The 55590-nt window shown below is 68.7% G+C and carries 54 protein-coding genes and 1 pseudogene (1 of these 55 only partly in view); 30 read left to right on the top strand and 25 right to left on the bottom strand.

Features of this window, described 5'->3' with window-relative positions; translation table 11 throughout:
- A protein-coding gene (locus tag GBO37_RS11565; protein WP_252929084.1) for an ABC transporter substrate-binding protein crosses the window boundary here: on the bottom strand, positions 1-808 show its 5' portion. The gene continues 698 nt to the left of window position 1, outside the view; 808 of the gene's 1506 nt are visible here — the first part of the coding sequence; its start codon is at positions 806-808; its stop codon lies beyond the left edge, outside the window.
- A gap of 221 nt (positions 809-1029) precedes the next feature.
- Here GBO37_RS11565 and GBO37_RS11560 point away from each other — a divergent pair, with 221 nt between their 5' ends.
- The 4 genes from GBO37_RS11560 (at position 1030) to GBO37_RS11545 (ending at position 5278) form a co-directional block, all read left to right on the top strand.
- Positions 1030-1458, top strand: a complete 429-nt coding sequence (locus GBO37_RS11560; RefSeq protein ID WP_045983896.1) for a MarR family winged helix-turn-helix transcriptional regulator — start codon at positions 1030-1032, stop codon at positions 1456-1458.
- Positions 1455-3062 carry an MFS transporter gene (locus GBO37_RS11555; protein WP_252929083.1) on the top strand — a complete coding sequence of 536 codons (1608 nt, stop codon included), beginning with the start codon at positions 1455-1457 and terminating at the stop codon, positions 3060-3062. The genes GBO37_RS11560 and GBO37_RS11555 overlap by 4 nt, the downstream gene beginning before the upstream one ends.
- Positions 3059-4084, top strand: coding sequence for an HlyD family secretion protein (locus GBO37_RS11550; protein WP_252929081.1), 1026 nt, complete (start codon positions 3059-3061; stop codon positions 4082-4084). The genes GBO37_RS11555 and GBO37_RS11550 overlap by 4 nt, the downstream gene beginning before the upstream one ends.
- A gap of 264 nt (positions 4085-4348) precedes the next feature.
- Positions 4349-5278: a bile acid:sodium symporter family protein gene (locus GBO37_RS11545; RefSeq protein WP_252929080.1), complete on the top strand. Its 930-nt coding sequence runs from the start codon at positions 4349-4351 to the stop codon at positions 5276-5278.
- 7 nt (positions 5279-5285) lie between these two features.
- On the opposite strand, the gene GBO37_RS11540 is transcribed toward GBO37_RS11545, so the two are convergent.
- Positions 5286-5771, bottom strand: a complete 486-nt coding sequence (locus GBO37_RS11540) for a cell wall hydrolase (protein WP_252929126.1) — start codon at positions 5769-5771, stop codon at positions 5286-5288.
- A 217-nt stretch (positions 5772-5988) separates the two neighbouring features.
- On the opposite strand from GBO37_RS11540, the gene GBO37_RS11535 reads away from it, so the two are divergent.
- From GBO37_RS11535 to recR, 11 genes are all read left to right on the top strand, one after another.
- Positions 5989-7470: a sugar ABC transporter ATP-binding protein gene (locus tag GBO37_RS11535; RefSeq protein ID WP_252929079.1), complete on the top strand. Its 1482-nt coding sequence runs from the start codon at positions 5989-5991 to the stop codon at positions 7468-7470.
- Positions 7471-7520: 50 nt separating this feature from the next.
- Positions 7521-8528: an ABC transporter permease gene (locus GBO37_RS11530; protein ID WP_232303354.1), complete on the top strand. Its 1008-nt coding sequence runs from the start codon at positions 7521-7523 to the stop codon at positions 8526-8528.
- 61 nt (positions 8529-8589) lie between these two features.
- Positions 8590-9567: a substrate-binding domain-containing protein gene (locus tag GBO37_RS11525; RefSeq protein ID WP_371927567.1), complete on the top strand. Its 978-nt coding sequence runs from the start codon at positions 8590-8592 to the stop codon at positions 9565-9567.
- 62 nt (positions 9568-9629) lie between these two features.
- Positions 9630-10385, top strand: a complete 756-nt coding sequence (locus GBO37_RS11520; protein WP_127898991.1) for a GolD/DthD family dehydrogenase — start codon at positions 9630-9632, stop codon at positions 10383-10385.
- Positions 10386-10396: 11 nt separating this feature from the next.
- Positions 10397-12148, top strand: coding sequence for a dihydroxyacetone kinase subunit DhaL (gene dhaL, locus GBO37_RS11515; protein WP_252929077.1), 1752 nt, complete (start codon positions 10397-10399; stop codon positions 12146-12148).
- Between the two features lie 57 nt (positions 12149-12205).
- Entirely contained in the window at positions 12206-12868 is a 663-nt protein-coding gene (gene dhaL, locus GBO37_RS11510) for a dihydroxyacetone kinase subunit DhaL (RefSeq protein WP_252929076.1), read from the top strand.
- Positions 12865-14886 (top strand): bifunctional sugar-binding transcriptional regulator/dihydroxyacetone kinase subunit DhaK, encoded by a 2022-nt coding sequence (locus GBO37_RS11505; protein ID WP_252929075.1) that lies wholly within the window; start codon positions 12865-12867, stop codon positions 14884-14886. Before dhaL (GBO37_RS11510) ends, GBO37_RS11505 begins: the two co-directional genes overlap by 4 nt.
- 91 nt (positions 14887-14977) lie before the next feature.
- Entirely contained in the window at positions 14978-15637 is a 660-nt protein-coding gene (locus GBO37_RS11500) for an HAD family phosphatase (RefSeq protein WP_046001056.1), read from the top strand.
- 55 nt (positions 15638-15692) lie between these two features.
- Positions 15693-17477: a DNA polymerase III subunit gamma/tau gene (locus GBO37_RS11495; protein WP_252929074.1), complete on the top strand. Its 1785-nt coding sequence runs from the start codon at positions 15693-15695 to the stop codon at positions 17475-17477.
- A 3-nt stretch (positions 17478-17480) separates the two neighbouring features.
- On the top strand, positions 17481-17825 hold the full coding sequence (locus tag GBO37_RS11490) for a YbaB/EbfC family nucleoid-associated protein (RefSeq protein WP_045982936.1): 345 nt from the start codon (positions 17481-17483) through the stop codon (positions 17823-17825).
- Between the two features lie 5 nt (positions 17826-17830).
- Positions 17831-18430 (top strand): recombination mediator RecR, encoded by a 600-nt coding sequence (recR, locus tag GBO37_RS11485; RefSeq protein ID WP_046001057.1) that lies wholly within the window; start codon positions 17831-17833, stop codon positions 18428-18430.
- 95 nt (positions 18431-18525) lie between these two features.
- On the opposite strand, the gene GBO37_RS11480 is transcribed toward recR, so the two are convergent.
- From GBO37_RS11480 to GBO37_RS11465, 4 genes and pseudogenes are all read right to left on the bottom strand, one after another.
- Complete coding sequence (locus tag GBO37_RS11480) at positions 18526-18978, bottom strand: Hsp20 family protein (protein ID WP_045982934.1); 453 nt, start codon at positions 18976-18978, stop codon at positions 18526-18528.
- 114 nt (positions 18979-19092) lie between these two features.
- Complete coding sequence (gene glcF, locus GBO37_RS11475; protein WP_252929124.1) at positions 19093-20388, bottom strand: glycolate oxidase subunit GlcF; 1296 nt, start codon at positions 20386-20388, stop codon at positions 19093-19095.
- Positions 20389-20934: 546 nt separating this feature from the next.
- Positions 20935-21225: pseudogene (locus GBO37_RS11470) on the bottom strand (FAD-binding protein); the annotation flags it as partial.
- Positions 21226-21247: 22 nt separating this feature from the next.
- The gene (locus tag GBO37_RS11465) at positions 21248-22705 is read right to left on the bottom strand and encodes an FAD-linked oxidase C-terminal domain-containing protein (protein ID WP_139598851.1); all 1458 of its coding nucleotides are present in this window, start codon (positions 22703-22705) and stop codon (positions 21248-21250) included.
- 91 nt (positions 22706-22796) lie between these two features.
- On the opposite strand from GBO37_RS11465, the gene GBO37_RS11460 reads away from it, so the two are divergent.
- Complete coding sequence (locus GBO37_RS11460) at positions 22797-23573, top strand: DUF599 domain-containing protein (RefSeq protein ID WP_252929072.1); 777 nt, start codon at positions 22797-22799, stop codon at positions 23571-23573.
- Here the strand turns inward: GBO37_RS11460 and GBO37_RS11455 are convergent.
- Both GBO37_RS11455 and GBO37_RS11450 read right to left on the bottom strand, forming a co-directional pair.
- On the bottom strand, positions 23479-24678 hold the full coding sequence (locus GBO37_RS11455) for an MFS transporter (RefSeq protein ID WP_252929070.1): 1200 nt from the start codon (positions 24676-24678) through the stop codon (positions 23479-23481). The two genes, GBO37_RS11460 and GBO37_RS11455, sit on opposite strands and share 95 nt — an antisense overlap.
- 99 nt (positions 24679-24777) lie before the next feature.
- A complete protein-coding gene (locus GBO37_RS11450; RefSeq protein ID WP_252929068.1) occupies positions 24778-25326 on the bottom strand; it encodes a hypothetical protein in 549 nt (182 codons plus the stop codon).
- On the opposite strand from GBO37_RS11450, the gene GBO37_RS11445 reads away from it, so the two are divergent.
- On the top strand, positions 25316-25837 hold the full coding sequence (locus GBO37_RS11445; protein WP_252929066.1) for a hypothetical protein: 522 nt from the start codon (positions 25316-25318) through the stop codon (positions 25835-25837). The genes GBO37_RS11450 and GBO37_RS11445 overlap by 11 nt on opposite strands.
- On the opposite strand, the gene GBO37_RS11440 is transcribed toward GBO37_RS11445, so the two are convergent.
- The 4 genes from GBO37_RS11440 to GBO37_RS11425 form a co-directional block, all read right to left on the bottom strand.
- Positions 25834-26133 (bottom strand): hypothetical protein, encoded by a 300-nt coding sequence (locus GBO37_RS11440; protein WP_252929064.1) that lies wholly within the window; start codon positions 26131-26133, stop codon positions 25834-25836. The two genes, GBO37_RS11445 and GBO37_RS11440, sit on opposite strands and share 4 nt — an antisense overlap.
- 41 nt (positions 26134-26174) lie before the next feature.
- Positions 26175-26537, bottom strand: a complete 363-nt coding sequence (locus GBO37_RS11435) for a cell division protein ZapA (RefSeq protein WP_045982928.1) — start codon at positions 26535-26537, stop codon at positions 26175-26177.
- Position 26538: 1 nt separating this feature from the next.
- The gene (locus GBO37_RS11430; RefSeq protein ID WP_252929062.1) at positions 26539-27009 is read right to left on the bottom strand and encodes a hypothetical protein; all 471 of its coding nucleotides are present in this window, start codon (positions 27007-27009) and stop codon (positions 26539-26541) included.
- A gap of 104 nt (positions 27010-27113) precedes the next feature.
- Positions 27114-28883, bottom strand: a complete 1770-nt coding sequence (locus tag GBO37_RS11425) for a BCCT family transporter (RefSeq protein WP_084697415.1) — start codon at positions 28881-28883, stop codon at positions 27114-27116.
- Positions 28884-29088: 205 nt separating this feature from the next.
- Here GBO37_RS11425 and GBO37_RS11420 point away from each other — a divergent pair, with 205 nt between their 5' ends.
- The 5 genes from GBO37_RS11420 to ade all read left to right on the top strand — a co-directional run bounded on the left by GBO37_RS11420 (position 29089) and on the right by ade (position 34106).
- A complete protein-coding gene (locus GBO37_RS11420; RefSeq protein WP_045982927.1) occupies positions 29089-29745 on the top strand; it encodes a TrkA family potassium uptake protein in 657 nt (218 codons plus the stop codon).
- On the top strand, positions 29742-31088 hold the full coding sequence (locus tag GBO37_RS11415) for a TrkH family potassium uptake protein (protein ID WP_252929060.1): 1347 nt from the start codon (positions 29742-29744) through the stop codon (positions 31086-31088). Before GBO37_RS11420 ends, GBO37_RS11415 begins: the two co-directional genes overlap by 4 nt.
- Positions 31089-31133: 45 nt before the next feature.
- Positions 31134-31721 carry an imidazoleglycerol-phosphate dehydratase HisB gene (gene hisB / locus GBO37_RS11410; RefSeq protein WP_252929058.1) on the top strand — a complete coding sequence of 196 codons (588 nt, stop codon included), beginning with the start codon at positions 31134-31136 and terminating at the stop codon, positions 31719-31721.
- Positions 31721-32350: an imidazole glycerol phosphate synthase subunit HisH gene (hisH, locus tag GBO37_RS11405; protein WP_148911967.1), complete on the top strand. Its 630-nt coding sequence runs from the start codon at positions 31721-31723 to the stop codon at positions 32348-32350. The genes hisB and hisH overlap by 1 nt, the downstream gene beginning before the upstream one ends.
- 61 nt (positions 32351-32411) lie before the next feature.
- Positions 32412-34106, top strand: a complete 1695-nt coding sequence (ade, locus tag GBO37_RS11400) for an adenine deaminase (RefSeq protein ID WP_252929056.1) — start codon at positions 32412-32414, stop codon at positions 34104-34106.
- A gap of 37 nt (positions 34107-34143) precedes the next feature.
- On the opposite strand, the gene GBO37_RS11395 is transcribed toward ade, so the two are convergent.
- Complete coding sequence (locus tag GBO37_RS11395; protein ID WP_127899004.1) at positions 34144-34731, bottom strand: d(CMP) kinase; 588 nt, start codon at positions 34729-34731, stop codon at positions 34144-34146.
- Between the two features lie 210 nt (positions 34732-34941).
- Between GBO37_RS11395 and GBO37_RS11390 the strand changes: the two genes are divergently transcribed.
- Positions 34942-35700, top strand: coding sequence for a LuxR family transcriptional regulator (locus GBO37_RS11390; RefSeq protein WP_052714848.1), 759 nt, complete (start codon positions 34942-34944; stop codon positions 35698-35700).
- A 187-nt stretch (positions 35701-35887) separates the two neighbouring features.
- On the opposite strand, the gene tsf is transcribed toward GBO37_RS11390, so the two are convergent.
- Positions 35888-36799 (bottom strand): translation elongation factor Ts, encoded by a 912-nt coding sequence (gene tsf, locus GBO37_RS11385; RefSeq protein WP_252929054.1) that lies wholly within the window; start codon positions 36797-36799, stop codon positions 35888-35890.
- Positions 36800-36883: 84 nt separating this feature from the next.
- Positions 36884-37666, bottom strand: a complete 783-nt coding sequence (rpsB, locus tag GBO37_RS11380; RefSeq protein ID WP_045982920.1) for a 30S ribosomal protein S2 — start codon at positions 37664-37666, stop codon at positions 36884-36886.
- Between the two features lie 261 nt (positions 37667-37927).
- Here rpsB and eda point away from each other — a divergent pair, with 261 nt between their 5' ends.
- Both eda and GBO37_RS11370 read left to right on the top strand, forming a co-directional pair.
- Positions 37928-38569 carry a bifunctional 4-hydroxy-2-oxoglutarate aldolase/2-dehydro-3-deoxy-phosphogluconate aldolase gene (gene eda, locus GBO37_RS11375; protein ID WP_045982919.1) on the top strand — a complete coding sequence of 214 codons (642 nt, stop codon included), beginning with the start codon at positions 37928-37930 and terminating at the stop codon, positions 38567-38569.
- 2 nt (positions 38570-38571) lie between these two features.
- The gene (locus GBO37_RS11370) at positions 38572-39768 is read left to right on the top strand and encodes an MFS transporter (RefSeq protein WP_252929052.1); all 1197 of its coding nucleotides are present in this window, start codon (positions 38572-38574) and stop codon (positions 39766-39768) included.
- A 2-nt stretch (positions 39769-39770) separates the two neighbouring features.
- Here GBO37_RS11370 and xseA read toward each other — a convergent pair whose 3' ends face one another.
- Positions 39771-41354: an exodeoxyribonuclease VII large subunit gene (gene xseA / locus GBO37_RS11365; RefSeq protein WP_252929049.1), complete on the bottom strand. Its 1584-nt coding sequence runs from the start codon at positions 41352-41354 to the stop codon at positions 39771-39773.
- Between the two features lie 62 nt (positions 41355-41416).
- Between xseA and purD the strand changes: the two genes are divergently transcribed.
- Positions 41417-42673 carry a phosphoribosylamine--glycine ligase gene (gene purD / locus GBO37_RS11360; protein WP_252929047.1) on the top strand — a complete coding sequence of 419 codons (1257 nt, stop codon included), beginning with the start codon at positions 41417-41419 and terminating at the stop codon, positions 42671-42673.
- Positions 42674-42736: 63 nt separating this feature from the next.
- Here the strand turns inward: purD and GBO37_RS11355 are convergent, their stop codons facing one another.
- Positions 42737-43756, bottom strand: coding sequence for a ribose-phosphate pyrophosphokinase (locus GBO37_RS11355; RefSeq protein ID WP_045982951.1), 1020 nt, complete (start codon positions 43754-43756; stop codon positions 42737-42739).
- An 84-nt stretch (positions 43757-43840) separates the two neighbouring features.
- Here GBO37_RS11355 and GBO37_RS11350 point away from each other — a divergent pair, with 84 nt between their 5' ends.
- Both GBO37_RS11350 and GBO37_RS11345 read left to right on the top strand, forming a co-directional pair.
- Positions 43841-44437: a 2-hydroxychromene-2-carboxylate isomerase gene (locus GBO37_RS11350; RefSeq protein ID WP_252929045.1), complete on the top strand. Its 597-nt coding sequence runs from the start codon at positions 43841-43843 to the stop codon at positions 44435-44437.
- A complete protein-coding gene (locus GBO37_RS11345) occupies positions 44434-45210 on the top strand; it encodes an alpha/beta fold hydrolase (RefSeq protein WP_252929043.1) in 777 nt (258 codons plus the stop codon). Before GBO37_RS11350 ends, GBO37_RS11345 begins: the two co-directional genes overlap by 4 nt.
- On the opposite strand, the gene GBO37_RS11340 is transcribed toward GBO37_RS11345, so the two are convergent.
- The 7 genes from GBO37_RS11340 to GBO37_RS11310 all read right to left on the bottom strand — a co-directional run bounded on the left by GBO37_RS11340 (position 45207) and on the right by GBO37_RS11310 (position 51594).
- Positions 45207-45554, bottom strand: a complete 348-nt coding sequence (locus tag GBO37_RS11340) for an H-type lectin domain-containing protein (protein WP_045982954.1) — start codon at positions 45552-45554, stop codon at positions 45207-45209. The genes GBO37_RS11345 and GBO37_RS11340 overlap by 4 nt on opposite strands.
- 102 nt (positions 45555-45656) lie before the next feature.
- Positions 45657-46106, bottom strand: a complete 450-nt coding sequence (locus tag GBO37_RS11335) for a F0F1 ATP synthase subunit epsilon (protein ID WP_045982955.1) — start codon at positions 46104-46106, stop codon at positions 45657-45659.
- Positions 46107-46115: 9 nt separating this feature from the next.
- Positions 46116-47540: a F0F1 ATP synthase subunit beta gene (gene atpD / locus GBO37_RS11330; RefSeq protein ID WP_045982956.1), complete on the bottom strand. Its 1425-nt coding sequence runs from the start codon at positions 47538-47540 to the stop codon at positions 46116-46118.
- Between the two features lie 21 nt (positions 47541-47561).
- Complete coding sequence (locus GBO37_RS11325; RefSeq protein ID WP_045982957.1) at positions 47562-48434, bottom strand: F0F1 ATP synthase subunit gamma; 873 nt, start codon at positions 48432-48434, stop codon at positions 47562-47564.
- An 11-nt stretch (positions 48435-48445) separates the two neighbouring features.
- The gene (gene atpA / locus GBO37_RS11320) at positions 48446-49981 is read right to left on the bottom strand and encodes a F0F1 ATP synthase subunit alpha (RefSeq protein WP_252929041.1); all 1536 of its coding nucleotides are present in this window, start codon (positions 49979-49981) and stop codon (positions 48446-48448) included.
- Positions 49981-50547, bottom strand: a complete 567-nt coding sequence (locus tag GBO37_RS11315; RefSeq protein WP_148911958.1) for a F0F1 ATP synthase subunit delta — start codon at positions 50545-50547, stop codon at positions 49981-49983. Before GBO37_RS11315 ends, atpA begins: the two co-directional genes overlap by 1 nt.
- 273 nt (positions 50548-50820) lie before the next feature.
- Positions 50821-51594 (bottom strand): methyltransferase domain-containing protein, encoded by a 774-nt coding sequence (locus GBO37_RS11310; protein WP_046001073.1) that lies wholly within the window; start codon positions 51592-51594, stop codon positions 50821-50823.
- A 57-nt stretch (positions 51595-51651) separates the two neighbouring features.
- On the opposite strand from GBO37_RS11310, the gene gloB reads away from it, so the two are divergent.
- Both gloB and clpA read left to right on the top strand, forming a co-directional pair.
- Positions 51652-52398 (top strand): hydroxyacylglutathione hydrolase, encoded by a 747-nt coding sequence (gene gloB / locus GBO37_RS11305; protein WP_252929039.1) that lies wholly within the window; start codon positions 51652-51654, stop codon positions 52396-52398.
- 216 nt (positions 52399-52614) lie between these two features.
- Complete coding sequence (gene clpA, locus GBO37_RS11300; protein WP_127899013.1) at positions 52615-54939, top strand: ATP-dependent Clp protease ATP-binding subunit ClpA; 2325 nt, start codon at positions 52615-52617, stop codon at positions 54937-54939.
- A gap of 163 nt (positions 54940-55102) precedes the next feature.
- On the opposite strand, the gene GBO37_RS11295 is transcribed toward clpA, so the two are convergent.
- The coding region (locus GBO37_RS11295; RefSeq protein ID WP_252929037.1) for an aminotransferase class IV at positions 55103-55590 on the bottom strand (488 nt) is incomplete at its 5' end.

Below are 55590 nucleotides of genomic sequence, written 5' to 3'. Positions count from 1 at the left end.
CGACGTTGATGGTGATGCCCTGATAGCCGATGTTGGGCACCTCGAACAGCTGCAGGCGCTCGTCGGCCCGCACGCCCGGCACGTCGGCGGGGGCGGTGCGTTCGATGATGTCCAGATCGCCAGACCGCACGTTGGCCAGCCGCACCGTCGTGTCCGGGATCGGCAGATAGATCACCCGGTCGTAATGGAACTGGTCCGCGTCCCAGTGATCGGCAAAGCGTTCCAGCACGATCCGGTCGCCCTCGACCCGGTCGATAAAAGCATAGGGGCCCGAACAGACCGGGGCCCGGCCAAAAGCGGCGCCGGCCGCATCGGCGGCATCGGGCGAATACATCCGCCCCGCGTGATGGGCCAGTTGCGCCAGCAGCGTCACGTCGGGCGCGGTCAGCGTGATGGTCAGTTCATGATCGCCCGTCGCCTCGACCCGGTCGATCGATCCCAGCTCCGCCTTGCGGCGGCTTTCCTGCATCGTCATGTTCCGCTCCAGCACGCGGCGGGCGGATTGCGCGTCAAAAGGCGTGCCGTCGTGATGCGTCACCCCCTCGCGCAGCGTCAGGGTCAGCGTCCTGCCGTCATCGGACCAAGCCCAGTCGGTGGCCAGTTCGGGGATGATCTCCATGGCGGCATTGGTGTTCAGCAACCGGTCGCACAGCGATTCATAGACCAGCGAGGACACGAAGGTCCGCGACTGTGCGGGATCCAGCGAATCCGGGTCCTCGTTCAGGCCGATGCGCAGGTCGGCGGCGACGGCCATGCCGCCGATGGCGGCGGTGCCCAGGGCCGTGGCCAGAAAGGTGGTCAGCTTCATCGATGTCTCCCGATCGGTTCCGGCGCTTGGCGACGCTCTGTGCGGCCAGCCCGAAATGGGACCGGATCATTAGTGTATACTAAGGTTCACGATCCGCGACTGGCAACCGTGATGCGTCTGCGCCTCGAAATTGCACATCCTGCAAATTTCTTTCGGTCGGGGCATTGATGCTGGCCGACGATATCCTTAGCTAGCTAACGAACCAGCCAAAAGGACGCGTCATGCCCCGCGAAAGCCCGATCCTTGATACCCTGCTGCGGGTCATGCGGACCCTGCGGCGCAGCTATGACCGCAGGGCGCGGGACGTGGGTCTGACCCTGTCGCGGGCGCGCGCGCTGACGACGCTGGCGCATCACGACGGCATCACCCAGACCGAACTGGCCGCCGAACTGGCGATCGAGGCGCCGACCCTGAAACGCCAGATCGACGCCCTGGTCGCCGGCGGTTTCGTCGAACGGCGTCCTCTGGACGGCGACGGCCGCAAGAACGGGCTGGTCGTAACCGAACGCGGTCGCGACAGCGCCATCGTCGAATTTACGCACCGCCTGCGCGGCGAAGTGCTAGAGGGAATCGATCCGCAGGACCTGGACCGCGCGGCCCAGGTGCTGGACCGGATCGCCCGCAACATCGAACGGATGGACCGGACATGAGCGCCCCTGCCGCACCCCCGCCGCCGCATCCGCCGCTGCCCGGATTGCAGGCCGTGGCCTATATGCTGGCCGCCACCGTGATCGGCCTGTCGCAGGGCCTGCAGCAGGGCTTCGTGTCCACCAGCCTGCCCCAGCTTGCGGGCGATCTGGGCATCACCACGACCAGCGCGGCCTGGCTGCTGGCGGTCTACATGATCCCGCGCGCGGCGCTGCCGGTGCTGCTGATCAAGATCCGCACCCAGTACGGGCTGCGGCGGTTCGCGGAACTGGGGATCATCCTCTATGCGCTGGTGGCGCTGGCATCGCTGTGGGCGGTCGATTTCCGCTCGGCGCTGGTGCTGCAGTTCCTTGCGGGTGCCGCCGCGGCGCCCCTGTCGACGCTGGCCTTCCTCTACATGCTGGAACCCCTGTCCCCGCAGGCCAAGATGACCTTGGGCCTGCCCTTGGCGATGACGGTGCTGATGACCGGACCGACGCTGGCCCGGGTCGTGGGGCCGTACCTGATCGGCGACGGCGGCATGACGGCGGTCCATGTGACGGGCCTGGGCATGGCGCTGGTGTCGCTGATGCTGGTCTTTTGCCTGCCCCTGCGCCCCATCCCCCGCCAGAAGGTGATCGAGCCGCTGGACTTTGCCAGCTTCGTGCTGATCGGCGCAGGCTTCGGCGGGCTGATCGTGGCCTTTGTCATGGGGCCGATCTACAACTGGACGGATGTTGCGTGGATCGGCTGGCTGCTGGCCGGCGCGGCGCTGTCGCTGACCCTGGCGGTGGTCTTGGAGCTGAACCGCACCGCCCCCCTGCTGGACATCCGCTGGCTGGCCAGCCCGGCCATCCTGCACCTGACCGGCACGCTGTTCCTGTTCCGGCTGATCCTGTCGGAACAGTCGGCGGGCGCGCCGCGCATGTTCCAGGTGCTGGGTGTCGCGCCCCAGCAGATGACCGTCCTGTTCGCCGTGATCGCCCTGGCCAGCCTGATGGGCGCGCTGGCCTGCATCGCCTGGATGCGGCCCACCCGCGTGCCCCAGTTCCACCTGGCCGCCCTGCTGCTGATCGCCGCTGGCGCTTGGCTGGACAGCGGCGCCGGCGTGCTGACCCGGCCCGCGCAGATGGTGGTCAGCCAGGCGCTGATCGGCTTTGCCGCGATGCTGTTCATGCCGCCCGCGATGATGGCGGGCCTGCTGTCGGCCCTGGCCAAGGGGCCGCAATACATCCTGTCCTTCGTCATCGTCTTCATCTCGACCCAAAGCCTGGGCGGCGTGCTGGGGTCGGGCCTGTTCAACACCTTCACCACCCGTCGCGAGGCGCTGCACCTGCAGGACCTGTCCGTCCAGCTGACCGCCACCGATCCGGCCACGGTCGCGACCCTGGCGGGCCGGGCCGCGATGCTGGCCGCCCAGATCCCCGATGCCGCCGCGCGCCGCGCGCAGGCGGCGACCGATCTGGGCCAGCAGGTCGCGGCCCAGGCCTGGGTCAGCGCCTATGCCGATGCCTATGCGCTGACCGCGCTGGCCGCCCTGCTGGCGGCGGCCGTGCTGCTGCTTCACCTTTTGCGCGACGTGATGGCCCGCCGGGCCGCCGTCCAGAACACCGGAACCACGCCATGAAGAAAGAGAACCTTGTCCCGACCGCCATTGCCCTGATCCTGGGCCTGGCGGGCACGCTGCTGCTGCTGTTCGCATGGGGCCTGCCGCCCTTCTCGACCGCGGCCCCCCAGACCGAGAACGCCTATCTGCGCGCCGAGGTCACGATGATCGCCCCGCAGCTGTCGGGCTATGTCACCGCGGTCGAGGTCGATGACTATCAGACCGTCGCGAAGGGCGACGTGATCGCCCGCATCGACGACCGCATCCCTCGCCAGAAGCTGGCCCAGGCCGAGGCCCTGCTGCAGGGCGCCCAGGCCGCGCTGAAGGTCGCCGAACAGGACGTCGTGTCGGCCGAGGCCGTGGCCCGCGCCGAACAGGCGGGCGTCGAGGCCGCCGACGGCGCGCTGGAGAATGCCCGATCGCAGGCCGACCGCGCGGGGCAGCTGCTGGACCGGGGCGTGACGTCGCAGTCGTCGTCCGACCAGGTCCGCCTGGCCCTGCAGCAGGCCCAGGCCGCCCGCATCCAGGCCGGCGCCCGCCTGGACGTCCAGACCGAGGCGATCCGTTCGGCCAATGTCGCGCTGGACGCCCGCCGCGCCGACATCGCCAGCGCCGAGGCCGCCGTCCAGCTGGCCCGGATCGAGGTCGACAACACCGTCATCCATGCCCCCGCCGACGGCAGCCTGGGCCAGATCGCCGTCCATGTCGGCCAGTACGTGACCCCCGGCACCGCGCTGGTCCCCCATGTCGGCACCGACCTGTGGGTCATCGCCAACTTTCGCGAAACCGCGATGCGGGGCCTGGCGCCGGGTTCCCCGGTCAGCTTCACCGTGGACGCGCTGCAGGACCGCCGGTTCACCGGTCAGGTCGAATCGCTGTCGCCCGCGACCGCATCGGAATTCAGCCTGATGGCGGGCACCGCAAGCGCCGGCAACTTCACCAAGATCGCCCAGCGCCTGCCGGTGCGCATCACCATCGATCCCGACCAGGACCGCGCCGCCCTGCGCCCTGGCATGTCTGTTGTGGTCCGCGCCGGGTCCTGACCTGCCGACGGCCCGGCACAGACCGGGCCGCACAGGGGGGCAGCCGGCCCGGGGCGCGGCAGGGACGCAGTCGGCGCGCACGCGCAGCCGGGCCGGGACGCAACCGGAGTGCGGCTAGGCCGGGATGATGCAGCGGTGCGGACCCGACCACTCACGGCGCCGGGCCGGTTTTTCCGCCACCACGGGTTGAAGCCCGCCACGGGCGGCACTATGGCCCATGCCGAAACGTCAGGGCGCAGGAAAGCTGTGCCAGAGGAGGCATCGGTGAAATCATTGGCATCACTTTCGCGGTTCGTCGGCAATACCTTTGCGGCCTGGGTCGTCCTGTTCGCGGTCCTGGGCTTTCTGCTGCCCGACCTGTTCCGTCAGCTGACACCCTGGATCGTCACCCTGCTGGGGATCATCATGTTCGGGATGGGGCTGACCATCTCGGGGCGCGACTTTGCCGAGGTGCTGCGCCGCCCGGTCAATGTCGGCGTGGGCGTCGCGTCGCAGTTCCTGATCATGCCGCTGCTGGCGGTGGCGCTGACCATGATCATCCCGATGTCCCCCGAGGTCGCGGCGGGCGTGATCCTGGTCGGCTGCTGCCCCGGCGGCACGTCGTCGAACGTGATGACCTATCTGGCCAAGGGCGACGTGGCGCTGTCGGTCGCCTGCACCAGCGTGACAACGCTGATGGCACCGATCGTGACACCCTTCCTGATGCTGATGCTGGCCAGCGAATACCTGCCCGTGGATGCTTGGGCGATGTTCCAGTCCATCGTCAAGGTCGTGCTGTTCCCGCTGGCCCTGGGCTTTGCGGCGCAAAAGCTGCTGCCGGCCTTCGTGCGCGCGGCGGTGCCCGCCCTGCCCTTGGTCAGCGTGACGGGCATCGTGCTGATCGTGGCCGCCGTCGTCGGCGCCTCCAAGGGCGCGATCGTCCAGTCGGGAATGATGATCTTTGCCGTCGTCGTGCTGCACAACATGCTGGGCTATCTGATCGGGTTCATCGCGGCGCGGCTGGCCGGGCTGGACCTGGCCGCCCGCAAGGCCATCGCGATCGAGACCGGCATGCAGAATTCGGGCCTGGCCGCGGCGCTGGCCACCGCCTATTTCTCGCCGCTGACGGCGGTGCCGGCGGCGATCTTCAGCGTGTGGCACAACATCTCGGGCGCGCTGGTGGCCAACATCCTGTCGCGGATGAAGGCCCGCTAGATCCGCCTCAGCGCCCCGTGATGCCCTCGATCTGCGGCAGCACGCGGGGCTGGGTCACCAGTTCCGGGCGGCGGCGTTCATAGAACGCGTTGCCGCCCGCCGTCACGACGTAATGCATGTTGTTGTAGGACGCGCGATAGCTGGCCGCGTGAAAGAACTGGGCGTTCTGGATCATCGGATGGCGTTCGCCGCGCAGCACGGACACGGCCGCCTCGCGCAGGCGCGGGGCCGACGCGCGGTCCATCCGCTTGGTCAGGACGCCGGGCGCGAACTGGTTCTTCTGGCCCACCACGCCGCAGACCGACCGCGGATAGTTCCCCGACTGGACGCGGTTCATCACCACGCTGCCCACGGCGATCATCGCGTCCCGGCTGGACCGGTTCGATTCGAAATACATGGCGCGTTCCATGCATTCCAGTTCGTTCTGACGCTTGAAACCGCCGCAGGCGGCCACCGACGACAGCACCGCCAGCAGCGCGGCACCGCGCAGCATCCCCTTCGAAAAACCCATGCCTGTCCCTGCCCTTGCAGCCTTGTTGTTTCGCAAGGCTTAGCAGCAGGCGGGCCGCGCGGACAACTGCCAGATCGCATCTGAACTATGTCACATCCCTGTTGACAGAAGTCACCCGCGCCGCTTAGCGTGCAAATGTCAGAGGGAGACTGACATATGTATCGGCACGCCCGGTGGGTGTCCGGCATGGGGGGACGACATGACCACGCCGCTGTTGGAGGCCTCGGGCTTTCGCAAATCCTTCGACGGCGTTCCCGCGCTGAAGCTGGGCCAGTTCCGGCTAGAGCCGGGATCGGTGCATGCGCTGTGCGGCGGCAACGGCGCGGGCAAGTCGACCTTCCTCAAGATCCTGATGGGCATCCATCACCGCGATGCCGGAACCTTGCTGCGCAACGGCCAGCCGGTGGTGTTCGACAACCCGTCCCAGGCCCTGGCGCATGGCATCTCGATCATCGAGCAGGAGCTGAGCCCCGTCCCGGCCATGACCGTGGCCGAGAACATCTATCTGGGCCGCGAACCGGTGGGGATGTTCGGGCGCATCGCGTTCCGCGAGATGAACAGCCGCGCCCAGGCGTTGCTGGACGGGTTCCAGTTCGGCATCCGCGCGGACAGCCTGATGATGGACCTGACCGTGGCCCAGACCCAGCTGGTCGAGATCGCCAAGGCGCTGAGCTATGACGCCGAGGTCATCATCATGGACGAGCCGACCTCTGCCCTGGGCGAGGCCGAGGCCGACCAGCTGTTCGCCGCCATCGACACGCTGAAGACGCGCGGCAAGGGGGTGATCTATGTCAGCCACCGCCTGTCCGAGATCTTCGGCGTCTGCGACAGCTATACCGTGTTCCGCGACGGCAGCTTCGTCGAGACGGGCAGCCTGGCCGACATCGACAAGGACCACCTGATCCAGCTGGTCGTGGGCCGCCCCCTGACCGAGGAATTCGTCAAGGAGAACACCCCGCAGGCGCGCCGCCTGCTGTCGGTCGCGGGTCTTGCCGCCGATCGCGGCGTCCGGGACGTCAGCTTCGATCTGCACGAGGGCGAGATCTTGGCGCTGTACGGCCTGATGGGGTCGGGCCGGACCGAGATCTTCGACCGACTGTTCGGCCTGTCGGCCGAGACGGCCGGCACCGTGACCATCGACGGGCGCCCCGCCCGCATCACCACCCCGCGCGAGGCGATCGAGGCCGGGCTGGCCTATGTGACCGAGGACCGCAAGCGATCCGGCCTGGTCCTGACCGSCGACGTGCGCGAGAACCTGTGCCTGGCCACGCTGGACCGCATGTCCGCGGGCCCGGTGATGAACGCCCGTGCCGAGGGCCGTGCCGCCACCCGGATGATCGACACGCTGAACATCCGCACCGCGTCGGACCGGCTGAACGTCGCGCATCTGTCGGGCGGCAACCAGCAGAAGGTCGTGCTGGGCAAGTGGTTCCTGACCGAGCCGCGCATCCTGCTGCTGGACGAACCCACGCGCGGCGTCGACGTGGGCGCGAAGCGCGAGATCTATCGCGTGATGTCCGATTTCGCCCGCGCGGGCGGGGCGGTCATCATGGTGTCATCCGAGACGGACGAGGTGCTGGGCATGGCCGACCGCGCGGTCGTCATGCGGGACGGGCGCGTGGCGGGCGAGTTGGATCGCGCCGCGATGTCGGCCGAGAAACTGCTGCATCTGGCGGCCTGACGCGCCGGGACGGACGCCGTCGACGGATGCATGAACGGGAGAGAGACAGGGTGGAAGACCAGATCAAGACCGCAGCGCAGCCGCGCCGCATGATCCCGGCGCGGATCGGACGTGACGCGCAGCGATACGGCATCCTGATCGCGCTGGCGCTGCTGTGCATCGTGCTGTCGATCGTCAGCGAGAATTTCCTGACGTCGCGCAACATCATCAACGTGCTGCGCCAGACCTCGATCAACGGGATCCTGGCGATCGGGATGACCTTCGTCATCCTGACGCGCGGCATCGACCTGTCGGTCGGATCGGTGGTCGCGCTGGTGGGCGTGGTTTCGGCCAGCTTCGCCACGACCTCGGCGGCGGGGTTCATCCCCGGCGCGCCCTACATGCCGCTGATCCCGATCGCGGTGGGCCTGATCACCGGCACCGCGATGGGCGCGCTGTCGGGCATCGCGGTCGCGCGCTTTGCGGTCCCGGCCTTCGTCGCGACGCTTGGCATGCTGTCGGCGGCGCGCGGGCTGACGCTGATCTATTCGGGCGGACGGCCGGTCCCGGCGCTGACCGACGGCTATCGCTGGATCGGGACGGGCGACATCGCGGGCATCCCGGTGCCGATCATCCTGTTCGGCTTGGTCTTCGCGCTGTCTCATTTCGTGCTGACCCGGACCCGCTTTGGCCGCCACGTCTATGCGGTGGGCGGCAACCCCCATGCGGCCAAGGTGTCGGGCCTGCCCGTCCGCGCCATCCGGTTTTCGGTCTATGCCATATCCGGCGCGCTGGCGGGCATCGCGGGGATGATCCTGGCCGCGCGGACCGGCTCGGCCCTGCCCCAGGCGGGTGTCGCCTATGAGCTGGACGCCATCGCGGCGGTCGTGATCGGCGGCACCAGCCTGGCGGGCGGCGTGGGCCGGGTCACCGGGACCGTCATCGGCGCGCTGCTGATCGGGGTGATGAACAACGGCCTCGATCTGCTTGGGGTCGAATCCTATTACCAGCAGGTGATCAAGGGGGCGCTGATCGTGGCCGCCGTCATGCTGGACCGGTCCCGCAAGACCGAAGACTGAGATCCGGCGCGTGCCGGGACATGGTGTCACCGAGGGAGGAAACCAGATGACGACGAAGATAATGATGACGGCCAGCGCATTGGCGCTTGGCCTGGGTCTGGGCGCGGCGCAGGCGCAGGACGACCCGATCAAGATCGGCATGGCCGCCTATGGCCTGAATGCCGAGTTCATGCAGCTGTGGTCGGCGGCGGGCGAAAAGCACCCGGCGGTCGAATCCGGCATGGTCGAGCTGACCATCTTTGACGGCCGCTATGACGCGCTGGTGCAGCAGGACCAGTTCGAGACGATGATCACCCAAGGCTTCGACGCGATCGTCTTTGCGCCAATGGACGTCGAGGCCGGCGCCACCGCCGTCCAACTGGCCGTCGATGCGGGCATCCCCGTCGTCGGATCGAACGCGCGGGTCAACAGCGACCTGCTGACCGCCTATGTCGGATCGAACGACGTCGAGGCCGGCTATCTGGAGGCCAAGGCCGTCCTGGACAAGATGGGCTGCCAGGGTGCGGTGGTCATCATCGAGGGCCCGATCGGCCAGTCCGGCGAAATCCAGCGCGGCGAGGGCAACGAGAAGGCCCTGGCCGAATGCCCCGACGTTAAGATCTTGGAACGCCAGACCGGCAACTGGTCGCGCGCCGAGGCGCAGGCCCTGATGGAGAACTGGCTGACTGCGCATGGCAACGACATCAAGGGCGTGATCGGCCAGAACGACGAGATGGCCCTGGGTGCCATCGAGGCGATCAAGGCCGCCGGCATGGACGTGGCCGATTTCGCGATCGCGGGCGTGGACGGGGTGACCGACGCGCTGAACGCGGTCAAGGCGGGCCAGATGGATTCGATCCTGCAGGACGGCGAGGCCCAGGCCCTGGGCTCGATCGACGTGGCGATCAAGGCGGTCAAGCCCGACTATGAGCCCATGTCGGCGATCTGGGAACAGTATCCCGACATGCCGTGGAACAACGGCGCGGACAAGGAATACAACGTGCCCTGGACCCCGGTGACGGCCGAGAACGTCGACGCACTGCTGGCCACGCGCCAGTAACGACCACCCCCTTCGGCGGCACGCCTGCCGGAGGGGCCACCTGACCCACGAAAGGACTGCGGATGGCCGCTTCACTTGATTTCAGCCTGGGCGGCCGGACCGCCGTGGTGACGGGTGCCGGATCGGGCATCGGCGCCGCCATCGCGCAGGCCTTTGCCGCCCAGGGCGCGCGCGTCGCGCTGCTGGACATGAACCTGGCCGCCGCGACGAATGCCGCGGCCGCCCTGCCCGACGCGCAGGCCTTTGCCTGCGACGTGACCGACGCGGCCAGCATCGGCGCGGCCGTCGATGCGGTGACGCAGGCCTTTGACGGCATCGACATTCTGGTCAATTCCGCGGGCATCGTGGACCTGGCCCCGGCCGAGGATCTGAGCGACGGCGCCTGGACGCGCACCATCGCCGTCAACCTGACCGGCAGCTTCCTGATGGCGCAGGCCGTGGGGCGCGGGATGATCGCGCGGGCCAAGGGCGGGCGCATCATCAATCTGGCCAGCCAGGCAGGCTCGGTCGCGATCGAGGGGCATGTCGCCTATTGCGCGTCGAAGTTCGGCATCGTCGGCGTGACCAAGACGCTGGCGCTGGAATGGGGCGGGCACGGGATCACCGTCAATTCCATCTCTCCGACCGTGGTGATGACCGATCTGGGCCGCAAGGCCTGGGAGGGCCCCAGGGGCGAGGCGATGAAGGCACTGATCCCCGCCGGCCGCTTTGCCGAACCCCACGAGATCGCCGCTGCGGCGGTGTTCCTGGCATCGGACGCGGCGGCGATGATCAACGGCGTCGACCTGCTGGTCGACGGCGGATACACGGTGCGATGATGGGGGACGACATGACGACCAAGGCGATGCAGCGTTTCGTCAACGACCCCGACGACATCGTCGACGAGACGGTGGCGGGCTTCATCAAGGCGCATCGCGACCTGGTGCGCAAGGACCCGGCCAACCCGCGTGTGGTCCTGTCGCGCTTTGCGCCCCAGGACGGCAAGGTCGGCATCGTGACCGGCGGCGGGTCGGGGCATGAGCCGGCCTTCATCGGCTATGCGGGCCGCAACCTGGTCGATGCCGTGGCCGTCGGAGAGCTGTTCTCGTCACCCACCGCGAAAAGCTTTGCCGATGCGATCCGGGCCGCCGATGGCGGTGCCGGGGTCGCGGTCCTCTACGGCAACTATGCGGGCGACAACATGAACGTGCGCATGGCCGCGGGCATGGTGGCCGAGGACGGGATCGAGGTCGCGACCGTGGTGGCCAATGACGACGTCTGTTCCGCCCCCGCATCCGAACGCGCCAAGCGCCGCGGCGTGGCCGGAGAGATCTTCATGTGGAAGATCGGCGGCGCCAAGGCCGCGCTTGGCGGCACCCTGGCCGAGGTTCGGGCCGCGGCCCAGCGGGCGATCGACGCCTGCCGGTCGGTGGGCGTGGGCCTTGGCCCCTGCACCCTGCCCGCGGTGGGCCATCCGAACTTCCAGATCGCGCCCGGCACGATGGAGGTCGGCATCGGCCATCACGGCGAACCCGGCACACGGGTCGAAGCGCTGAAGACCGCCGACCAGGTCGCCGACGACATGGTCCGGATCGTGCTGGACGATCACGCCCTGCCCGACGGAACCGAGGTCGCGGTGCTGGTCTCGGGCCTGGGCGCGACCCCCGTGAACGAGCTCTATGTGCTGTACGACCGGATCGAGGTCGGGCTGGAACGCGCGGGCCTGCGGGTGCACCGGGCCTTCGTCGGAAACTATTTCACCTCGCTGGAGATGGTGGGGGCCACGCTAACGGTCATGGCGCTTGACGACGACCTGAAGCACCTGCTGGACATGGACTGCGCGGCGCCCGGCCTGACCGTCGCGGGCACACGGCCCGCGCCGGTGGGCGCCCTGGCGGGTGGTCCGCGCCACCGCGCCGCCGCCGCGGCCGCCGACACCGCCCCCCGCGCGCCCGAGGCCGCGGGCCATCCCCGCCTGTCCGTCGCGCAATCGGGCGACATCGTGGCGGAACTGGCCGCGGTGATCGTCGCCAAGAAGGCGCACCTGTCCGAGGTGGACGGCCTGATCGGCGACGGCGATCACGGGATCAACATGGCCAAGGGCTTTGGCCGCGCGGCCGAACGCCTGTCGGGCCAGCCGCTGGACGGGGCCTTCCTGGTGCTGTCGGACGTGCTGATGTCCGAGATCGGCGGATCGATGGGGCCGCTTTACGGTTTTATGTTCCGCGACATGGGCCGCACCATCCGCGACCGCGCCGCCATCGACGCGGACGGGTTCCTGACCATGCTGCAGGCCGGGCTGTCCGCCGTCACCGCCACCGGCGCCGCCAAGGTCGGCGACAAGACCCTGATCGACTGCCTGGACCCGGCCATTGCGGCCTTCGACGCGGCACGACCCGACGGGTTCGCCGCCTCCTTGCGGGCGATGGCGCGGGCGGCGCAGCAGGGGCGCGACAGCACCGTCGACATGGTCGCCAAGCTGGGCCGCGCGGCGCGGTTGGGCGAACGGTCGCGGGGGGTGCCCGATGCCGGGGCGACGTCCTGCTGCCTGATCCTGACGACACTGGCCGACAGCGTGGAACGCCGCCTGTCGCAGCCGTGACGTGCCGTTCCGGGACCGCTTGCAACCCTGCGGCGGGCCGTGCCAATGAGGTCCGACATGCAGACGTTTTCGCGCCATGATCTGACCGACCTGTTCCGCAGCCTGGCCGAGCGCATGGCCGCGGAACAATCCTATCTGGCCGAACTGGACGGAGAGATCGGCGATGCCGATCACGGCGTGGCGATGGCCGGGGGCTTTGCCGCCGCGGCGCGCGCCCTGAGCGAGGCGGGCGAGGCGGACCAGACGCTGGCACAGGGGCTGACGCTGGCCGCGTCGTCCCTGCACAACGCGGTGGGCGCCACGACCGGCCCGCTTTATGCCAGCGCCCTGCTGCGCGCCGCCTCGGCGCTTGGCGCCGAGACGCAGGTGCCCCTGTCCCGCCTGCCAGAGGTCATCGTCGCGATGGCCGAGGGGATCGCCACCCGCGGCCAGGGCAAGCCCGGCGACAAGACCATGGTCGATGCTTGGGCGCCTGCCGCCCATGCCGCCCGCGCGGGCCTGCAGGCGGGCCAGCCCGCGACCGAGGTGCTGGCCGCCGCGGCTCGTGCCGCAGCCGACGGCGCACAGGCGACGCGCGCGATGATGGCCAGCCGCGGCCGCGCCGCCCGCCTTGGACCGCGCAGCGTGGGCCATCTGGACCCCGGCGCGGTATCGGCCGCGGCGCTGCTGGACAGCCTCGCGCACTGGGCCCGGCGCCGCGCGGAGGGGTCGCGCCCATGACCACCACCCCCCGCCAGCCCCTGCGCTTTGGCGAGGACCCGCTGCTGTGGGCGTCTTGGCTGTATTACCAGGAGGGCCTGACCCAGGGCGACATCGCCACACAGATGGGCGTGTCCCGCGCCTCGGTGAACGCCTATCTGGCGGATGCGCGCACCCGCGGCATCGTCTCGATCGAAATCGACCCCGAACGGTTCCGCGCGCTGAGCCTGGCGCAGGCGATGCAGGACCATTTCGGCCTGACCGACTGCCTGGTGATCCCGTCCGAAGGCGGCGACAGCCCGCTGATCGACCGGCTTGGCGCGGCCGCGGCGCAGGTGCTGTCGCGGCTGGCGCGGTCGGCCGACACCATCGCGGTGACCTGGGGACGGACCGTCCTGTCGATGGCCAGCCGCGTCGACCGCGCCGGGCTGCAGGACCTGCGCGTGGTGCAGGCGACGGGCGGCACCACCGCCAAGATCCCCTGGACGCCCGAAGCCTGCGCGACGCGGCTGGCAGAATCGATGGGCGCGCGGTGCATCCCGATCTCGGCCCCGGCGATCGTGTCATCGCCCGACATGCGCGCGCTGCTGCTGCGAGAGCCGGTGGTGGCAGAACAGATGGCGGTGCTGGCGCAGGCCAACCGGATCGTGCTGGGCATTTCCTCGCTGCGGCCGGAAAGCACCATCCACAGCAGCGGCTTTTTCGACGACGTGGCCATGCACGCCCATTACCACGCCGCGGTGGGCAGCATCGCGGGGCGGCTGATCGACGCCCAGGGCCAGCCCGTCGACGGCCCGCTGGAGGGGCGGACCATCGGCATCGACCTGGGCGGCCTGCGGTCCGTCCCCTGCCGGATCGGCGTTGCAGGCGGCATGGACAAGGTCCAGGCGATCCTGGCCGCGCTGCGCGGGAACTACATCAACGTGATGGTGACCGATGCCGACACCGCCCGCGCCATCCTGACCTCCGAAGGGCATGACGACACGCCCGCGCGGCGCCGCGACCAGATGCCCCAGCCCCTACCCGAACGCCTGCGGGTCAAGAAGTTCATCAACCGCCCCCAGGACGCCGTGAACGAGACGGTGGCCGGCGCCCTGCTGGCGCATGAGGACATGCTGGCCCCCATCACCGGCGCGCCGCGCGCCCTGCGGGCCACGGGCGCCCCCCGGGCGGGCAAGGTCGGCCTGGTCATCGGCGGCGGGTCGGGGCACGAGCCGGGGTTCTTCGGCTATGTCGGGCGCGGGCTGGCGGATGCGGTGGCGATCGGCAACGTCTTTGCCGCACCGCCGCCCGACCCGATCCTGGCAGCGACGCTGGCCGCAGATGGCGGGGCGGGCGTTCTGCACATCTTCGGCAACTTCTCGGGCGATCTGATGAACTTCGAGATGGCGGCCGAGATGGCCGCCGCCCGCGGCGTGCCGGTGCGCACCATCGTGACCACCGACGACATCGCCTCGGCCCCCGTCGACACGCGGGCGGCGCGGCGCGGGGTGGCGGGCAATGTCTTCGTCTTCAAGGTCGCGGGGGCCGCCTGCGACCGGATGCTGCCGCTGGAAACCTGCGCGGGGCTGGCGCTGCGCGCCAACCAGCGCTGCTACACGATGGGGATTGCGCTGGAACCGGGCGCGTCCGTTGACAGCCAGAAGCCCAGCTTTCGGCTTGGCGCAGGTGACATGGAGATCGGCGTGGGCGTGCATGGCGAACGCGGCATCGCCCGTGCGCCCCTGGCCAGCGCGGACGGCGCCGCCGACCTGATCGTGGACCGCATCCTGGACGAGATGCGCCCCGCCGAGGGCGACCGGGTCGCCCTGTTGGTGAATTCGCTTGGCGGCACGCCCAAGATGGAGCTGTACATCCTGAACCGCCGGCTGCGTGAACGTCTGCGCGCACGGGGCGTGCAGGTGCATCGCACGCTGATCGGACATTACTACACCTCGCTGGACATGGCGGGCGTGTCGATCACCGCGCTGCACCTGGACGAGGAACTGACCGCCCTGATCGACCACCCCTGCCATTCCCCGGCCTGGACGCAGCCCTAGGTGGCCCGTCGCGGCCTGCAACCCAGCCATGCCTTGCCGATCGCCGCGCAAATCGCCATGTTAGCGCCTGACAGACCTGAAAGGATGACCCATGACCGCCCGCCGTTTCGATGCCGTGATCTTTGATCTGGATGGCACCCTGCTGGCCACCGAACAGATGACCATCGAGACCGGAGAGGCGGCGCTGGCCCGCATGGGGCGCGTGGCCCCCGACGGGCTGCTGGCATCGCTGGTGGGCATCGACGAGCCGACCTCGCGCGGGATCCTGCGCGACCACCTGGGCGCGGATTTCGACTTTCCGCACCTGGACCGGATGTGGGCCGAGGCGATGATTGAACGGCGCGACCGCGACGGCATCCCGCTGCGCCCGCATGTCCACACGCTGCTAGACGCGCTGCGGGCGGCGGGACTGCCCTTTGCCATCGCGACCTCCAGCACCGGCGATCAGGCCCGGGAAAAGCTGGCGGCGGCGGGGCTGACCGACAGCTTTGACATCGTGGTGACGCGCAGCGACGTGCCCAGCCCCAAGCCCGCCCCCGACGTCTATCTGCTGGCGGCCCGGCGGCTTGGGATCGAGCCTGCCCGCTGCCTGGCCTTCGAGGACAGCGATGTCGGCGCCATCGCCGCACGCGCGGCCGGGATGACGGTCGTGCAGGTGCCCGACATGGTGCCCCTGTCGGGAGAGAACGCTGACTTTCTGGCGACCGACCTGATCGCGGGCGCCCGGGGCATCGGCCTGCTGGCTGCCTGACACGGTTGTGGCCCCCGCGGCGCCCCGCTAAGGTGGCGCTGTGCCCGAGGGATCGATGACCGACACCAAGCCCGCCTACCAGGTTCTGGCCCGGAAATACCGGCCCGAAACGTTCGCCGACCTGGTCGGACAGGACGCGATGGTCCGCACGCTGAAGAACGCGTTCGCCGCCGACCGCATCGCGCAGGCCTTCATCATGACGGGCATCCGCGGCACCGGAAAGACGACCACCGCGCGCATCATCGCCAAGGGCATGAACTGCATTGGCCCAGATGGCCAGGGCGGCCCCACGACCGAACCCTGCGGCGTGTGCGAGCATTGCGTGGCGATCGCCGAAGGCCGCCATGTCGACGTGATGGAGATGGATGCCGCGTCCCGCACCGGCGTGGGCGACATCCGCGAGATCATCGAATCGGTGCATTACCGGGCCGCGTCCGCGCGCTACAAGATCTACATCATCGACGAGGTCCACATGCTGTCGACCAGCGCGTTCAACGCGCTGTTGAAGACGCTGGAGGAGCCGCCCCCGCATGTGAAGTTCATCTTTGCCACGACCGAGATCCGCAAGGTGCCGGTGACCGTCCTGTCACGCTGCCAGCGCTTCGACCTGCGCCGGATCGAGCCCGAGGTGATGATCGCCCTGCTGCGCCGGATCGCCGCGGCTGAGGGTGCGACGATCACCGACGACGCGCTGGCGCTGATCACCCGCGCCGCCGAAGGGTCGGCCCGCGATGCGACCAGCCTGCTGGACCAGTCGATCAGCCATGGCGCGGGCGAGACCACCGCAGACCAGGTGCGTGCGATGCTGGGCCTGGCCGACCGCGGCCGCGTGATCGACCTGTTCGAGATGGTGATGCGCGGCGACGCTGCATCGGCGCTGACCGAGCTGCAGTCGCAATATGCCGATGGCGCCGATCCGGTCGCGGTGCTGCGCGACATGGCCGAGATCGTGCACTGGATTTCCGTCGTGAAGATCACGCCGGACGCGCTGGAGGATCCGACGATCTCTCCGGACGAACGGTCACGAGGCAAGGACCTGGCCGACCGGCTGCCGATGCGGGTCATGTCACGGATGTGGCAGCTGCTGCTGAAGGCGCTGGAGGAGGTGTCCGCCGCGCCCAACGCGATGATGGCCGCCGAGATGGCGATCATCCGCCTGACCCATGTCGCCGACCTGCCCGACCCCGAGGCGCTGATCCGCCGCGTCCAGCAGGCACAGACGGCAGGAGAGTTCGCGCGCGGACCTTCGGTGGCGGGCGCGCCCGCGGCCCAAGCCCCGCAGGCGATGCGCCGCGCCCGCCCCGCGCCGGCGGTCCAGGCGCACGGCGCCGCGGCCCACGCCCTGGCCGTGACGCCCGAACTGGTCGAGAGCTATCCCGATTTCGCGTCCGTCATCGAGCTGATCACCCGGATGCGCGACATGACGCTGCTGGTCTTGGTGGAACGCCACGTGTCGCTGGTGCGCTACAGCCCCGGGCGGATCGAGTATCAGCCCCGCGACAACCCGCCCGCCGATCTGGCGCAGCGGCTGGCCGAGCGCCTGCGCGGCTGGACCGCCGGACAGCGGTGGGCCGTCACCATCACGAACGAGGCCGGCGCCCCCACCATCGCCGAAACCCGCGAGGCGCAGGCCCGTGCCGACCGCGACCGCGCCCTGGCCCTGCCCATCGTGCAGCAGGTGCTGGCCGCCTTTCCCGGCGCGACCCTGACCGGCATCACCCGCGTCGCCCCGGAGGCCCAGGTCGCCGACCTGCCCGAGGGTGCGGCCAATCCCCATGACGGAACCGAAGGCCCGGTGGCCGAGGTTGAGGAATGGGACCCCTTCGAGGATGAGGACTGAACGATGATCAAGGGATTGGGCGGCTTTGGCGACATGGCCAAGATGATGAAGGCCGCCAAGGACATGCAGGACAAGATGGGCCAGATGCAGGAGGACATGGCCCGCATCACCGTGACCGGCGAATCCGGCGCGGGCCTGGTACGCGCGACCTGCACCGCCAAGGGCGAGTTGACCGCGCTGGAGATCGACCCGTCGATCTTCGTGCCGTCGGAGAAGGAGGTGGTCGAGGACCTGATCCTGGCCGCCATCAAGGACGCCCAACGCGCCGCCGAGGAGAAGATGCAGGCCGAGATGTCGCGCATGACCGAAGGCCTGGGGCTGCCCCCCGGCATGAAGCTGCCCTTCTGAGCGGCATGGAGCAGGGCAGCGACGACATCCAGGCGCTGATCGCGCTGATGGCGCGGCTGCCTGGGCTGGGCCCGCGATCCGCCCGCCGCATCGTGCTGCAGCTGGTGCGCCGGCGCAGCCAGCAGATGGTGCAGCTGTCGCAACTGCTGGACCGGGTGGCGCAGAACTCGCGCGAATGCGTGGTCTGCGGCAACATCACCGACCGTGACGAATGCGCGATCTGCACCGATCCGGCCCGCGCGACCGGAGAGATCTGCGTGGTTCAGGACGTGGCCGACCTGTGGGCACTGGAACGCGGCCGGGCCTTTCGCGGCCGCTATCACGTGCTAGGCGGCACGCTGTCGGCGCTGGACGATGTGGGACCGGAGGACCTGGGGATCCCCACCCTTCTGGCGCGCATTGACGACGAAAGCATCACCGAGGTGATCCTGGCGCTGAACGCCACCGTCGACGGTCAGACCACCGCCCATTACATCGCCGATGCGCTGGAGGGGTCGCCCGTGACGGTGACGGGCTTGGCCCAGGGCGTGCCCATCGGCGGAGAGCTGGATTACCTCGACGACGGCACCATCACCGCCGCCTTGCGCGCGCGCCGCAGGCTGTAACGACAAAAGGCCGCGTCGGGGGACGCGGCCTTTCCATCGGATCTTGGGCGGACGGGGGTCCGGGGGGCTGGCCCCCCGGCCGTCGCGGGACGCGATCAGGCGTCCAGCTTGCCGACACGTGCCGGGGTCTTGGCGATCTCGATCCGGCGGGGCTTCAGCGCCTCGGGGATCTCGCGGACCAGGTCGATATGCAGCATCCCATCGACATGGCTGGCGCCATCGACGCGGACATGGTCGGCCAGCGTGAACTTGCGCTCGAACGCACGCGTGGCGATGCCGCGATGCAGGAAGGTCCGGCCCTCGTCCTCGTCCGCCTTGCGGGCCGACACGATCACGGCGCCGTCGCGGACCTCGACGTTCAGGTCGTCGGCGGCAAAGCCGGCCACCGCGATCGAGATGCGATAGGCGTCCTCGCCGGTCTTCTCGATGTTGTAGGGGGGATAGGTCGTGCTGGCCACGTCGGCGGTCATGGCGCGGTCCATGACATCGGCCAGACGGTCGAAGCCGACGGAAGCCCGGTACAGCGGGGTCAGGTCGAAATTACGCATGTGTCACATCCTGTTCAAAGCGATGTCAGAGTAGCCCCCCGAAACCGGGCGGGCAGGGAAACCGACGCCGTCATGGCCGCCGGTTTCCTGAATCTAGATCGCCCGAACCGCGTTTCAAGCCCCCAATGCGGCCGGTTTCGGCCCGCCCGTGGCCCAGTCCAGCAGCTCGACCGTATGCACCACCGGCACCTGCGTGCCGCCGCCGATCTGCATCATGCAGCCGATATTGCCCGCCGCGATCACCTCGGGCGCGACCGCCTCCAGCGTCTCGACCTTGCGCGCCTTCAGCTCGGACGACAGTTCGGGCTGCAACAGGTTGTAGGTGCCCGCCGAGCCGCAGCACAGATGCGGGTTCGCAGGCTCCAGCACGGTGAAGCCCATGCCAGACAGCAGGTCCTTGGGCGCCGCCTTGATCTGCTGGCCGTGCTGCAGCGAGCAGGCGGAATGATAGGCGACGCGCATCCCCTGCCCCTGATCGCCCGACCGCGCGGGCAGGCCCAAGCCCACCAGGAACTCGGTCACGTCACGGGCCAAGCCCGCCACGCGCCGCGCCTCGGCCTCCATCGGGTCGCCCTTGAACAGGTGGCCGTAATCCTTGATCGTCGTCCCGCAGCCCGAGGTGTTGATGATCACCGCGTCCAGCGCGCCCCCCTCCTCGGCCGCCAGCAGGCGGCGGATGCTGTCGCGGGCCCGCGCCTTGCCGTCGGCCTCCTGCCCCATATGCAGGGTCAGCGCGCCGCAGCAGCCGAAATCCTGCGGGATCACGACTTCGACCCCCGCGCGCTGCAGCAGGCGGATGGTGGCATCGTTGATGTCAGTGTTCAGCGCCCGCTGCGCGCAGCCGACCATCAGCGCGACCCGCGCGCGACGGGTGCCCTGCGCCGGGAAGGTCTGGCCGTCGTCGTTTCGGCTGACCGGGGGGATCGACTTTGGCGCCATGTCCAGCATCGCGCGCAGGCGGCGGTCCGGCATCAGCCCCTTGAAGGGCCGCGCGATCCGCGCCCCCATCAGCGCCAGCCGGAACCGGCCCGGGTGCGGCAGCACGAATTTCAGCACCCACCGCAGGAAGCGGTCAGCGACGGGACGGCGATAGGTCTCCTCGATATGCTCTCGTGCATGTTCCAGCAGGTGACCGTAATGCACGCCCGACGGACAGGTCGTCATGCAGGACAGGCAGCCCAGGCAGCGGTCGATATGCTTGACCGTCTTTTCGTCCGCCGGCCGGCCGGATTCCAGCATCTCCTTGATCAGGTAGATACGGCCGCGGGGGCTGTCCAACTCGTCCCCCAAGACCTGATAGGTCGGGCAGGTCGCCGTGCAAAAGCCACAATGCACGCAGGTCCGCAGGATCTTGTTCGACCGCGCGGTCAGCGGGTCGGACAGCTGTTCGGGCGAGAAATGGGTCTGCATCAGGCAGATCAACGCCCCGCCCCAGTCCAGCGACCGGGGTTCCGGCAGGCGCGCCAGCAGGGCCGGCGCCTCGCTTGGCCGACAGGTGATGCGCCAGGTGTCCAGGTCGGGGTGGTGGCTGGTCCGGCACAGCAGATCCCAGGCCTCCGGGTCGCCCTCCTGCACGGTACCGAAGGCGGACAGGCGCGCGGTCAGGTCCGCCGCGCGTGCCTTGACCGATGCCGCCAGCCCCTCGACCCGGATCAGCGCGCCGTGGCCGGGCAGCCACGCCGCTCCGGACACATCGAAGGGGCCGCCAAGCGCGCTGGACAGGGCCGGGATGGCCGCCGCGGCGTCCAGGTCCGGCAAAGCCAGGGTCGCGGTCACGGGCGGGATGGGGGCCGTGCGAAAGCTGATCTCGGTCAGCGCGCCCAAGGTGCCCCGGCTGCCGGCCATCAGCTTGACCAGGTCATAGCCGGTGACATTCTTCATCACCCGCCCGCCATTGCTGACGATCTGGCCCTGCCCGTCCACGAAGCGGACGCCGATCATCGCGTCGCGCGCGGCCCCGGCCTGAACCCGGCGCGGGCCGCTGGCATTCGTCGCAGCCACGCCACCGATAGTCGAGCCGGTCGTGACCGGTGGTTCGAACCCCAGCATCTGGCCTTCGGCGGCCAAGGTCTGGCGCACTTCCTCCACCGGGGTGCCCGCACGGACGACCAGCGTCAGCGCCTCGGGTTCGTACAGCGTCACGCCAGTCAGGGCGGTCGTGTCGATCCGGTCCCCCTGCCCCTCTCCGGGCCACAGGCGCGTGGCGCCACCGGTCACGGCGATCGGGCCGCGGGCGTCGCGGATCATCTGGGCCAGCTGGCCCTCGGTCTCAGGCTGCATCGGCGGGCCGGTTCAGGCGGCGGTCGCGGCGCGGGGCGCTGACGTCCAGGGGAAAGACCTTGGCCGCGTTCAACAGCCAGTGTGGATCGAACGCATCCTTGACCAGCATCTGCGCCTCGAGGTCGTTGGGGGCGAACTGTTCGCTCATCAGGTCTCTCTTTTCGATGCCCACGCCATGTTCGCCGGTCAGGCAGCCGCCGACCTTGATGCACAGCCGCAGGATGTCGGCGCCAAGCGCCTCGGCCAGGTCCAGGTCGCCCGGCTTGTTCGCGTCATAGATGATCAGGGGATGCATGTTGCCGTCGCCCGCGTGGAACACGTTCGACACGGCCAGCCCGTATTGCCGCGACAGATCGCCGATGCCCGCCAGGACCGTGGGCAGGGCCGTCACCGGGATCGTCCCGTCCAGGCAGATATAGTCGCCCATGCTGCCCATCGCGCCAAAGGCCGATTTCCGGCCCTTCCAGATGCGGGCGGATTCGTCGTCGGACCGGCTCTCGCGGAACTCGACCGGGTCGAAGGTCATGGCGATGTCGCGGATCAGGGTCAGCTGTTCGTCGATCTCGGGGCCCGTGCCCTCAACCTCGACGATCAGCAACGCCTCGCAGTCGGGATAGCCCGCGCCCGAAAACTCCTCGGTCGCCTTGATGCAGGGGGCGTCCATGAACTCGATCGCGACCGGGATGATGCCCGCGCGGATGATCGCGGCGACGCAGGCGCCCGCGGTCTCGGCTGCGGCAAAGCCGATCAGCGCGGGCCGCGCGCCTGCGGGCTTGGGCAGGATGCGCAGGGTCGCCTCGGTCACGATGCCCAGTTGGCCCTCGGACCCGCAGACGACGCCCAGAAGATCAAGCCCCGGCCCCTCGCCCATCGGGCCGCCCAGATGCACGACAGACCCGTCCATCAGCACGACCGTGACGCCCAGGAGGTTGTTGGTGGTGACCCCGTATTTGAGGCAATGCGCGCCGCCCGAATTCATGGCGATGTTGCCGCCGATGGCGCAGGCCAGCTGGCTGGACGGATCGGGCGCATAGAAGAAGCCCAGCCCGTCCACCGCACCCGATACCGACAGGTTCGTGCGCCCCGCCTGGACCCGGATCAGCCGATCGCCGGGGGCGATCTCCAGCACGTCGGTCATGCGCGACAGGCCGATGACGACCGCGTCCGCGGTGGGCATGGACCCGCCCGCAAGGCTGGTCCCCGCGCCACGCGGCACCACCGGCACGCGCAGGTCGTGGCACAGGCGCAGCAGGCGCGACACCTCCTCGGTGCTGCGGGGCAGGACCACGGCCAGCGGCGCGCAGCGATAGGCCGACAGCGCATCGCATTCATAGGCCCGCGTTTCCGCCGGATCGTCGATGACCGCGTCGGGCAGCGCCTGCCGCAACGCCTGGGTGATCGCCTGCCTGCGCGCCAGGATGGACGCGTCGGGTGGGGGCATCTGCATCATGGCCGGTTCTCCTCCCTGCCTGTCGTCCCGACGGTATGCCGCGTCACGGGGGGTTTCAAGGCGCGACGTCCGGCCCTAATGTCGCGGCATGAACCTGCTGGACCAGATTTCCGCCGCTCCGATGGCCCTGCGCGACATGGCCGCGCTGGCGTTCCTGTTCGTCGCCTGGCTGGGGATCGGCTGGTTCACCGAACGCCCGCCGGCGGGGCGGCCGTCGGTTTCGGTGCTGATGACGCGCTATCGCCGGGAATGGATGCGCCATTTCGTCGAGCGCGACCCGCGCATCTTCGACGGCAACATCCTGGCCAGCCTGCGCGAGGGGACGGCGTTCTTTGCCAGCGCCTGCATGATCGCCACGGGCGGCCTGCTGGCGCTGATCGGCAACGGCGAGCGGCTGCGCAGCGTCGCCAGCGGGCTGGAGCTGACGCCCACCGCCGGCACGGGGTGGGAACTGCGCCTGCTGGTGCCGATGTTCTTCGTGGTGAACGCGTTCCTCAAGTTCGTCTGGGCGCACCGGCTGTTCGGCTATTGCGCGGTGATGATGGCGGCGGTCCCGAACCGCGCCGACCACCCCGAGACGATGGACCGCGCCATGCAGGCGGCCGATCTGAACATCACCGCCGCCCGCAGCTTCAACGCCGGGCTGCGCAGCGTCTATTTCGCGCTTGGCGCGCTTGGCTGGCTGACCGGCGCCTGGACGCTGATGCTGGGCACGGCGATCGTGCTGTGGGTCACGTGGCGGCGCGAATTCGCGTCCACCTCGCGCCAGGTCATCCTGCGGTCACTGCCGCCCCCGATGCTGTCCGCCGGGCTTTCCGGTCCTGTCGGACAGCGATCGTCAGCACCACCGCCCCCGCGGCGGTAAGCGCCACGCCCACCAGCCCCGGCGCGCGCCAGCCCCATCCGGCCGCCAGCGCCAGCCCGGCCAGGAAGGGCCCAAGCGCGTTGGCCGCGTTGAAGGCCGCGTGATTCATCGCCGCCGCCATGTTCTGGGCCGACCCCGCCACGTCCATCAGCCGCGTCTGCAGCGGAATGACCAGCCCCGCACCGGCGGCGATCAGGAAGGACGACAGCACCATCAGCGGCCAGCTGCCCACGACCAGGGCTGCGAACCCCTGGGTCGCGGCCATCGCGGCCAGGCTGGCGAATGCCGCACGGTCGATGCCCAGGATCTCGGTCAGGCGGCCGGCGCCCCAGGTGCCCAGGGTGCCGCCCACGCCAAAGGCCGCCAGCGTCAGCGGGATCACGTATCCCGGCGCGTCGGTGGTGGCCAGGATCGCCGCCGTCAGGAAGGCATAGACCGCGAACAGCCCGCCGAACCCGATGGCCCCCACGGCCAGCACCCACAGGACGCGCGGGTTGCGCAGCGCCGCCAGTTCGTCCCACGGGCGGGCGTCGGGATTGCCACCGACGCGCGGCGCCACGCGCAGGATCAGCCACGCCGACAGCAGCGCGATCACGCCGGGCAGCGCAAAGCCCCACCGCCAGCCGATGCTTTGCCCCATCCAGCCCGCCAGCGGCACGCCGACGATGTTGGCGATGGTCAGCCCCAGCAGCACCCGTGCCGCGCCCCGGGCCCGCTGTCCCACGGGCAGCGCGTCAGCTGCGTAAAGCATCGCGACGCCCAGAAAGCCGCCATGCGGCAGGCCGGCCAGGAACCGCACCCCGACCAGCGTCGCCAGCCCCGGCATGAAGGCCGCCAGCAGGTTCACGACGCCGTAAAAGGCCATCAGCGCCGCCAGATAGCGCCTGCGCGGCAGCCGCGCGCCCAGCATCGCGGTGACCGGCGCGCCGACCACGACGCCAAGGGCATAGGCGCTGATGACGTGCCCGGCCTGCGGTTCGGTCAGGGCCAGGTCGGCGGCGAAATAGGGCAGCAGGCCCATGGCCGCGAATTCGGACGTGCCGATGGCGAACGCGCCAAGCGCCAGCGCCAGGATCGCGGCGCGAAAATCAGGGGTAGAGGTCATGCGGAATTCCTGGGACGGGGGTGTTAGCCCTCACACCAGCTTGGGCCGGTTTTGGCAAGCCCTGCGCGGACAGGTCAGCCTTGCATCATGTGCAAGGCATCACAGCAGCCCGCGCTGAACCGAGACCCAGATCGCCAGCGCGGCCACCACCAGCACCCCGAAGGCGACCGAGGCGCCAAAGCTGACCGCCCTGCCCTGCCAGCGGGTGATCTCGCCCAAGGGGCGCAGATGCGCGGCCAGCGCCGCGTGATCGCGCGCCAGACGCTCGGCGGGCAGCTGCCGCGCGACCTTGGGCTGGGACGACAGGCGGTCGGCCTCGGCCAGGCGGGCCGCACGACGGCGCAGGCGCGCCGGCAGCGCCCCCCCGCGGCGGTTCAGCATCACCGAGAGCGGCGGCCGTTCGCCGCGCCGGGCGCCGCCGAACCGGGACGCGATCAGGACCGCGATCTCGTCGGCCATGACGGGAATGTCTTCGAAGCTGTGACCCTTGCGCATCATCGGGTCAGGATAGACGGGATGGCAGCCGCGCGCCAGACGCCGTAAGCTGCCCGAATGAAGCTGAATCACACCGCCGCGGGCCCCGAAGGTGCCCTTCCCGTCCTGCTGGTGCACGGACTGTACGGCCAGGGGCCATTCGATGGGCGGCAAGGCGGCGATGGTCCTGGCGCTGACGCAGCCCGACCTGGTGCGGCGGCTGGTGATCATGGACATCGCGCCCGTCGCCTATGACCACGACCAGACCCGCTATATCGACGCGATGGAGGCGCTGGATCTGTCCGCGATCACCCGTCGCAGCCAGGCCGATGCGGCGATGGCCGCGGACGTGCCCGAACCGGGCGTGCGGGCGTTCCTGCTGCAGAACCTGGACCTCAAGGCCACGCCGCCCGCGTGGAAGCTTAACCTGCCCGCGCTGCGCGCGGCGATGCCGCAGATCGTGGGCTGGCCCGACGACCTGCCGCAAGGCAGCTTTCCCGGCAAGGTCATGGCCCTGCGCGGGGCCCGGTCCGATTATGTCGCCGATGCCGGAGAGGCCGCCCTGCGCGCCCATTTCCCGCAGGTGCGCATCGTCACGCTGAAGGATGCCGGGCACTGGCTGCATGCCGACGCGCCCGAGGCCGTGGCCGAAACGCTGGTCAGCTTTCTGGGCAACGGCCGCTAGCAGCGCAGATCGACCAGTGCGACGGCCGAATGGGGGCCGCCCTGCGGCGTCAGGCTGTTGTCGATGGGCCGGCATCCGGTGGCCTGCGCGGCCGCGCGCATCATCAGGTCGGGCATACGGAAGCGATCGGCGCGGCGCAGGCGGTCCAGCCTGATCACCTGCGCCTCGGTCCCGCGGGGATAGACGGCAAAGCGCATGCCGTCGACCGTCACGTCCTGACGTGCGGCGGCCAGAAAGCCGGGCGACGGGGTGGTGCAGCCCGACAGGGCCAGCATCAGGGCAAGGGGGGCGGTCATGCGCATCATGCCCATCATCGCCCGGCAAGGTTAACGGCAGGTTAATCCTGCCGCTGCTCCTCCAGCCGGTCGGCCAGCGATTCGGCGCGGGCGGCCAGTTCGGCCATCGCCTCGCGCAGGTCAGAGGGAATCACCGGAACCTCGACGCGGGGCGGGTTCTGCTGCAGCCGATTGATGTGGCGTTCGGCCTTTTCGGCGCGATCCTCCAGCGTGGCGAAACGGTCGGCCAGCATCAGCCCGGCCAACAGCAGCAGGCGCGGCTCGGGGACGCGACCGGCCTGTTCCAGGATCTGGCGCGCCTCTCCGTCCAGGATGGCGGCGGCGCGTTGCAGCAGGCGTTCCTCGCCATCGGCGGCGCCGACGCGGTATTCCTTGTGTCCGATGGTGAATTCGACCTCGGCCATGTCAGCGCTCCTCGTGGTTGGGCGGCAGATCCTCGGGCAGACCGCCCGCATCGCCCCCGACCTCGTCCGGCACGGCGCCGTCCAGGATCGGCGGTTCGTCGGCCAGCAGGCGCTCCAGCTCTGCCATGATCTCGCTCATCTGCGCCATCTCGGCGGCGCGGGCGGCGCGCAGGGCGGACAGTTCGGCCTGCAGGGCGGCCATCTGTTCGTCGGCCCCGATGCCGCCGGTCTCCTGCGCCTCCAGAAGGTCGCGGTTGGCGGTGATCAGTTCCTCGTTGGCGGCGGACAGGCTCGCGGCCTGTTCCGTCGCGGCGTCTAGACGGGCCTGCAACTCGGCCAGGGCGCCGTCATCGGCGGCGCTGGACGGGGCTGGTGCCGCCGCTTCGGCCGGACGTGGGGGCACGTCAAGCATCTTGTCCATCCGGTCAAGCGCGGCGCGCAGCCTGCGTTCGCTGGCAGTGATGTCGCTCATGGCGCGGGTCCTTTGGTGGCGTCTGAAAGACGTTTTCGCATTGCGGGCCCGGTAAGACAAGAACGGGCGGGAAAACCCGCCCGTTCCTTTCGATTATCCAGGGGTCAGCGCAGCTCTCGATGCTCGGCCATCAGGCCCTTGACCAAGGCATAGCACGCGCCCAGCAGCACGATGGCGAAGGGAAAGCCCGTCGACACCGCCATCGCCTGCAACGCGACCAGGCCGCCGCCCACCAGCAGGGCGATGGCGACCGCCCCTTCGATGGCGACCCAGAAGATGCGCTGCGGGACGGGGGCGTTGATCTTGCCACCCGCCGCGATCGTGTCGATGACCAGCGATCCGCTGTCCGACGAGGTCACGAAGAACACGATCACCAGCACGATCCCCACCAGCGAGGTGATGGAGGCCAGGGGCAGCTGCCCCAGCATGGTAAACAGCTCCAGTTCCAGCGGCGCATCCAGGATGCCCGAGAAACCGCTGACGGTCAGGTCGATCGCCGTTCCGCCAAGCGCCGTCATCCACAGGATCGAGATCAGCGACGGCACGATCAGCACCGCGATCAGGAACTGCCGCACGGTGCGGCCGCGGCTGACGCGGGCGATGAACATGCCGACGAAGGGCGACCAGCTGATCCACCATGCCCAATAGAACGCGGTCCAGCCGTGGCGGAAGTTGTCGTCCGTGCGACCGAAGGGGTTCGACAGCGGGATCAGTTCCGCACCATAGGCGCCCAGGTTGCTGAAGAAGCCGCCCAGGATGGCCATGGTCGGGCCCACCGCGATGACGAAGATCAGCAGCACGATGGCCAGGATCATGTTCAGCTCGGACAGGCGCTTGACGCCCTTTTCCACGCCCAGGACGACCGAGGCCCCGGCGACGAAGGTGATGCCGACGATCAGCAGGATCTTGTTCAGGCCGGTGTTCTGGAACCCGAACAGATAGGCCAGCCCGGCCATCGCCTGTTCCGCGCCCAGACCCAGCGAGGTCGCAAGGCCGAAGATCGTGGCCAGCACCGCCAGGATGTCGATGACGTGGCCCGGCCAGCCCCAGATCCGTTCGCCGAAGATCGGATAGAAGACCGAACGCAGCGTCAGCGGCAGCCCTTTGTTATAGGCGAACAGGCCCAGTGCCAGCGCCACCACCGCATAGATCGCCCAAGGGTGCAGACCCCAGTGGAAGATCGTCGCGGCCATGCCGATGCGGCGCGCGGCCTCGGGGTCGTCTACGGCGCCGCCCAGCGGGGCCCAGTCGGTGCGCACGCCCCCCTCGGTCACCGGACCGCCCAGCGCGGCCTCGAAATGGCCCAGCGGTTCGCTGACCCCATAGAACATCAGGCCGATGCCCATGCCCGCCGCAAACAGCATCGCGAACCAGCCGGTCAGGCTGAAATCGGGCGTGGCTTCGGGTCCGCCAAGACGGATCCGGCCAAGCGGCGACACGATCAGCGCCAGGCACAACAGCACGAAGACGTTGCCGGCCAGCATGAAGAACCAGTCCAGGTTCGATGTCAGCCCGTCGCGGATGCCCCCGAACAGGGGTTCCAGCTGGCCGGGAAACATCAGCGTGGCGACGGTGAACAGCACCACCGCCGCGGCAGAGATGCCGAAGACCGGGTTGTGGATGTCAAAGGGCACCTTGCCCTGATGCTCGATGTTGTCCTGACCGATGGTATAGTCGGTCTCGATGATCTCTGTCGGGCCTTCGGGCTCGGGCAGCGGCTCGATGCCGTCATCGGGGGCGGGTGCAGGCTCTGCCTTGGGCGGCGGGGCCTTGGGGGCATGGGGCGGGTAACGGCCGCTCAGGGCGTCCTGTTCGCGCGTCCGGTCGCGGGGGGTGCCCGGCGTTCCCGGACCTTTCGGTGGTGTTTGTGACATCTGTCCCTTTCAGATTTGGTCTCGAACGGGTGGCAGGTCCTTGGACCCTTGGCGGAAATCCGCCGCGGAGGTTCACTCCTTCTCACATTTCAGTCAGAAAGGCCACTGCCGGACATTTGGTTCCCGCCGGCCCGCCCGGCCCGACCGTTGACTTTGCCGGCGACCGTGACCAAGCATTCGCGTTTTGCGCCGTGGCGAGGACCCGATGGGAAAAGTGAACCGCAGCTTTGTCGTGATCGGGCTTGGCGCCTTCGGCAGCGTCGTGGCCGCCGAACTGGCGCGCTTCGGCAACCAGGTCATGGGCATCGACAAGGACCCGCGGCGGGTGGCGGCGCTGGCCGAACAGCTGCCCGCGTCGCTGATCCTGGACGCCACCGACGAAGGCGCGCTGCGCGAGGCGGGCGTCGATCGCTATGACGTGGGGCTGGTGTCGATCGGCAACAACCTGGAAAGCAACGTGATCGCCGCGATGAACCTGCGGCTGGTCGGCGTGGGGACGGTCTGGGCCAAGGCCGACAACCGCACCCATCACCGCATCCTGTCCAAGATCGGCGCCGACCGCGTCGTCATGCCGGGGCTGGAGATGGGCCGCCACACCGCGCAGATGCTGAACAACCCGGCGGTCCAGGACTATGTCAGCCTGGGCAACGGCTATTCGGTGGTGAACCTGATGATCCCGCACCGCCTGTCCGGCCGCACCCTGTCGCAGCTGAACCCCGGCCCGGGGATCGAGATCCTGGGCATGATGCGCGGCACCGAATATCGCGACATCCGCGGAGAGGACCCGGTCCTGCAGGCCAACGACCGCCTGCTGCTGCTGGGCAAGCGGGTCGACCTGACCGGTTTCGGCGACCGGCTGTGAAGCGGCCCCGCCCCTCGGCGCTGCGGCGCTGGCTGGCGCGCACGCCGCCGCCGGCCGTGCTGGCGGTGGGGTACCTGACCCTGATCGCGGTGGGCGGCCTGCTGCTGATGCTGCCGCCGATGACGCACACGCCGATCACGCTGTCGGATGCGCTGTTCACCTCGACCTCGGCGGTGACGGTGACCGGGCTGAACGTCGTCGACACCGAACTGGTCTATGCGTTCTGGGGACAGCTGGTCATCGCGGTGCTGATCCAGCTGGGTGGGCTGGGCCTGATGACCTTCGCGGTGCTGATCTGGTCAGCCCTGGGCCGCCCCCTGGGCATCACCCAGGGCACCTATCTGCGCGAGGATCTGAACCAGACCTCGTACGGCAAGCTGACGCGGCTGGTCTGGACCATCCTGCGCATCGTTGTCATGGCCGAGGTCGCGGGCGCGATGCTGCTGTGCCTGTCCTTCATGCCCCATCACGGGCTGGGCCCGGGGCTGTGGCATGCGATCTTCCATTCCGTCTCGGCGTTCAACAACGCGGGCTTCTCGACCTTCTCTCCGGGGCTGACGGGATACGCGCTGGACCCGGTGGTCAACGTGGTGATCCCGGTCCTGTTCATCGCGGGCGGCATCGGCTACGTCGTCATCGCCGACCTGTACCAGCGCGCATTCTGGCGCGGCTGGTCGCTGCACACGCGGATGATGATGGTCGGCACCGCCATCCTGATCGTGGGCGGCGTCGCCATGACCGCGATCCTGGAATGGAACAACCCCAACACGCTGGCACAGTATCACAGCATCACCGCCCGCCTGACCGTCGCGTGGTTCCAGGGCGTGACCACCCGCACCGCGGGGTTCAATTCGACCGACATCGCGGGGTTGGAGGAATCCACCTCGTTCATGTACATGATCCTGATGATCATCGGCGCCGGCCCCACCTCGACGGGCGGCGGGCTCAAGGTGACGACCGTCTTCGTGATGCTACTGGCGACCTGGGCGTTCCTGCGCCGCCGGACCGAGGTGACGGGGTTCGGCCGGTCCATCCCCCTTGGCGACGTGCTCAAGGCGATGGCGCTGATGGCGATGGCCTCGGCCGTCATCGTCACCGCGATCTTTCTGCTGCTGATCAGCGAGGGCGGCGATTTCGTCGACATCGCGTTCGAGGTGTCGTCGGCCTTCGGCACGGTCGGCCTGTCGCGGGCCTATACGCCGGAACTGTCCGAATTCGGGCGCGCGGTCATCATGGTGGTGATGTTCCTGGGCCGGGTCGGACCGCTGACCCTGGGGTTCTTCCTGGCCACGCGGATGGTGCCGCGGGTGCGATATCCCGCGGGCCAAGTGCACCTTGGCTGATGCGCCTGCCGCCCCTATAAGGCGCCCTGACAGGAAGGACATCCCATGCGCCAGGCGACCATCACCCGCAAGACCTCGGAAACCTCGATCGAGGTGACGCTGAACCTCGACGGCACCGGGGTCTATGATAACCGGACCGGCGTGGGCTTCTTCGATCACATGCTGGACCAGCTGTCGCGCCATTCGCTGATCGACATGACCATCCGCGCCGAGGGCGACCTGCATATCGACGACCATCACACGGTCGAGGATAGCGGCATCGCCATCGGCCAGGCCCTGGTCGCGGCACTGGGCGACAAGAAGGGCATCCGCCGTTACGGCAGCTTCCTGCTGGCCATGGACGATTCGCTGGTCCGCGCGGCGCTGGACCTGTCGGCGCGGCCCTATCTGGTCTGGAACGTCGATTTTCCGTCGGAGAAGATCGGCACGTTCGACACCGAACTGGTGCGCGAGTTCTTCCAGGCGCTGTCCACGCATGGCGGCATCACGCTGCATGTCGACCGCCTGCACGGGCTGAACAGCCACCACCTCGCCGAGGCCGCCTTCAAGGCCGTCGCCCGCGCGCTGCGCGAGGCGGTCGAGCCCGATCCGCGCATGGCGGGCGTGCTGCCCTCGACCAAGGGGGCGCTGTGATGCGGGTCGCGCTGGTCGATTACGACAGCGGCAACCTGCATTCGGCCGAAAAGGCGTTTCAGCTGATGGGCCGCGACGCGGGCGCCGAGGTCGTCGTGACCTCCGACCCCGAGGTCGCCGCCCGCGCCGACCGCATCGTGCTGCCCGGCGACGGGGCCTTTCCCGCCTGTCGCACCGCCTTGGGCGAGGTGGACGGCATGGCCGAGGCCATCCAGGACGCGGTGATCACCCGCGGCGTGCCCTTCATGGGGATCTGCGTCGGCATGCAGATGCTGGCCACCACGGGGCATGAATACCGCGAGACGCCGGGCCTGGACTGGATCGGCGGAGAGATTCGCGCCATCGCCGCCCCCGGCCTCAAGGTGCCGCATATGGGCTGGAACGATCTGGTCATCGACCGCCCCCACCCGGTGCTGGAGGGGATCGCGACCGGCGATCACGCCTATTTCGTCCACAGCTGGCAGTTCCAGGTGGCGGACCCCGCCCATCTGTTGGCCCATGTCGATTACGGCGGGCCGGTGACGGCGGTGGTCGGACGCGACAACATCGTCGGCACTCAGTTCCACCCCGAGAAATCCCAGGCCGTGGGCCTGCGCCTGATCGCCAACTTCCTGCGCTGGAACCCCTGAGGGATCACTGGACCTCCGGCACCGTTTGCGGTCATGTGCCGCAAACGGACAGGAGAGAGTGATGGATGATCTGGAACGCCGCATCGCCGTGGCCCGGGGCGATCAGCCCGCCGACCTGATCCTGCGCGGCGGCCGGGTCTTCGATCTGATCACCGGCACGATGATGGCGGGCGACGTGGCGCTCTGCGGCGACCGCATCGCAGGCATCGGCGATTACGACGGCACCCGCGTGATCGACGTCACCGGGCTGATCCTGGTGCCGGGCTTCATCGACACGCATCTGCATGTCGAAAGCAGCCTGGTCACGCCCTTCGAGTTCGACCGCTGCGTGACGCCCCGCGGCGTCACCACGGCCATCTGCGACCCGCACGAGATCGCCAATGTCATTGGCCTGGACGGCATCCGCTATTTCCAGACGGCGTCCGAGCATCTGCTGATGGACCTGCGGGTGCAGCTGTCCTCCTGCGTGCCCTCCACGGGGATGGAGACATCGGGCGCGCAGATCGAGGCGGGGGATCTGGCGCAGGTCATGGGCCACCCTTCGGCCATCGGGCTGGCCGAGTTCATGAACTATCCCGGCGTGATCCACCGCGACCCGGGCGCGATGGCCAAGCTGCGCCTGTTCGCGGGCGGCCATATCGACGGGCATTGCCCGCAACTGACGGGTCCGGACCTCAACGCCTATGTCGCCGCCGGCATCCGCACCGAGCATGAGGCCACGACCGCCGAGGAAGCGCTGGAAAAGCTGCGCAAGGGGATGCGCGTCCTGATCCGCGAAGGGTCGGTCAGCAAGGACCTGGATGCGCTGCAGCCGATCCTGACCGAGGCGACCAGCGCCTATCTGTGCCTGTGCACCGACGACCGCAACCCGCTGGACATCGGAGAGCACGGGCATCTGGACTACATGATCCGCCGGCTGATCGCGCTTGGCACATCGCCGCTGACGGCCTATCGCGCGGCGTCGCTGTCGGCGGCCGAGGCCTTCGGGCTGAAGGATCGCGGGCTGATCGCGCCGGGCCTGCGCGCCGACATCGTCGCCATCGACAGCCTGAAGGGGTGCCACGCGCAGCTGGTCCTGACCGGCGGGCGGGTGGTCGATGAGGCGGCCTTCGCCGCGCGCGGGACGGTGGCGCCGGTGGGACGCGCCTCGGTCAAGGCGCCCAAGGTGACGCCGCAGGATTTCCGCTGCACCGGCAACCGCGCGGAAACCCCGGTGATCGGCATCTTGGAAGGCAAGATCATCACCGAACACCTGACCCATGACATCCCGCCGCAGGACGGCGACAAGCGCCCCGATCCGTCGCGCGATCTGTCCCGCATCGCGGTGATCGAACGGCATGGGCGCAACGGCAACATCGCCACGGGCTTCGTGCAGGGCTTCGGACTGGCGCGCGGGGCCATCGCATCGACGCTGTGCCATGATCATCACAACATCGCCGTGGTGGGCGTCGATTACGCGGACATGGCGCTGGCGGCCAACCGGCTGACCGATCTGGAGGGGGGCTTCGTCGTGGCCTGCGACGGCCGCATCCTGGCGGAACTGCCCCTGCCCGTCGCCGGACTGATGAGCCTTGAGCCGTTCGAGACCGTGCGCGACACGCTGATCGCCCTGCGGGAGGCGGCCCGGACCCTGGGCACGACGCTGGAGGAGCCGTTCCTGCAGCTGGCCTTCCTGGCCCTGCCGGTCATTCCCGCGCTGAAAATCACCGATCGCGGCATGGTCGATGTCGCGAAATTCGAGATCATCGCCCCCTGACCCCGCCGGTATCGGTGCGGGAGGGGCACCAGGCCCGTCAGTCGCCCCGGACGCGCAACACCTCGGCCACGGCGCGCGCGACGGCATCGTCGATGCTCAGCGTGCTGGTATCCAGCACGACCGCATCCTCGGCCGGGCGCAGCGGCGCCGTCGCCCGCTGGCTGTCGCGCAGGTCGCGTTCGCGCAGCTGGGCCAGCATCTCCTCGGGGTCGGCGCCCAGTTCCGCCGCGCGGCGCGCCGCCCGCACCTCGTCCGAGGCGACTACGTACAGCTTGACCGCCGCATCGGGACAGATGACCGTGCCGATGTCGCGCCCGTCCAGCACGGCGCCGGGGTCCTGCGCGGCAAAGCGGTGCTGGAACGCGACCAGGGCCGCGCGGACGTCGGGAATGGCCGCGATGCGGCTGGCGGCCTGACCCGCCTCGGCGCTGCGAAGGTCCGGGCGGGCCAGATCCTCCGCGTTCAACGAATGGGCCGCCGCGACCGGATCGCCCCCCTTGGCGCCGGTCGCCCGGTACAGCAGACCCGTGTCCAGGTGGTGAAATCCGAACCGGTCGGCCAGCGCGCGGGCGATGGTGCCCTTGCCCGATGCGGCCGGTCCGTCGATGGCGATGATGAAGGGCATGGCAGGCGATCTGTCGGTTGGTGTTGAGAACGGAATGTCCCGCACCCTTCGCATGCCCGGGGCCACGCGTCCAGCACCCCCGCCCCCGGACCGCCACGCGCAATATTCAGATCACCGGCCATCGCGATATTTTCACGACATTACCCCTTGGCAATCTCTGCGCTGCGCCGTCCTATGGGACTTTAAGAACGCATTGAGTTTTAGACATAGATGTTATCAGGTTTTATCGAACGTCTACTGGACGCCCCGACCATTGCCGACATCCGCGCCGTATTTCTGGAAGCGGTCGGCCAGCTTGGCTACGATCACGCCCTTTATGCCGCGCGTTTCATGCTGACGGTGCCCAGGGCGCTGTTGCGCGACAACCCCGTGGTCTTCAGCAACCTGCCCCCCGATCTGATCGAACAGGCACAGCGGCTGCGCGACCTGGATCAGGACCCCTGGGTCGAATGGGTGCGCGACAATGACGGCGACATCGCGTCCGACGCGTTGCAGGACCAATTCGGCCCGTCGCGGTCCTTCGGGCTGGCGGCGGAACACGGGCTGGGCCATGCCCGCATCATCAGCCTGCGCGACAAGGTCCTCCACAGCGTGGGCGCGGTGGTGGTGATGCCGCGGCGGGGTGCCGATGCGCAGGACCTGCAGGCGTCCTGGGCGCGGTCGGGCCGCGAGGTCCGGGTGCTGTCCTGGGTGATGCACATGCGCATCGCGACGATGCAGCGCAACCTGCCCAAGGCCACCCTGACCCCGCGCCAACGCGAGGTCCTGGGCTGGCGCTCGGCCGGCAAGACCGTCGGAGAGATCGCGGTGATTTTGGGCATCACCGCCGCCACCGTGGAAAAGCACATGCGCTTGGCCCGCGAGGCCCTGGGGGTCGAGACGACGCCCCAGGCCGTGCTCAAGGCCCATGTGACGCATCAGCTGTTCCAGCCTGCCGCCGCCTCGCTGAGGCTGGGGGGCCAGGGGTAGGGTTTTCCACCGTTTCGCCCGCCCCCGAAACCGCGTCACATCGCGGCGTTCCGTGAGTGGTGACACGCAAGTGTCAGGAACAGGCGGCGTGCGGCAAGGTTGCCTTGGCCGGGCGCCGCCACCAAGGTCCGGAACGCGAAATGCCGGCCCAGGGGGCCGGCATTCGTGTCGTTCGATCAAGAAAGGATCAGGCGCCGCTGAGGGTCTTGGCAACCTCGGCTGCGAAATCCTCTTCCTTCTTCTCGATGCCTTCGCCGACCATCACGCGGGCATAGCCGGTGATCTGGACGCCGGCCTCGGCCGCGGCCTGCTCGACCGTCAGGTCGGGGTTCATCACGAAGGCCTGACCCAGCAGCGTGTTCTCGGCCACGAACTTCTTCATCCGGCCCGGAATGATGTTGTTCTGGATGACGGCCTCGGGCTTCGGCTTGGCCGAAGAGGCGTTCTCTTCCAGCGCCTTGGCGGTCTGGACCTGCAGCTCGCGCTCCAGCGCGGCGGGATCCATGGTCGCCTCGGACAGCGAGACGGGGTTCGTCGCCGCAATGTGCATCGCGAACTGCTTGCCCACGGTCGGCGCCTTGTCAGCCGGACCCGACAGCGCGACCAGCACGCCGATCTTGCCCAGGCCGTCAGCGGCGGCGTTGTGCACGTAGGACACGACGGTCTCGCCTTCCAGGACCTGCACGCGGCGCAGGGTCAGGTTCTCGCCGATGCGGGCGATGGCGCCGGTCACGACGTCCGAGACGGGCTTACCGTCCAGATCGGCGGCCTTCAGGGCCTCGATCTCGCACGCGCCGTTCAGCGCGACGCCGGTGATATCACGGACCAGCTGCTGGAAATCGGCGTTTTTGGCGACGAAGTCGGTCTCCGAGTTGATCTCGACGGCGACGCCGCGGCCACCCGAGACCTGGACGCCCACCAGACCTTCGGCGGCAACGCGATCGGCCTTCTTGGCGGCTTTCGCCAGGCCCTTGGTGCGCAGCCAGTCGATGGCCGCTTCCATGTTGCCGTCGTTCTCGGTCAGGGCCTTCTTGGCGTCCATCATGCCTGCGCCGGTGGTCTCGCGCAGTTCCTTCACCATCGCTGCGGTGATTGCCATATCCGTCTCCTATCTGTTCAACGCGTCAGGCGGGGCATATCCCCGCCTGACGACAATCCGATGAATGGGTGGTTCCGGGGCGGATCAGGCCTCGGCTGCGGCCTCTTCGGTCGCCGGCTCGTCCAGCAGCTCTTCCGGCGCTTCGGCCAGCGAACCCAGGTCGACGCCCGACGCACCCATGTGCGCGGTCATGCCGTCCAGGGCCGCACGGCTGACCAGGTCGCAGTACAGCGCGATGGCGCGGGCCGCGTCGTCGTTGCCCGGGATGATGTAGTCGATACCGTCGGGCGAGCAGTTGGTGTCGACCACGGCCACGACCGGGATGCCCAGCTTCTTGGCTTCCAGGATGGCCAGGTCTTCCTTGTTCACGTCGATGACGAACAGCAGGTCGGGAAGGCCGCCCATGTCGCGGATGCCGCCCAGCGAGGCTTGCAGTTTGGTCTGCTCGCGCTCCAGCTGCAGGCGCTCTTTCTTGGTCAGGCCCTCGGCGCCGCCGGCCATCGTCTCGTCGATCGCCTTCAGGCGATTGATCGACTGGCTGACGGTCTTCCAGTTGGTCAGCGTACCGCCCAGCCAACGGTGGTTCATGTAGAACTGTGCCGACTTTTCAGCCGCTTCCGCGATGGAACGCTGTGCCTGGCGCTTGGTGCCGACGAACAGCACGCGGCCGCCCTTGGCGACGGTGTCGCGCACGACCTGCAGGGCCGCGTCCAGCATCGGCACGGTCTGCGTCAGGTCCAGGATGTGGATGCCGTTGCGGTCGCCATAGATGAACTCGCCCATGCGGGGGTTCCAGCGTTGGGTCTGGTGACCATAGTGGACGCCAGCTTCAAGAAGCTGACGCAGCGAGAATTCGGGAAGCGCCATGAGGAGTTCCTTTCCGGTTTGCGCCTTGGCAGGGGGTCTCAGGGCGGATGCCCCAACCGGTGGACCGTTGCGGATATGTCCCGCAAGGCCCTCCCCAGCCTGTGAAGTAGGCGCGCGATAGCCCCTGTACGAGCGAAACGCAAGCGGATTCGCTGTGGCATTCCTGTAGATAGCGGTAACATCGGCATGGCGGCACCCTTGCATCGGGCGGGGCTTGGGTTCAGGTTCGCAGCAGTTCCATTCATAAGCGATAGGCCCGCCATGACCCCCCAAGATCAGTCCCGGCAGACAAAAGCCCTGTGCCAGCTGGCGCCGGTGATCCCGGTCATCGTCATCAAGGACGTGGCCCACGCCGAGGGGCTGGCCCGTGCGCTGGTCGCGGGCGGGTTGCCGGTGCTGGAGGTGACGCTGCGCTCGGACGCCGCGCTTGACGCGATCCGCGCCATGAGCGGCGTCGCGGGCGGCCATGTCGGCGCGGGCACCGTGCTGACCCCGGACGACGCCAAGCGCGCCAAGGACGCGGGCGCCAGCTTCGCGGTTTCTCCGGGCCTGACCGACCGGCTGATCGCGGCCTGCGAGGACCTGGCCCTGCCGCTGCTGCCGGGCGCCGTCACGGCCTCCGAGGTCATGCGCGCCGCCGATGCGGGCTTTGACATGCTGAAGTTCTTCCCGGCCGAGGCCGTGGGCGGCGCGCCTGCGCTGAAATCGCTGGCAGGCCCCCTGCCCCGCATCAGCTTCTGCCCCACGGGCGGCGTGACACCCCAGAACGCCGGCAGCTATCTGTCCCTGCCCAACGTGATCTGCGTCGGCGGCAGCTGGATCGTGACCGATGCCGACATGGCCGCCGGCAACTGGCAGGCGATCGAGGATCGCGCCCGCACCGCCGCCGCCCTGCGCGGCTGACCATGGACCTGGCGCGCGCCCGAAGGAACGTCACGGTCCTCGTGCTGGCACAGGCGATCCTGGGCGCGCAGATGTCGGTCATCTTCATCGTGGGCGGGCTTGCGGGACAGATCCTGTCCCCGCATCCCTGCCTGGTGACGCTGCCGCTGTCGATGATCATCCTGGGCTCGACCCTGTCGGCACGGCCGCTGGCGCGCTTCATGCAGGCGCGCGGGCGGCAGGCGGGGTTCCTGCTGGCCGTGGCGGCGGGGGCCTTGGGCGCGGCGATCGCGGCGGCAGGGCTGTGGCTGGGCTCGTTCGCGCTGTTCATGGTGGGGTCTGGGCTGACCGGCATCTACATGTCGGCGCAGGGCTTCTACCGCTTTGCCGCGACCGACACCGCGCACGAGGATTACGCCCCAAAGGCCATCAGCCTGGTCATGGCCGGGGGCTTGGCCGCCGCCATCATCGGCCCGGCGCTGGTGCGCATGACCAGCGACCTGACCGCCGTGCCGTTCCTGGCGACCTATCTGGCGGTGATCGGCCTAAACCTGGCCGGACCGCTGCTGTTCGCCTTCCTGGACATCCCCAAACCGCCCGCGCCGGTGGCGGGCGCATCCACGGGGCGCCCGATGGGGCAGATCCTGCGCACCCCCGCCATCGCCGTGGCGATGGTCTGCGGCATGGTCTCCTATGCACTGATGAACCTCGTGATGACCTCCACGCCCTTGGCGGTGGTGGGCTGCGGCTATGACACGGCGGATGCCGCCAACATCGTCAGCGCGCATGTGCTGGCCATGTTCGCGCCCAGCTTCGTCACCGGCCACCTGATCGCGCGTTTCGGGGCCGAGACGATCGTGGGCCTGGGCCTGGCGATCCTGGCCGCCGCGGGGGCCGTCGCCCTGTCCGGGGTGGAACTGGAGCAGTTCTTCATCGCCCTGATCCTGCTGGGGATCGGCTGGAATTTCGGCTATATCGGCGCCACCACCATGCTGACCCGCGCCCATGCGCCCGAGGAACGCGGCCGCGTTCAGGGCATGAACGATTTCGTGGTCTTCGGCGGGGTGTTCCTGGCCTCGCTGTCGTCGGGCGGGCTGATGAACTGTTCGGGCGGGTCCATCGTCGCGGGTTGGAACGCGGTGAACCTGGCGATGCTGCCCTTCCTGGCGCTGGCGGGCGGGGCGCTGATCTGGCTGGTCATGCGCCCCCGGCCCGCCTGAGGTCAGATCAGGGTCTTCTGCTCGGGCGGCGCGGGCTTGCGGCGCTTGGGCTTCTCGGGGGCCGCGTCGGGGCGCACGGCCACGCGGCGGTCGCCCGCGAATTGCACCTCCATCCGCGGCGTCCGGGCGGCGACCTCGGGCGTGGTGATGACCCCGCCCTCCGGGTCGCGCAGGATCACGAAGCCGCGCCGCAGCGTCTGTTCATGCCCCAGGGACAGCCGCATCCGGTCCAGCCGAACCAGAGCATCCTGCCGCTGCTTTCCGGCACGGGCCATCGCCGCGACCAGCCGCCGGTCCAGGTCGGCCAGCCGCGCGCCCTGCTGCTCCGTCCGGCGCCGCGTCTCCGCCAGGACCCGCACCAACGAATTGTCCAGGCGCTGGCGCAGCTGCGCCAGCCGGTCGCGCGGACGCTCCAGCCGCCGGGCGCGCGCGCCCTCCAGCCGCATCAGCGCCCGGTCCATCCCGGCGCGCTTGCCTTGGGTGAACTGGCGCAGCATCGCCGCGAGGATGGGCCGCGAGGCCAGCTGCTGCCGGCGCGCGCGGGCCAGCTGCCGCAGCGCGGGCTCCAGCCGCCCGCCCCACAGGTCCAGCCGCTGCCGCGCGCCTTCCGTCAGCGCCGCAGGACGCCCCAGGGCACGGGCCAGATCGCGCAGGCGCTGGCGCGGGCGCTGGATCGCCTGCGCATTGCTGCGCGCCATCCGCGCCCCGGTTTCGGCCAGGCGCGCGGCCAGGTCGGCGCGGACTGGCACCGCCATCTCGGCCGCGGCCGTCGGCGTCGGCGCGCGCCGGTCCGAGGCGAAGTCGATCAGCGTCGTGTCCGTCTCATGCCCCACGGCCGAGATCAGGGGGATGGCGCTGTCCGCCGCCGCCCGCACGACCGATTCTTCGTTGAAGCCCCACAGATCCTCCAGCGACCCGCCGCCGCGCGCCACGATGATCAGGTCCGGCCGGGGGATCGGCCCGCCCGGCGACAGCGCGTTGAAGCCCCGGATCGCGGCGGTGACCTGCGGCGCGCAACCCTCCCCCTGCACGGCCACCGGCCAGATGATCACGCGGGTCGGAAAGCGGTCGCGCAGCCGGTGCAGGATGTCGCGGATCACCGCACCGGAGGGCGAGGTCACCACCCCGATCACCCGCGGCAGGAACGGCAACGCGCGCTTGCGGTCCTGATCGAACAGCCCCTCGGCCGCCAGGGCCTTGCGACGCTTCTCCAGCATGGCCATCAACGCGCCCGCACCGGCGGGCTCGATCTGATCGACGATCATCTGGTATTTCGACTGGCCCGGAAAGGTCGTCAGGCGGCCGGTGGCGATGACCTCCATCCCCTCCTCGGGGCGCTGGATCAGGCGGGCGGCCTGCCCCTTCCAGGTGACGGCGGCCAGCACGGCGCGGTCGTCCTTCAGGTCGAAATAGAGATGCCCCGATCCGGGACGCGACACGCGCCCGACCTCGGCCCGGACGCGGACGCGGCCGAACTGCTCCTCGATGCTGCGTTTGACCGCGCCGGACAGTTCGGAAACGGTGAATTCATGCGCGTTGCTGCCCGGTTCCGGGGCATCGTCCATGTCGTCGTCCAGCAGGTCCATGCGTCTTGTTCCCTTGTCCGGGCCAGACTAGAACGCCGCAAGGTCAAGCGAAAGGGCGGCAGATGAATATCCTGATCCTGGGCGGCGGCGGGCGCGAACATGCGCTGGCCTGGGCGATCCGGCAGAACCCGAAATGCGACCGCCTGATCGTGGCACCCGGCAATGCGGGCATCGCAGGCGTCGCCGAATGCGCCGACCTGGACGTGCTGTCGCGGGCCGAAGTGCTGGAATTCGCGCAGGAGAACGCCGTCGACTTCGTCATCGTCGGCCCCGAGGCGCCCCTGGCCGCGGGCGTGTCCGACGCGCTGCGCGATGCGGGCTTCCTGGTCTTTGGCCCGTCGCAGGCCGCGGCCCAGCTGGAGGCCTCCAAGACCTTCACCAAGGAGATCTGCGACGCCTGCGCCGCCCCCACCGCGGCCTGGGCACGCTTTACCGATGCCGCCGCCGCGCGCGATTACGTGACCGCCCAGGGGGCGCCCATCGTGGTCAAGGCCGACGGGCTGGCTGCCGGCAAGGGCGTCACCGTGGCCGAGACGGTGGACCAGGCCCATGCCGCCATCGACGACATCTTCGACGGGGCCTTCGGCGACATGTCCGTCGTCATCGAGGAGTTCATGGACGGAGAGGAGGCCAGCTTCTTCATCCTGTCGGACGGCACCGACTGCCTGGCCATCGGCACCGCCCAGGACCACAAGCGCGTGGGCGACGGCGATACCGGCCCGAACACCGGCGGGATGGGCGCCTACAGCCCCGCCCCGGTGCTGACGCCGGCGATCCAGGACCAGGTGATGGCGCGCATCGTGCGCCCGACCATCGCTGAAATGGCGCGACGCGGCATGCCCTTTCAGGGGGTGCTCTATGCCGGGCTGATGATCGCGGACGGACAGGCGAGGCTGGTCGAATACAACGTCCGCTTCGGCGACCCGGAATGCCAGGTGCTGATGATGCGGCTTGGCGGGCAGGTGCTGGACCTGCTGCTGGCCTGCGCCGAAGGGCGGCTGGCCCAAACCCCCGTGACCTGGGCCGACGACCACGCCCTGACGGTGGTCATGGCGGCCCAGGGCTATCCCGGCAGCTATGCCAAGGGGACCATCATCGGCGGCCTGCAGGCCCTGCCCGAAACCAGCTTTCAGATGACCTTTCACGCGGGCACGGCCGACCGCGATGGCGCGGTTGTCGCCACCGGTGGGCGCGTGCTGGCCTGCACCGGGCGCGGCGCAACCCTGGCCGAGGCGCATCAGCGCGCCTATGCGCTGGTCGACGCGATCGACTGGCCGCAGGGCTTCTGCCGCCGCGACATCGGCTGGCGCGCGCTGTGAACTCATGACAAAGGGCCGGCCCCGCGGCGGGGCCGGCCCTTGGACGCCGTCGGGACGATCCGGTCAGATCGGCGAATACAGCCCTTCGTAGATCGGCAGAAGGGTGTCCGTCTCGAACAGGCTGCTGACCGAGGTGCCGTTCCAGATGTTCAAAATCGCCTGCGTGAACATCGGTGCGGTCGGCACGATGCGGATGTTGGGCGCGTTCCTGACCGCATCGGTGGGCTGGATCGAATCGGTGATGACCAGCGACTTCATCACCGAATTGGTGACCCGCTCGACCGCCGGGCCAGAAAGGACGCCGTGGGTGATGTAGGCATGGACCTCGGTCGCGCCGTTGTCGGTCAGCACCTGCGCCGCCTTGACCAGCGTGCCGGCGGTGTCGCAGATGTCGTCCACGATGATGCAGGCCTTGCCCGCCACGTCACCGATCACGGTCATCTCGGCGATCTCTCCGGCCTTCTCGCGGCGCTTGTCGACGATGGACAGGGGCGCACCGATCCGGGTGGCCAGTTCGCGGGCCCGGGCCACACCGCCGACGTCGGGCGACACGACCATCAGGTCGTTCATCCGCCCCTTGAAGTGATGCTGCACGTCCAGCGCAAAGACCGGCGCGGCATAGAGGTTGTCCACCGGCACGTCGAAGAAGCCCTGGATCTGGGCCGCGTGCAGGTCCAGCGTCAGGACGCGGTCAACGCCCGCCTCGGTCAGCAGGTTCGCGACCAGCTTGGCGCTGATCGGGGTGCGGGCCTTGGCGCGGCGGTCCTGGCGGGCATAGCCGAAATAGGGAATCACCGCCGTGATGCGCGCGGCCGACGACCGGCGCAGCGCGTCGGTCATGATCAGCAGCTCCATCAGGTTGTCGTTGGCCGGGTTCGACGTGGGCTGGATGATGTACATGTCCTCGCCGCGGACGTTCTCGTAGACCTCGACGAAGATCTCCTGGTCGTTGAAGCGTTCGACGCGGGCGTCCAGCAGGTTGACGCTCATGCCGCGATGCAGGGACATGCGCCGCGCGATGGACTGGGCCAGCGGTCGGTTGGCGTTTCCGGAAATCAGCTTGGGTTCGGTCATGACGGGCATGGGGCGGGCCTTTGGCGGTTGCGTCAGATTGCGGTTGCCTTAGCACCGGGCTAGCCTGCGGGCAAACCCGGAAAGGACAAGGCCATGGCCCATATCGACTATTATCTGGGGACGATCAGCCCCTGGTGCTATCTTGCCGGCGACCGCCTGGAACAGATCGCCGCCCGCCACGGCGCGCAGATCACCTACAAGCCCCTGGACCTGCTACAACTGTTCGACCGGACCGGCGGGGKGCGCCCGGCGCAGCGCCATGCCAGCCGGATGGACTACCGCAACCAGGAACTGCCCCGGTGGGCCGACCATCTGGACATGCCCCTGAACCTCAAGCCCGCGCATTGGCCGGTGAACATGGCGCCGTCGTCCTATGCCATCATCGCCGCGCAGGCGGCGGGGGGCGATGCCGGCGCGCTGGTCCAGGGCTTTCTGCGCGCGGTCTGGGCCGAGGATCGCGACATCAGCGACGACGCGGTGATCCGCGACATCCTGGGCGCCAACGGGTTCGACCCGTCCCTGGCCGACACGGGCCTGTTCGTAGGCGCCGAGACCTACGGCCGCAACCTGGAACAGGCGGTGGCCGCCGGGGCCTTCGGCGCCCCCTTCTATGTCGTGCGCGAGACCGATCAGCGGTTCTGGGGCCAGGACCGGCTGGACTTTCTGGACCGCCATCTGGCCACGCTATGAGCGGACTGCACCTGCGGCACTGGCCGGGCGATCCGGATCGCCCGGCACTGGCGCTGCATTGCATGATGGGCAGCGGGTCGGCCTGGGGTCCGATCGCGCGGCTGCTGGAGGGGCGCGTCGATCTGCGAGGCTTCGACATGCCGGGCCACGGGCGCAGCGACGACTGGCAGCCACAGCCCGACGGCCCCGACTATCACACCGCGGTCACGCGTCTGGCGGGGGCGATGATCGACCGGCCGCTGGACCTGATCGGTCACAGCTTCGGCGCGACCGTGGCGCTGCGCATCGCCGTCGCGGCGCCCGATGCCGTGCGCAGCCTGACCCTGATCGAACCGGTGCTGTTCGCCGCCTGCCCGGACCCGGCCCAGGACGCGCTGGATGCCCGCATGGCCGACCTTCTGGACCAGGGCCAGGACGACCAGGCTATGGCGGCCTTCCTGTCGGTCTGGGGCGCGCAGGACCCCGACCGCCTGCCCCCCGAGGCCCGCGCCCAGATGGTGCGCCAGATCGGGCTGGTGGCCGGGACCGGCGACGCGCTTCGCCATGACAGCGCACGCATCCTGCGCGAGGGCGGGTTGGAGCAGGTCGACGCCCCGGTGCTGCTGATCCAGGGGGCCGACAGCCCGGCGGTGATCGGCGGCATCATCGACGCGCTGGCGGGCCGGTTGCCCGATGTCGGGCGCGCCACGATCCCCGGTGCCGGCCACATGGCGCCCCTGACCCATCCGGAACAGGTCGCGGGACTGATCGGGGTCAACCTGGACCGCGCCTAGAGGATGAAGTCCTGTTCGTCGGGCACAGCCCCGATGGCCATCCACTCCACCCGCATCCGCGCGATGCGGGTGTCGCCCCAGGTGCGGAACAGGATGTCGAACCCGGTCAGGGTCACGTTCTCGACCTGCAGGTCGCCGCGCTGGTTGCGATCGCTGTCCAAGTCCCACATCCCGACGCCAAGATGCACGACAGGCGGCGCCACGAAGCGGTCGCCGAACTCGACACGCTGGCGGTGCGACCGGTCGCCCGTCTCGGTCCACATCGGCCCCTGCGTGTCGAAATCAGAGACCATCGTGACCGCACCGCGTGCGATCCCGATCTCGTGGGTTGCAAATCGTATCATCCGGTCCTTCCCGTCACCCGCGCGGCGATGCTAGCGGCGGCCAGGGTGAAAAAAAAGCCCCGGCATTGCCGGGGCCTTTCAAGATGTCGATGGTCGGACGGATCAGTCCGGAACCGTCGACTGATTGGGGTCCAGCCCGATATGGGTGCCAAGCGCCTGCATGTCGCCCAGAAGCTTGACGGCGGCGGTCACGACCTCTTCGCCGACATGTTCGCGCCGATCCTTGGCGCTGCGATGGGCGCGGTGGGCGTCCTTCATCATGTCGTTGTAGACGTCCTGCGTGATCTCCTCGCGCGGGTGTCCGCGTTCGGCCAGCAGGCTGACGCTGTCCTGGTTGATCTCGGCAAAGCCGCCGGTGACGGCGAATTCGCTGGTGGTGCCGTCGGCACCCACCAGGATCACCATGCCCGGACGCAGGGTCACGATCGTGGGCGCATGGCCGGGCATGGCGGTCAGATCGCCATCGCTGCCCGGCAGGCGCACCTCGCGCACGGGAACGGAGGCGAGGCTCCGTTCCGGCGACACGAGGTCGAACTGCATGGTATCGGCCATTCTGCCCCCTTACGCCGCTTCTGCGGCCAGACGCTCTGCCTTGGCCTTCACGTCGTCGATGTCGCCGACCATGTAGAAGGCCGATTCCGGCAGGTGGTCGTACTCACCCGCGACGACCGCCTTGAACGAGGCGATGGTCTTCTCCAGCGGCACCTGGACGCCGTCGGAACCGGTGAAGACCTTGGCGACGTCGAAGGGCTGCGACAGGAAGCGCTGGATCTTGCGCGCACGGGTCACGGTCAGCTTGTCCTCTTCGGACAGTTCGTCCATGCCCAGGATCGCGATGATGTCCTGCAGCGACTTGTACTTCTGCAGGATGCCCTGCACGTCGCGCGCCACCTGATAGTGCTCCTCGCCGACGACGGCGGGGTCCAGGATGCGCGAGTTGGAGTCCAGCGGGTCCACGGCCGGGTAGATGCCCAGTTCCGAGATCGCGCGCGACAGGACCGTCGTGGCGTCCAGGTGGGCGAAGGTCGTGGCGGGCGCCGGGTCGGTAAGGTCGTCGGCCGGGACGTAGACGGCCTGGATCGAGGTGATCGAGCCGTTCTTGGTCGAGGTGATGCGTTCCTGCATCGCGCCCATGTCGGTGGCCAGCGTCGGCTGATAGCCCACGGCGGACGGGATGCGGCCCAGCAGAGCCGACACTTCGGACCCGGCCTGGGTGAAGCGGAAGATGTTGTCCACGAAGAACAGCACGTCCGTGCCCGACGCGTCGCGGAACTGTTCCGCCAGGGTCAGACCGGTCAGGGCGACGCGCATGCGGGCGCCCGGCGGCTCGTTCATCTGGCCATAGACCAGGGCCACTTTCGAATCGACCAGGTTGTCGGGAACGATGACGCCCGATTCGACCATCTCGTGGTACAAGTCGTTGCCCTCGCGGGTGCGCTCACCCACGCCGGCGAACACCGAATAGCCCGAGTGCACCTTGGCGATGTTGTTGATCAGTTCCATGATCAGAACCGTCTTGCCCACACCGGCGCCGCCGAACAGGCCGATCTTGCCGCCCTTGGAATAGGGGGCCAGCAGGTCGATGACCTTGATGCCGGTCACCAGGATCTCCGAGCTGGTCGCCTGCGCGGCGAAGTCCGGGGCGGCCTGGTGGATGGCGCGGGTCTCGCTGGTGGCCAGGGCTTCGCCCTCGTCCACGGGCTCGCCCACGACGTTCAGGATGCGGCCCAGGGTCACGTCGCCCACGGGCACCATGATCGGGTTGCCGGTGTCGGTCACGACCTCGCCGCGGACCAGACCTTCGGTCGCGTCCATGGCGATGGTGCGGACGGTGTTCTCGCCCAGATGCTGGGCAACTTCCAGCACCAGCGTCTTGCCGTTGTTTTGGGTTACCAGCGCGTTCAGAATCGCGGGAAGCCGGTCCTCGAACTGCACGTCAACGACGGCGCCGATCACCTGCGTGATTTTACCAGTGGCCTCTGCCATGTTGTCACCTTTGCTTTACGGTCAGAGCGCCTCGGCGCCCGCAATGATTTCGATCAGCTCCGTGGTGATCGCAGCCTGACGCGAGCGGTTGTACTGCGTCGTAAGCCTGTCGATCATGTCGCCCGCGTTGCGCGTGGCGTTGTCCATGGCACTCATCCGCGCGCCCTGCTCGGACGCCGCATTCTCCAGAAGCGCCGCAAAGATCTGCGTGGCCACCGAACGGGGCAGCAGATCGGCCAGCAGTTCTTCCTCGCCCGGTTCGTAGTCGTAGAGGGCGTTCGTCTCGGACGCACCCTCGGGGACTTCGGCGGGAATGATCTGGCGCGCGGTCGGAACCTGGCTGATCACCGATTCGAACCGGTTGTAGAAGATCGTCGCCACGTCGAAATCGCCGGTGTCGAAGCGGGTCAGCACCTCGTCGGCGATGGCACGGGCCGTGTCATAGCCCATGCGCTTGACCTCGGAGAGGTCGACATGGTGCACGAACAGGCTGCCATAGTCGCGCTTGAGCTGCTCGCGGCCCTTCTTGCCGACGGTCAGGATCGCGACGTCCTTGCCCTCGGCGCGCAGCCGGTCGGCGTGCTGGCGGGCCAGACGCACGATCGAGCTGTTGAAGCCGCCGGCCAGGCCGCGTTCCGCCGTCATCACGACCAGCAGATGACGCTTGTCGTCGCCCGTTCCGGCCAGCAGGCGGGGCGCGCCGGACTGGCCTGCCGCATTCGCGGTCAGGCCGGCCATGACGGCCGCCATGCGGTCGGCATAGGGACGCGCGGCTTCCGCCGCGTCCTGCGCCCGGCGCAGTTTCGCGGCGGCGACCATCTGCATCGCCTTGGTGATCTTCCGCGTGTTCTTGACGCTTCCGATCCGGTTCTTGAGATCCTTGAGACTGGGCATCTATTCCCCCCTCAGGCGCGGGTGCGGTTGTATTCGTCCAGCGCCGCCTTGATCGAGGCTTCCAGATCGCCGCTGACCTTGCGGTCGTTGCGGGTCATGTCGTCCAGCAGGTCGGACTTCTGGCCGCGCAGGAAGTGGATCAGACCGTCTTCCCAGGCAACGACGTCGCGCACGGGCACGTTGTCGATATAGCCCTTGGTGCCGGCATAGATCACGATGACGATCTCGGCGTTGGTCAGGGGACGGTACTGCGGCTGCTTCATCAGCTCGGTCAGGCGCGAACCGCGGTTCAGCAGGCGCTGCGTCGCGGCGTCCAGATCCGAACCGAACTGGGCGAAGGCGGCCATCTCGCGATACTGCGCCAGTTCCAGCTTGACCGGACCCGCGACGGATTTCATCGCCTTGGTCTGGGCGGCCGAACCCACGCGGCTGACCGACAGACCGGTGTTCACGGCAGGGCGGACGCCCTGGAAGAACAGTTCGGTCTCCAGGAAGATCTGGCCGTCGGTGATCGAGATCACGTTGGTCGGGATATAGGCCGACACGTCGCCCGCCTGCGTCTCGATGATCGGCAGCGCGGTCAGCGAGCCCGAGCCGTTGGCCTCGTTCAGCTTGGCCGAACGCTCCAGCAGACGCGAGTGCAGATAGAACACGTCGCCCGGATAGGCTTCGCGTCCGGGCGGACGGCGCAGCAGCAGCGACATCTGGCGATAGGCCACGGCCTGCTTGGACAGGTCGTCATAGATGATCAGCGCGTCCATGCCGTTGTCGCGGAAGTATTCGCCGATCGCGGTGCCCGAATAGGGTGCCAGGAACTGCATCGGCGCCGGGTCGGACGCGGTCGCGGCCACCACGGTGGTGTAGGCCATGGCGCCGGTCTCTTCCAGCTTCTTGACCAGCTGGGCCACGGTCGAGCGCTTCTGGCCGACGGCGACATAGATGCAGTGCAGGGTCTTCATGCCCTCGGCCTCGCGGCCGTTGTAGCTCATCTGGTTCAGGATCGTGTCCAGCGCGATCGCGGTCTTGCCGGTCTGGCGGTCGCCGATGATCAGCTCGCGCTGGCCGCGGCCGACGGGGATCATGGCGTCGACCGACTTCAGGCCGGTCGCCATCGGCTCGTGGACCGACTTGCGCGGCATGATGCCGGGGGCCTTCATGTCGGCGATGCGGCGCTCGGTCGTCTCGATCGGGCCCTTGCCGTCGATCGGGTTGCCAAGGCCGTCCACGACGCGACCCAGCAGGGCCTTGCCGACCGGAACGTCCACGATCGAGCGCGTGCGCTTGACGGTGTCGCCTTCCTTGATCGAGCGGTCGTCGCCGAAGATCACGATACCGACGTTGTCGGTCTCGAGGTTCAGCACCATGCCGCGGATTCCGCCGGGGAACTCGACCATCTCGCCGGCCTGGACCTTGTCCAGACCATAGACGCGCGCGATGCCGTCACCGACGGACAGGACCTGACCAACTTCGGCAACTTCGGCGTCCTGGCCGAAGTTCTTGATCTGCTCCTTGAGGATCGCCGAAATTTCGGCAGCCTGGATTCCCATTATCCGACCTCTTTCATGACATTCTGCAGGGAAGCGAGCTTCGAGCGGACCGAACTGTCGATCATCTGCGAGCCCAACTTGACAATCATGCCGCCGATGAGGGTCTCATCGACGCGCGTGTTCAGCTTGACCGTCTTGCCGGATTTCTCGGCCAGGGTCTGTTTCAGGCGGTCCATCTGCGCATCGGTCAGCGCGATGGCGCTGGTGACGTCGGCGGTGACCTCGCCCCGCTCCGTGGCGATCAGCTCCGCCAGGCGGGCGGTCAGCTGCGGCAGCACGAACAGGCGGCGATTCTTCGCCATCAGCTGCAGCGTGTTGGCCAGCACCGGCGACAGGCCCATGCGGGTCGACAGCGCGCCGATCGCGGCCGCCTGCTGGTCACGGGAATAGATCGGGCTGGCGATCAGGTCGCGCAGCTCGGCGCTGTCGTGCAGGGCGGCGCTCAGATCGTCGGTCTGGGTGGCCAGGGCGTCCATGCCCCCGCTTTCCTTCGCGATCTCGAAGACGGCCTGCGCATAGCGTCCGGCGATGCTCTGGGAGATGGAAACAGAGTTGGCCACGGTCATCCTTTACGGTTTGCGCAAACCCCGCTGGCGGGCCGGGCTGCTGCCTGGTCTGTCGCGGGGTGCGGGTCGCGGTCGCGCGGCTGATGGAAGGTCGCGCGCAAATCTGGGGCGTCTCTAGCAGGTGATTTGACGCCCGGCAACCGTCCAGGGCCCTGAAACGCGGGCCTTTGCGACAAACGGCGCAGGATCGGCGAAACCCCACGGGGACAGCGCTAACACCCCGCATCCCGGGCCCGCGCACCGTGCGGCAGGATGTCGCATCAGGGGCCGGTTTCAGTCGATTTCGCGGGCCGTCGGGGCGGCTTGCGGACGCGGGCGGGCCACCCCGTCCAGGATCTCCAGCGGACTGGGCACATGGATTCGCACCCCGGGGCCGACCGGCGCGCGGGCATGCTTGGACAGTTCGACCATGATGACGCCGGCGATCAGCACCCGGCTGATCCGCGCGCCGGTGCGTTCCCAGAACTGGGCGCTGCGCAGCCAGAATCGCCGGTCCGAGGGCGGGATGTAGATGGCGCTGCCATGCCAATCGGGCTGGAACCCCGCGCGGCGCATCTGCGCCTCGATCTGACCGGTGGTGTAGGATCGCCCAAAGCCGAAGGGCGTGCGGTCCGATGCGGCCCACAGGCCCGCCCGGTTCGGCACCATCAGCATCATCCGCCCGCCCGGACCCAGGCAGCGCCATGCCTCGGTCAGCAGTTCGCGGGGATGCTCGCTGGTCTCCAGCCCGTGCAGCATGACCAACCGGTCCAGGCTGCCGGTCTGGATGGGCCAGGCGGTCTCGTCGCACAGGACGGCATGGTTGGGCATGCCCGCGGGCCAGCCCATCACCCCCTGCGGGCCGGGCATCAGCGCGGTCACCCTCCGCGCGGTCGGCAGATAGGGCCGCAGCATCGGCGCCGCGAACCCGAACCCCGCCACGGTCATGCCGCTGCTGCGCGCAGGGTCCCACCGCGCCGTCAGCCGGTCGCGCAGGATCCGCTGGACCACGCGCCCCAACGCCCGCTGGTAGTAGAACCGTCGCAGCTGGTCGATGTCGTGGTGCATTGCGCGCAGGTCCCGGTTTTGACAGGCTCAGGTGAACACATGGTCAAGGATTTGCCAATGCCGCTGGAACTGGTCACGCTGCGCTGTCTCAAGGACAACTATGCCTATCTGCTGCATTCCGACGCGGGCACCGTGCTGATCGACGCGCCCGAGGCCATGCCGGTCCTGACCGAGCTGGAGGCGCGGGGCTGGGGGCTGGACGCGATCCTGCTGACCCATCACCACGACGACCACATCCAGGCCGTGCCGGAGATCGTCGCTGCCACCGGTGCGCGGGTCATCGGGGCTGCCGCCGATGCGCATCGCCTGCCGCCGCTGGATGTCAGCGTCGCGCCCGGTGAGCCGCTGGAGGTTCTGGGCGAACCCGTCCACGTGATCGACGTGTCGGGCCATACCGTGGGCCACGTGGCGTTTCATTTTCCGGACAGTGCGATGGCCTTCACGGCCGACAGCCTGATGGCCCTGGGCTGCGGCCGCCTGTTCGAGGGCGACCCTGCGATGATGTGGGACAGCCTGTCGCGGCTGAACGCCCTGCCCGGCGACACGCTGATCTGTTCGGGGCACGACTATTGCACGGGCAACGGCGCCTTTGCCCTGTCGGTCGATCCCGACAACGCGGCGCTGCAGGACCGCTTGTCAGCCATCGCCGAAGCGCGCATCCCTTGCGCCCCCGCCACGCTGGAGGTGGAGCGCGCCACGAACCCCTTCCTGCGCCCCGCCGCGCTGGCCCCTGCGCTTGGGATGGCGGGGGCGGATGACGCGCAGGTCTTTGCCCGCCTGCGCCGGATGAAGGACGATTTCTGAGGCCTGCGGCATCGGCGCGCGGGGGCGTGCCGGCCCCACGCTTGAAATGCGGGCTTTGCGACATCACATCTGCCTCAAGCGTGGGAAAATCGTGGCACCTGTCTGAAAAATCACTTGAAGCCGAACGAAATCCACCAAATCTTAACCCTACCGTGACAGTCTGGGCAGGTGGGCCGCGAACAGCCCATACCGCCAGCCGACTGACAGGAGACGACCGTGCCAAGTTTCTCGACCTCCCTGGAACAGGCCATTCACCAGGCGCTTGCGCTGGCGAACGAACATCGACACGAGCTTGCGACGCTGGAACACCTGTTGCTGGCGCTGACCGAGGAACCCGATGCGGTCAAGGTCATGCGCGCCTGCAACGTGGACCTTGAGGATCTGCGCAAGACGCTGGTCGATTTCATCGAGGATGACCTGTCGACCCTGATCACCGACGTCGAAGGTTCCGAGGCCGTGCCCACGGCCGCGTTCCAGCGCGTCATCCAGCGCGCGGCGATCCACGTGCAAAGCTCGGGCCGGCAGGAGGTTACCGGCGCGAACGTGCTGGTCGCGATCTTTGCCGAGCGCGAATCGAATGCGGCCTTCTTCCTGCAGGAGATGGACATGACCCGTTACGACGCGGTCAACTTCATCGCCCATGGCGTGGCCAAGAACCCGTCCTTCAACGAGCCCCGCAAGGTGGTCGGATCGGAGGAGCCGGTCGAGCAGAGCAAGGCCGAGGCGGCCCCCGACCCCAAGGACGAGACCGCGCTTGGCAAGTACTGCGTCGATCTGAACGTCAAGTCCAAGAAGGGCGACGTGGACCCGTTGATCGGACGCGAATCCGAGGTCGAGCGGGCCATTCAGGTCCTGTGCCGCCGGCGCAAGAACAACCCGCTGCTGGTGGGTGATCCGGGCGTGGGCAAGACCGCCATCGCCGAGGGCTTGGCGCTGAAGATCACCCGCGGCGAGACCCCCGAGGTCCTGGCCGGTGCGACGATCTTCTCGCTGGACATGGGCGCGCTGCTGGCCGGCACACGCTATCGCGGCGACTTCGAGGAGCGGCTGAAGGCCGTCGTCAAGGAACTGGAGGCGCATCCCGACGCCATCCTGTTCATCGATGAGATCCACACCGTGATCGGTGCGGGCGCGACCTCGGGCGGGGCGATGGATGCGTCGAACCTGCTGAAACCCGCGTTGGCGGGCGGCAAGCTGCGCTGCATGGGCTCGACGACCTACAAGGAGTATCGCCAGCACTTCGAGAAGGACCGCGCGCTGAGCCGCCGGTTCCAGAAGATCGACGTGAACGAGCCTTCGGTGCCGGACACCATCAAAATCCTGATGGGTCTGAAGCCGCATTTCGAGGCGCATCACGACCTGCGCTATACCAATGACGCGATCAAGTCGGCGGTGGAGCTGGCGGCACGCTACATCAACGACCGCAAGCTGCCCGACAGCGCGATCGACGTCATCGACGAGGCCGGTGCCGCCCAGCATTTGGTCAGCGAGAGCAAGCGCCGCAAGACGATCAGCCCCAAGGAGATCGAGGCCGTCGTGGCCAAGATCGCCCGCATCCCGCCCAAGAACGTCAGCAAGAACGACGCAGAGGTCCTGCGCGATCTGGATGCCGGTCTGAAGCGCGTCGTGTTTGGCCAGGACAACGCCATCGAGATGCTGTCCAGCGCCATCAAGCTGGCCCGTGCGGGCCTGCGCGAGCCCGAGAAGCCCATCGGCAACTACCTGTTCGCGGGCCCGACCGGTGTCGGCAAGACCGAGGTGGCCAAGCAGCTGGCCTCCAGCCTGGGGGTCGAGCTGATCCGCTTCGACATGTCGGAATACATGGAGAAGCATGCCGTCAGCCGCCTGATCGGCGCGCCTCCGGGCTATGTGGGCTTCGATCAGGGCGGTCTCTTGACCGACGGCGTGGACCAGCACCCGCATTGCGTGCTGCTGCTGGACGAGATCGAGAAGGCGCATCCGGATGTGTTCAACATCCTGCTGCAGATCATGGATGCGGGTCGCCTGACCGATCATAACGGCCGGACCGTCGATTTCCGCAACGTGATCCTGATCATGACCTCGAATGCGGGCGCCGCGGATCAGGCCAAGGCCGCGATCGGCTTTGGACGCGACCGGCGCGAGGGCGAGGACACGGCCGCGATCGAACGGACCTTCACGCCCGAGTTCCGCAACCGTCTGGATGCGATCATCTCCTTTGCGCCGCTGTCGCGCGACGTCGTGGTCCACGTCGTCGAGAAGTTCGTCCTGCAACTGGAAGCCCAGCTGATGGACCGCAACGTCCATATCGAACTGACCCCCGAGGCTGCGAACTGGCTGGCCGAAAAGGGATACGACGACCGCATGGGCGCCCGCCCCCTGGGCCGCGTGATCCAGGAAAGCATCAAGAAGCCCCTGGCCGAGGAACTGCTGTTCGGACGCCTGACGAAGGGCGGCGTGGTCCGCGTCAAGATCGAGGACGACAAGCCCGCCTTCGACATCACCGGCCCCGATGCCCCACGGATCGGCAAGTCCAAGACACCCTTGCTGACAGCTGAATAAGCGCGAAAGGCCCCGCCACCACGGCGGGGCCTTTTTCGTCATGGGCCGACGCTCCTGAATGCCGCCGCCCATGAACCAGAACCGACGATCGCGACAAGGGATGCGGGGGCGACGCCCCCCGCGCGGGGCGGGCCCCCYCGATGGGGGTCCGCCCCGCTCCCGATCAAGGTGTAATCAGCCGTGCCGGGATCAAGCCACGTAAGGCATTGCCGCAGTAAAGCTGGCCGTGCTGCAGATCCGCCACCGTCAGCACGGCCTCCTGTGCCCGACCATCGGCCAGCAGCGTCTCGCGCAGGACGCCCGGCAGCAACCCGCTGCGCGACGGCGGCGTCAGCAGGCGACCATCGCGGCGCAGGAAGATGTTGGAGATGGTGCCCTCGCACAGCTCCCCGTCTGCGTTCCTCAGCAACCCTTCGTCGATGCCGGGTGGCAGCGCCGCGCGGGCGGCGTCATAGATCGGTCGATGCGATGTCTTGATCCGCAACCATGGGTCGCCCGCCTCAAGGCGCATGTCCGACAGGACCACCCGCCAGACCGCCGGGTTCGGCGGCAGCGGTGCATGGGTCAGAGCGACCTGCCCCCCCTGATCCACCGACAGCCGCGCCCGAAGAACCGCACCACGCGGCAGCCCCGCCAACGCCGCCGTGACGC

Origin of the sequence: Paracoccus sp. 08 (assembly GCF_024105395.1) — a bacterium.
Lineage (GTDB): Bacteria > Pseudomonadota > Alphaproteobacteria > Rhodobacterales > Rhodobacteraceae > Paracoccus > Paracoccus marcusii.
The sequence above is the reverse complement of the archived record's forward strand: the minus strand, read 5'-3'. Positions and strand labels throughout refer to the sequence as shown.

Excerpts from the sequence above, each read along its gene's own strand:
- GBO37_RS11355 (WP_045982951.1), bottom strand. The coding sequence starts at position 43,756 with ATGCCCGTCATGACCGAACCCAAGCTGATTTCCGGAAACGCCAACCGA.
- GBO37_RS11520 (WP_127898991.1), top strand. The coding sequence starts at position 9,630 with ATGGCCGCTTCACTTGATTTCAGCCTGGGCGGCCGGACCGCCGTGGTG.
- GBO37_RS11335 (WP_045982955.1), bottom strand. The coding sequence starts at position 46,106 with ATGGCCGATACCATGCAGTTCGACCTCGTGTCGCCGGAACGGAGCCTC.
- atpA (WP_252929041.1), bottom strand. The coding sequence starts at position 49,981 with ATGGGAATCCAGGCTGCCGAAATTTCGGCGATCCTCAAGGAGCAGATC.
- GBO37_RS11505 (WP_252929075.1), top strand. The coding sequence starts at position 12,865 with ATGACCACCACCCCCCGCCAGCCCCTGCGCTTTGGCGAGGACCCGCTG.
- GBO37_RS11345 (WP_252929043.1), top strand. The coding sequence starts at position 44,434 with ATGAGCGGACTGCACCTGCGGCACTGGCCGGGCGATCCGGATCGCCCG.
- eda (WP_045982919.1), top strand. The coding sequence starts at position 37,928 with ATGACCCCCCAAGATCAGTCCCGGCAGACAAAAGCCCTGTGCCAGCTG.
- GBO37_RS11325 (WP_045982957.1), bottom strand. The coding sequence starts at position 48,434 with ATGCCCAGTCTCAAGGATCTCAAGAACCGGATCGGAAGCGTCAAGAAC.
- GBO37_RS11435 (WP_045982928.1), bottom strand. The coding sequence starts at position 26,537 with ATGGCCGAGGTCGAATTCACCATCGGACACAAGGAATACCGCGTCGGC.
- GBO37_RS11390 (WP_052714848.1), top strand. The coding sequence starts at position 34,942 with ATGTTATCAGGTTTTATCGAACGTCTACTGGACGCCCCGACCATTGCC.
- xseA (WP_252929049.1), bottom strand. The coding sequence starts at position 41,354 with ATGGACCTGCTGGACGACGACATGGACGATGCCCCGGAACCGGGCAGC.
- GBO37_RS11500 (WP_046001056.1), top strand. The coding sequence starts at position 14,978 with ATGACCGCCCGCCGTTTCGATGCCGTGATCTTTGATCTGGATGGCACC.
- GBO37_RS11490 (WP_045982936.1), top strand. The coding sequence starts at position 17,481 with ATGATCAAGGGATTGGGCGGCTTTGGCGACATGGCCAAGATGATGAAG.
- ade (WP_252929056.1), top strand. The coding sequence starts at position 32,412 with ATGGATGATCTGGAACGCCGCATCGCCGTGGCCCGGGGCGATCAGCCC.
- GBO37_RS11340 (WP_045982954.1), bottom strand. The coding sequence starts at position 45,554 with ATGATACGATTTGCAACCCACGAGATCGGGATCGCACGCGGTGCGGTC.
- GBO37_RS11395 (WP_127899004.1), bottom strand. The coding sequence starts at position 34,731 with ATGCCCTTCATCATCGCCATCGACGGACCGGCCGCATCGGGCAAGGGC.
- GBO37_RS11425 (WP_084697415.1), bottom strand. The coding sequence starts at position 28,883 with ATGTCACAAACACCACCGAAAGGTCCGGGAACGCCGGGCACCCCCCGC.
- tsf (WP_252929054.1), bottom strand. The coding sequence starts at position 36,799 with ATGGCAATCACCGCAGCGATGGTGAAGGAACTGCGCGAGACCACCGGC.
- GBO37_RS11525 (WP_371927567.1), top strand. The coding sequence starts at position 8,590 with ATGATGACGGCCAGCGCATTGGCGCTTGGCCTGGGTCTGGGCGCGGCG.
- GBO37_RS11430 (WP_252929062.1), bottom strand. The coding sequence starts at position 27,009 with ATGAGCGACATCACTGCCAGCGAACGCAGGCTGCGCGCCGCGCTTGAC.
- dhaL (WP_252929076.1), top strand. The coding sequence starts at position 12,206 with ATGCAGACGTTTTCGCGCCATGATCTGACCGACCTGTTCCGCAGCCTG.
- purD (WP_252929047.1), top strand. The coding sequence starts at position 41,417 with ATGAATATCCTGATCCTGGGCGGCGGCGGGCGCGAACATGCGCTGGCC.
- GBO37_RS11420 (WP_045982927.1), top strand. The coding sequence starts at position 29,089 with ATGGGAAAAGTGAACCGCAGCTTTGTCGTGATCGGGCTTGGCGCCTTC.
- recR (WP_046001057.1), top strand. The coding sequence starts at position 17,831 with ATGGAGCAGGGCAGCGACGACATCCAGGCGCTGATCGCGCTGATGGCG.
- GBO37_RS11555 (WP_252929083.1), top strand. The coding sequence starts at position 1,455 with ATGAGCGCCCCTGCCGCACCCCCGCCGCCGCATCCGCCGCTGCCCGGA.
- GBO37_RS11560 (WP_045983896.1), top strand. The coding sequence starts at position 1,030 with ATGCCCCGCGAAAGCCCGATCCTTGATACCCTGCTGCGGGTCATGCGG.
- glcF (WP_252929124.1), bottom strand. The coding sequence starts at position 20,388 with ATGCAGACCCATTTCTCGCCCGAACAGCTGTCCGACCCGCTGACCGCG.
- atpD (WP_045982956.1), bottom strand. The coding sequence starts at position 47,540 with ATGGCAGAGGCCACTGGTAAAATCACGCAGGTGATCGGCGCCGTCGTT.
- hisH (WP_148911967.1), top strand. The coding sequence starts at position 31,721 with ATGCGGGTCGCGCTGGTCGATTACGACAGCGGCAACCTGCATTCGGCC.
- rpsB (WP_045982920.1), bottom strand. The coding sequence starts at position 37,666 with ATGGCGCTTCCCGAATTCTCGCTGCGTCAGCTTCTTGAAGCTGGCGTC.
- GBO37_RS11540 (WP_252929126.1), bottom strand. The coding sequence starts at position 5,771 with ATGCTGCGCGGTGCCGCGCTGCTGGCGGTGCTGTCGTCGGTGGCCGCC.
- dhaL (WP_252929077.1), top strand. The coding sequence starts at position 10,397 with ATGACGACCAAGGCGATGCAGCGTTTCGTCAACGACCCCGACGACATC.
- GBO37_RS11310 (WP_046001073.1), bottom strand. The coding sequence starts at position 51,594 with ATGCACCACGACATCGACCAGCTGCGACGGTTCTACTACCAGCGGGCG.
- GBO37_RS11455 (WP_252929070.1), bottom strand. The coding sequence starts at position 24,678 with ATGACCTCTACCCCTGATTTTCGCGCCGCGATCCTGGCGCTGGCGCTT.
- GBO37_RS11495 (WP_252929074.1), top strand. The coding sequence starts at position 15,693 with ATGACCGACACCAAGCCCGCCTACCAGGTTCTGGCCCGGAAATACCGG.
- GBO37_RS11480 (WP_045982934.1), bottom strand. The coding sequence starts at position 18,978 with ATGCGTAATTTCGACCTGACCCCGCTGTACCGGGCTTCCGTCGGCTTC.
- GBO37_RS11465 (WP_139598851.1), bottom strand. The coding sequence starts at position 22,705 with ATGCAGATGCCCCCACCCGACGCGTCCATCCTGGCGCGCAGGCAGGCG.
- GBO37_RS11445 (WP_252929066.1), top strand. The coding sequence starts at position 25,316 with ATGGGCGGCAAGGCGGCGATGGTCCTGGCGCTGACGCAGCCCGACCTG.
- hisB (WP_252929058.1), top strand. The coding sequence starts at position 31,134 with ATGCGCCAGGCGACCATCACCCGCAAGACCTCGGAAACCTCGATCGAG.
- GBO37_RS11460 (WP_252929072.1), top strand. The coding sequence starts at position 22,797 with ATGAACCTGCTGGACCAGATTTCCGCCGCTCCGATGGCCCTGCGCGAC.
- gloB (WP_252929039.1), top strand. The coding sequence starts at position 51,652 with ATGCCGCTGGAACTGGTCACGCTGCGCTGTCTCAAGGACAACTATGCC.
- GBO37_RS11550 (WP_252929081.1), top strand. The coding sequence starts at position 3,059 with ATGAAGAAAGAGAACCTTGTCCCGACCGCCATTGCCCTGATCCTGGGC.
- GBO37_RS11370 (WP_252929052.1), top strand. The coding sequence starts at position 38,572 with ATGGACCTGGCGCGCGCCCGAAGGAACGTCACGGTCCTCGTGCTGGCA.
- GBO37_RS11440 (WP_252929064.1), bottom strand. The coding sequence starts at position 26,133 with ATGACCGCCCCCCTTGCCCTGATGCTGGCCCTGTCGGGCTGCACCACC.
- GBO37_RS11315 (WP_148911958.1), bottom strand. The coding sequence starts at position 50,547 with ATGACCGTGGCCAACTCTGTTTCCATCTCCCAGAGCATCGCCGGACGC.